This window comes from Cupriavidus sp. UGS-1, from assembly GCF_021213615.1.
GTDB lineage: Bacteria > Pseudomonadota > Gammaproteobacteria > Burkholderiales > Burkholderiaceae > Cupriavidus.
Window position 1 is genome coordinate 1 of sequence record NZ_JAJQJF010000020.1, and the last position, 56,665, is coordinate 56,665.

Consider the following 56,665-nt stretch of genomic DNA (forward strand, 5'->3'; position numbering starts at 1 on the left):
CGGGCGGCGGCGGTGGCCTGCGCACCGATCATCGCGCGTTCGGCCAGACCGCGCCGCGCGGCCTGGCGGCCGACTACGAGGACGCCGTCGCGGGCCGCACCGGCGGCGTGATGAAGCGCTGCAGCGATGCTCGCGCGCATTCAATCGTCGGCGCGCCAGATCCACGGCGCCAGCGAGCAGATCGCCGCCGCCAATCGGGACCTGTCGGAACGTACCGGCCGCCAGCTGGCCGCGGTCGACGAGGCGGCCACCAGTATCGGCGAGCTGCGCGGGCTGGTCGAGCAGATCCACGTGCGCGCGCACGAGTCCAGCGCGATGGCCAGCCAGGCGCGCGACGCCGTCGGGACCGGCAGCGCGGTGGTGCGCAGCATGCGGGCGTCGATGGATGCGGTGCAGGCGCGCTCGCGCGACATCTCCGAGGTGGTGGGCGTGCTGCAGGGCATCGCCTTCCAGACCAATCTGCTGGCGCTGAACGCGGCGGTCGAAGCCGCGCGCGCCGGCGCCGCCGGCCGCGGTTTCGCCGTGGTCGCCAACGAAGTGCGCGCGCTGGCGCAGCGCAGCGCGCAGTCGGCCCGCGATATCGGCGGACTGCTGGGCGAAGCCACCCGTGACATCGAAGCCGGCGCCAGCCTCAGCGGCGAAGTCGAACAGGCGATGGCGGCAATCGAGCAGGCGGTGGTGCGCAGCCATACGCTGGCGGAACGGCTCAATGGCCTGGCCGAGCAGCAGGCGGCCGGAATTGCCGTCGTCGACGGCGCCGTCGCGCGCCTGGACGGCACCAGCCGGCAGAACGCGGGACTGGTGACCACGGTGGCGCAGCAAGCCGAATCGCTGGACTGGCAGGCCGGCGAACTGGCGGCGGATGTGGGGCGCTTCCGCTTCTGAACCAGGCCACCGGGCGCCCACACCGCCAGTGAGCGGTGTGATCGCGGTAGTTCCGCAGTGCAGAACTACCATTCTGCATTGCGGTTGACGACGCCATCGAACGATGTAACCATCGCGGATAGACCAAGCCGGCCGCCGCGCCGGCAACGCCATTCCGGAGTCTTCGATGAGCAGCACCTTCCGCGCCGTTTCTGGCGCCGCTTCGTCCACCGCTTCGTCCACCGCTTCGTCCACCGCTTCGTCCACCGCTTCGTCCACCGCTCTCACCGCCAGCCCGCCGTTCGTGCCGCCCTGCGCCCGACTGCATCAGGCCATCGCGCCCTGGGTAGCGGACCGTCCCGATGTCGTCGCGCTGATGGATGGCGAGCGCTCGATCCGCTATGGCGAGCTGGACGGCGCGGTGCGCCAGACCGCGGCCACGCTCGCCAAGGCCGGCGTGCGGGGCGGGGACCGGGTGGTGCTGGTGACCGAGAACAGCGTCGGCTGCGCGGTACTGATCCTGGCCCTCAGCTCGCTCGATGCCTGGGCCATTCCGGTCAACGCCCGCCTGTCGGCGCGCGAGATCGACAACATCATCGAGCACGCGGGCGCCCGGCTGGCGCTGTACCTGGACAACGCCTATCCCGAAGCACGCGAGCACGGCCTGGCGCGCGGCGCGCAGTGGGGCGAATGGCCGCATGTGGGCCGGCTGCTGATCGGCCAGCTGAACACCGAGGCGGTACCCGAACCGGTGCAGGCGGACGCGCGCGAGCAGGTTGCCGCGGTGATCTACACCACCGGCACCACGGGCGCGTCGAAAGGCGTGATGCTGACGCATTCGAACCTGATGTTCATCGGCCACAGCAACCGCGTGCAGGCGCGCGTGCAGCCCGGCGACCGCGTCTATGGCGTGCTGCCGATCTCCCACGTCTACGGCCTGTCGGTGCTGCTGGTCGGTCCGTTGTCCAACGGCGCCACGGTCTACTACGAGCCGCGCTTCCGTCCCGAGCGGCTGGCGCGCGCGCTGGTCGAGGAGAACCTGTCGGTGCTGCACGGCGTGCCGGCGATGTACGCCAAGCTGATCGAATGGGGCCGCAGCCAGCCCACGCCGCTGCGCGCGCCGGCGCTGCGCATGGCGCAATCGGGCGGCGCGCCGCTGACCGCCACGCTGAAGGCCGCCTTCGAACAGACCTTCGGCATCACGCTGCACAACGGCTATGGCATGACCGAAACGTCGCCGACCGTCAGCCAGACCCGCGTCGATGCGCCGCGCAGCGACTGTTCGGTGGGCCAGGCGGTGCCGGGCGTCGAGGTGCGGCTCGGCGATCCGCTGCCGGACGGCAGCGGCGAGCTGCTGGTGCGCGGCCCCAACGTGATGAAGGGCTACTACAAGCGCCCCGACCTGACCGCGCAGGCCATCGATGCCGACGGCTGGCTGCATACGGGCGACTTGGCCAGGATCGACGCCGACGGCGCCATTTCCATCGTCGGCCGCTCGAAGGAAATCATCATCCATTCGGGCTTCAACGTGTATCCCGAGGAAGTCGAGCAATCGATCAACGCCTACCCGGCGGTCGTGCAGTCGGCCGTGGTCGGGCGTGCGGTCGAGGGCAACGAGGAGGTGATCGCGTTCGTCGAGCTCCGCGCCGGCATGACGCTCGATCCGGCTGCCCTGAAGGCCTTCCTGCGCGAACGGCTGTCGCCGTACAAGATCCCGGCGGACATCAAGGTGGTCGCGCAATTGCCGGCCGCGCCGTCGGGCAAGATCCTGAAGGCCCGGCTGCGCGCGATGCTGGCGGCCGGCGAGTTTTGAGCCCGGACCTGGGACCATCATGGCCAGCGACGATCAGGCGCACGGAATGCCGGCCGCCTCGGTGGACGAGGCGGAAGCCGGCCGGGCTGGCGCCGGCGACGATGCCCCTCGCCACAAGGAGGACCGCCACTTCGTCACCGCGCTGGCGCGCGGCCTCGATGTGCTGGCGTGCTTCCGCGGTTTCGACGCGCAACTGGGCAACGCAGAACTGGCGCAGCGCTGCGGCCTGCCCAAGTCGACCGTGTCGCGGCTGACCCATACGCTGACCGAGCTCGGCTATCTGCGCCTGGAGCCGGACGCCGGCAAATACCGCCTCGGCAGTTCGGCGCTGGCCCTGGCGCCGACCGCCCGCGAAGGCGCCGATGTGCTGGCGGTGGCGCGGCCGCACATGCAGCGCCTGGCCGATCTTTCGCAGGGCGTCGCCTCGCTGATCCTGCGCGACCGCGGCCGCATGCTGATCTTCGAGAACTGCCAGGCCGAGAGCTATCTGACCCTGCGCGTGGCCGTCGGCACGCGCATCTCGGGCCTGACCACCGCCGCGGGCCGCGCCTATCTGCTGGCGCTGCCGCCCGCCGATGCACAGCAGGCGCTGGCCGCATTCCGCGCCAACGACGCGCTGTCCGAGGCCGAGGCGCAGGCGGTGCTCGCGCGCAGCCGCGACGAGGTCCGGCGCATCGGCTGCACCAGCTCGTTCGGCGAATGGCTGCCGGACATCAATTCGATCGCGGCCGCCTTCCATCCGGGCCCCGCGCTGCCGCCGATGACGTTGAGCTGCAGCGGCCCCAACGCGGTCGTGCCGCCGCGGCATCTGCTCGACGTGGTCCGTCCGGTGCTGATCGAATGCGTCGCGCGTATCGAACGCGAACTCGGCGGCAGCGCAAGAACGGACAGCACGCCGCGGCGCTGAGCGCCGGCAGGCAAGCGGCCAGCGTCGAGCGGCCTGCCGTTTGCCACACTGACCGCACCAAATTCGCAAGCATGCCGGCAGCTCGCCGCCATGATTCCGGTGTCCCGCAAATCGATCTGCCCCGCCTGGCGGGCGTGGCCGATCGAAAGCGGCAATCCACTGCCGCGCGCCGCCGCGGCCTTCACCGGACCGACCCTCGCATGCCCACCCTGCTCTGCTGTGCGCGCCGCTTCCATGCGGCGCACTATCCGACCCCACGCGATTTCTTCAACGCCGTCGCCAAGGGCACCGACGAACGCACCCTGCGGCGGATCGTCGTGGAACGCGCTCCGTTCTTCGTCGGCGGCCGGGGCTACAGGCTCGTCGTGCAGAATGCCGGACGTCCAGACGAAGGCGGGCCCGCCGACATCCGGCTGGAGCGCAACTGGCGCGAATTTGGCTGGTTCCGTCGCATCGTGCTGACGCTGCTGAGCTGCGTCGTGCCGCGCGACAGGCAGCGCTGCGAGCGCCCCACTCGCGGTCAGTTTTCGGCGATGTCGTACACCATCGCGCGGCTGCGACAGGGGGCCAGCGTCGCCGTGCCCATTGTGCCGCGTCCCCGGGACGCGCCGGCGCAGGCGGTGGAGCCGGAAACCTGCGCCGCGGAACCGCGACCGCCGATTTCTGCGGTGCTGACGCCCGAAGCCGGCCGCGCAAGGATCAGGTTGTTGCTCGAGCGCATCGACAAGGCGAACTGTTGCAAGCTGTTCGCGAACAAGGCGAAGTGGTGCAAGGTCGTTCGCTCGATCGCCGGCAACGACCCGCCGGAGTGCCACGACGTCGTCGCTGCGACGGTGCTGGCGCAGATGGCGGCCGTGGTCACCTACCTGCGTCGCCACCGCACGGGGAACGCATCGGCCTATGCCGAGGTGATGGGCATTCTGCAGGCGCTGCACGACGCGGCCGAAGCCAACGACGACAGGCTCGCCGACCTTGCCGCTCGCCTGACCGCCGTATGGAAGCAGCACTGGTGGCGCGGCGAGATTCCGCGGTATTCGGCGTTCGCCGCCTTCCGGCTGCCCGGCGCCGTGGCCCGGCGCATCGGCGCCTTCCTGCGCGCCGACTCGCTGCTCTTCGGCAATGAACTATGCACGCTGGAGCTGCGCGACCGCCAGATCAAGCGTCTGATCGCCGCCGCGTCGGCAAAGCCGGCTCCCGCCGTCCCTGCCGACGGCGCCGACAGCGCCGCCCCCGCCGTCGGTCCGGCGGCCTCCTCGGCTGCTAGGGCTTGAGCCGCATCGCCGGCGTGATCTGCCGCGGGTCGGTGCACAGTTCGAGCAGCGCCGGCCTGCCGGCGGCACAGGCGCGCGCGAACGCGTCGGCAAACCCGTCGGCGCTGGTCAGCCGTTCCGCCCAGGCCCCACAGGCCTGGGCAAGCGCGACGAAATCCGGATTGACGATGCCGGTGCCGCTGACGCGGCCCGGATAGCGCCGCTCCTGATGCATGCGAATCGTGCCGTACATGCCGTTGTTGACGACCAGCACCACCACATTGGCGCCCACCGCGGCCGCGGTGGTCAGCTCCTGCGGATACATCTGGAAGCAGCCATCGCCGGCGAAGCAGACCACGGTGCGTTCGGGGTGGCGCAGTTTCGCCGAGATCGCGGCCGGCAGCCCGTAGCCCATCGCGCCGCAGGTCGGCGCCAGCTGGGTGCGCGGCCGGCGATAGGCGAAGTAGCGATGCAGCCAGACCGCATAATTGCCGGCACCATTGGTGACGATCGCATCGTCGGGAAGCGTGCGGTTCAGATGATCAACGACCGCGGTCATGTCGACACCGGTGGCATCGGCGTGCGGCGCGGCCGGTGCGACGAAGCCTTGATGATCGGCGCGCGCCGCGGCGGTCCATTCGCGCCAGCGGACGGTGCTCGGTGCCGGCATGCCCGCCAGCATCGCGGCCCCGGGACCGATGCCGGCGTGGATCGCCAGTTCGGGCTGGTACACCCGGCCCAGCTCCGCCGCATCGGCATGGATATGCACCAGCCGCTGGCGCGGCCGCGGCGGCTCGAGCAGCGTATAGCCGTCGGTCGCGACATCACCGAGCCGCGTGCCGAAGGCCACGATCAGATCGGCACCGCGCACGCGTTCGGCCAGCCGCGGATTGACGCCCAGGCTCAGATGGCCGACGTAGTGCGGATCGCGATTGTCGAGCACGTCCTGACGGCGGAAGGCGCAGGCCACCGGCAGATCCCACGCATGCACGAAGCGCGCGAACGCGGCCGCGTCCTCGTCGCGCCAGTTGGCGCCGCCGGCGATCACCAGCGGACGCTGCGCGGCGGCCAGCAGCCCGGCCAGCGTGGCGGCATCCGCGGCCGAAGGCGAGGCGACCACGGGCCGATACGCGCCGGTGTCGCGGCAGACGGCATCGCCATCGAGCACATCCTCGGGCAGCGCCAGCACCACCGGCCCGGGACGGCCAGAGGTCGCGACCTGGAAGGCGCGCGCGACCAGTTCGGGAATGCGCGCCGGGTCGTCGATTTCGGCCACCCATTTCGCCATGCCGCCGAACATCGCCGCGTAATCGACTTCCTGGAAAGCCTCCCTGCCGCGGTGCTCGCGGGCGATCTGCCCGACGAACAGGATCATCGGCGTCGAATCCTGCGCGGCAATATGGACGCCGACGCTGGCATGCGTGGCGCCGGGCCCGCGCGTGACAAAGCAGATGCCGGGGCGGCCGGTCAGCTTGCCGTCGGCCTCGGCCATATTGGCGGCCGCGCCTTCGTGCTTGCAGACGATCAGCTCGATCGCAGGCTGATCGTGCAGCGCGTCCAGCACGTCGAGAAAGCTCTCGCCCGGCACGCAGAACACGCGCTCGGCGCCGTGGATGCGCAGCGCATCGACCAGGATGCGGCCGCCGCTGCGTGGCGCGAGGGGCTGCGTGGCGGCGGCAGGATCGGGAGAACCAGGAGAACTGACAGACAGGGACGAACTGAGATCGGCGGTAGGCTGGGTCATCGGCGGGCTCATCGAATCGACATCGGAAACGGAGGCGGCTGCGGCTGCGGCTGCGGCTGCGGCTGCGGCACCGGCAGCCAAGGCAGCGGCATCGGAACGGGTGCCCCTGCGTCGCCCCATTGTGCAGGCGAACGCCAAACGGGGAACGAGACAGGACCGATTATCGCGCCAAAATTCCGGACCGCCGCGGCGCACCGCCGCCCAGGGCAATGGCCGCGGGGCCGCACGGCGCTTATCATGGCTGGCCGCCGCGGGCCAAGCCAATGCCGGCTCCAATCGGAACGGCAATGACTACCGGCAACGAACGCGGGGAACGAACCCCGGGAGCGAACCCGGGCGACAACAGAACGACGAGAGCGAGACGATGAACGACGCGAAGACCGAACTCCTGCTTCCGACCGCGGACCTGCACCGATGGGTCGCCGAGCTCTGGCTGGCCGCGGGCTCCGGCGCGCGCGAGGCAACGCTGACCGCGGACCACCTGGTCGGCGCCAACCTGAGCGGGCACGACTCGCATGGTGTCGGCATGATCCCGAAGTACGTGCTGTCCTGGCAGGCCGGCGAGCTGCAGCTGAACCGCCAGGTCAGCGTGGTGCAGCAGGCGGGTAGCCTGCTGGGCCTCGATGGCAATCGCGGCATGGGACAGGCGGTGACCGAGCAGGCCATGGCGATGGCGATCGACCGTGCGCGCGAGCATGGCGTTTGCGTGATGGGACTGCGCCATTCGCATCATCTGGGCCGCGTCGGCCATTGGGCCGAGCAGGCCTGCGCGGCCGGCATGATCTCGATCCACTTCGTCAACGTGTTGTCCAAGCCGATCGTCGCGCCGCATGGCGGCTACGAGGCGCGCTATGGCACCAACCCGTTCACCATCGGCGTGCCGGTGCCCGGCGCGCCGCCGCTGGTGCTCGACTTCGCCACCAGCGCGATCGCATTGGGCAAGGTCCGCGTCGCCCACAACAAGGGCGTGCCGGTGCCGCCCGGCTGCCTCGTCGATGCCGAGGGCCGCCCCACCACCGATGCCGGCGTGATGTATCCCGCGGACGGCGGGGCGCGCGGCGCGCTGCTCGGCTTTGGCGAGCACAAGGGCTACGTGCTGGCGATGATGTGCGAACTGCTGGGCGCCGCGGTGACCGGCGGCCATACCATCCGCCCAGAGACGCTGACGCACCGCCACGCGGTCTGGAACAATATGCTGGCGATCGTGTTCGATCCGGCCAGGCTGGCCGACAGCACCGCGTTCGGCCACGAGGTGCAGGCCTTCGTCGACTGGGTGCGCGCGTCGCGCCGCCAGCCCGGCTGCGATGCGATCCTGCTGCCGGGCGAACCCGAACGCGAGGCGCGCCGCCGCCGCGCCGAAGCCATCCCGATCGACGCCGGCACGCTGGCCGAGCTCGACGATGCGGCCGCGCGGGTCGACACTGCGACCGGGCGGTCGCCGGGACCGCTGTCGCGGCTATGCAGGCGCTGACGCCAGCGCCATTCCACTTCCCGCGCCATGTTCGCGCTGTCTTTTTTTCTCTCTATTCCACGGAGTCCCCGATGCCCCATCTCGTCATTGAAATCACCGAAAACGCGCGCCTGAACTGCTCGCCCGAGGAACTGCTGGACCAGGCCAACGCCGCGCTGCTGGCCTCCGGGCAATTCCAGGAACCCGATATCAAGTCGCGTTGCATCACGCTGGAGACCTATCGCCAGGGCACCGAACCGGTGGAGCGCGCCTTCGTCCATGGCCGGCTGTCGATCCTCGATGGCCGCGATGTCGCGACGCGGCAGGCGCTGGGCCAGGCGGTCTGCGAGGTGCTCGCCGAAGCGGTGCGCTCGGGTGCAAACAACACGCCGGTGCAGATCAGCGTCGAGGTGCGCGAGATGGAGCGGGCCAGCTATGCGAAGCAGGTGATCGGCGGCTGAAGACGTCTTCCGCCACGATGGCCGGCTGCGTCCGCTATTGCGATGTCGTCGCGGATGCGGCCGACGGCGCCGCCGCGGATGGGGTTGCCGCGGCCGTCGTTGGCGCGAGCCCCGGCACCGGCGCAGCGCTGCCGTCCAGCCCCAGCACCGACAACATCACGCCGGTCTGCCACGCGAAATACGGGTTGTAGGTCAGCCGCGCGTGCACCTTGCCGGGCTCACGATAGCCCCAGTCCGAGTACCAGACCTCGCCGCCGTCGACACAGCGCCGGTACTCGGCCGGCTCCTGCCCGTTCAGGCAAAGCCGCAGCGATCCCTGCCGGCCATAGAGCGGATTGGCATCGGAAAACAGCACGCCCATGTGCGAGAACTGGCTGATGCGCTCGGCCGGCAGGCGGTCGGGGCGGACCAGCACGCGGCCCGCGCCGGCATTGGGCACGGCATCGGCACTGGCACTGGCACTGGCATTGACAACGGCATCGGCGCCTGCGTTGCCCTCGCCCGCCCCATACCAGATCAGCCGGCTCGCCGGATGCGTGAAGCGCGTGCCGAACACTTGCCTCACGTAGTGCGAGTCCACCACCGAATCGTGCTCGGCGACGATCAGCAGCGCCGGCTTGTCGTAAGGCCGCGCGTTCAGCGCGGCGCGCGCCGCGACATTGCTGCGGTAGTACTGCGCGAAGCCGTTGGTCGGCGTGTTCAGGTAGCGGACCGGCGTCTGCTGCGGGCGATCGTCTCCGGTCGACAGCAGCCACGGCACCACCGGCGCGAGCCACGGCGTCAGCCACTCCCACCGGCTGCCGGAGCGCAGCGCCGGCGATACCAGCAGCAGCCCGGCGACCTCGGGGTGCGCCTGCGCATAGTCCAGCACCAGATTGGCGCCGGTGGAAAAGCCGCCGAGATACAGCGGCCCCTCGCCGACGGAGTCCCGCAGCGCCGCGGCCTGCTCGCGCAGCACGCGCTGCCAGTCTTCCAGCGTGACGCCCATCAGGTCCGATGGCGCGGTGCCATGGCCGGGCAGCAGTACTGTGCGCACCAGCAGCCCGCGCTCGGCCAGCCGCGGTGCGATATCGACGAAGGACCACGGCGAATCGCCGAGCCCGTGCACCAGCAGCGCGCCACCCCGAGGGGTGCCGGCCGGGCGCCATTCGCGCGGCAGATTCCATTCGGTCTCGGCGCGCATGTCGGCCGACACATAACGGCGTCGGCCTTCCAGCGCGGCCAGCGCTTCCGCGCGATGGGCGGCGAAGGTCGGTGCGATCGAAGGCCGCGGCGCCACCGCGTCGTGCCGGGCGGTGACGCTGCAGGCCGAAGCGAGCACGATCAGCCCGGCGGCGACCGGGATCATCGCGGCGATCCCGAGGCGGCGGACACGGTTTGCCATGCGCACGCTGCGCGGCGTGCGCCCGCTTTCCCCGCCGATCATGCCGTGGCCGCCTGTGTCAGCGCAGGCAGGCTGTCGGAAGTCGGCGCCTGCGGCGGCAGCGCCGGCAGCGTCAGGCCGATGCAGACCACGCCGCGCGACTGGCGCGCGAACACGGCGCCGCCATGCATCGTCGCGATCGCCTTGACGATGGCGAGGCCAAGTCCGTGGTTCTGGCGGCTGTCGGCGCGCGCGCTGTCGACGCGGTAGAAGCGGTCGAACAGGCGGTCCATCTGCGCGGTCGACAGCGGGTCGGCCTCGTTGCGCACCGCGATCGTCACCGCGCCGGCATCGTCGCCGATCTCGACCGCGACCGGCCGGCCGCGCAGGCCATGCTGCAGCGCATTGCCCAGCAGATTGGTGATCGCCCGCTGCAGCAGCGAGGCGTTGACGCGGGCACGGGCGTCGCCGACGATCTCCAGCATCGCGCCGGCGTCCTCGAACAGCATGTCGAGAAAGTCCGCGCTGCGCCGCACCTCATGCGCGACCGACACCTCGACCAGGTCGCGCGCGAGCGCGCCGCGGTCCGACTGCGCCAGAAACAGCATGTCGACGACGATGCGGCCAAGCCGCTCCAGGTCCTCCAGGTTCGACTGCAGGATGTCCTCGAGCTCGCGCACGCTGCGCGGGCGCGACAGCGCCACCTGGGTCTGGCCGATCACGTTGCCGAGCGGCGTGCGCAGTTCGTGCGCGACATCGGCATTGAACGCCGACAGCTGCACGTAGGCGCGTTCGAGCTTGTCGAGCGCGCCATTGAAGGCCAGCACCAGGCCGGACAGTTCGGCCGGCAGGTCGGTATCGGGCAGCCGCTCGAGCTTGCGCGGATTGAGCTCGCCGGCATGGCGCGACAGCGCCTCGATCGGCGCCAGCCCGACCTTGGCGATGCGCCAGCCGAGCACCGCCACCGCGAGCACGCCGAGCGCCGAGCAGACGATCAGCGCGATGCCCAGCGCGCGGCTGGTCTGGTAGAACGGCGCCTGGTCGACCGCCACCACCAGCGCCAGCGCCGGGCGCTCGTCCAGCGCGGGAATGATCCGCTTGAGCATCAGGAAGCTGCGGTCGTCGAACTGCACCGTCCAGACGTCCGGCGCACGCTGCTCGGTCACCGCGTCGCGCGGGAACGGCTTGCCGAAGCGGAAGCGCGGGTCCGGCGTGTCGACGAAGTAGCGCAGGCTGTCGTCCTCCGGCGTCATGCCGGTCAGCACCGCGCCGAAGCGCTCCCATTGCGGCTGCGTGCCGTAGTGCGCCGCCTTCGGGCCGATCAGCTGGAAGCGCGCCTCGAGCTCCTCGAGCTGGCGCTTCTCGAGCTCGACGCACTGGACGTAATACATCACGAAGCCGGTGACCGAGAACACCAGCGCCGCCGCGAGGGCGAACATCGCGGCCAGCCGCGTGGCGATCGAACGGCGGCGGCTCACGCGACCTCCTCGGCGCGGCATTCGAGCACATAGCCCATGCCGCGGATGGTATGCAGCAGCTTGGGCTCGCCCGGCCAGTCGAGCTTGGCGCGCAGCCGCTTGATCGCGACCTCGACCACATTGGTATTGCAGTCGAAGCTGATGTCCCAGACCAGTTCGGTGATCGCGGTCTTCGACACGATCTGCGACTGGCGCCGCGCCAGCACCGACAGCAGCGTGAATTCGCGCGCGCTCAGGTCTAGCCGCCGGGTGCCCCGCATCGCGCGCCGCGACAGCAGGTCGATGCGCAGGTCGCCGACTGTCAGCTGCGACGGCTCGCTCTGGCGGCCGCGGCGGGTCAGCACGTTCAGGCGGGCCAGCAGCTCGAGGAAGGAGAATGGCTTGGCCAGGTAGTCGTCGGCGCCGGCATCGAAGGCATTGAGCCGGTCGTCCAGGTCGTCGCGCGCGGTCAGCATGATGACCGGCGTCTGCTGCTCGCGCCGCAGCGACTTGAGCATCGATACGCCGTCGAGGTCGGGCAGCATCACGTCGAGCACGATCGCATCGTAGGGCTCGGTACAGGCCATATGCAGGCCGTCGACGCCGTTGGTCGCGGTGTCGACCACATAGCCGTTTTCCGACAGTCCACGGCGCAGATAGTCGACGGTCTTGATCTCGTCCTCTACCAACAACAGTTTCATGGGTCCGGCCCTCCCGTATCCGGAAAACTCGCGGAAAACTCGCGGAAAACTCGCAGAACAATTCGGCGGCAAGTTCGCGGCAAAGTCGTTGTCCGCAATGTCCGCGCCAACGGCGCGGCGCTGCCATTTCCGGACTATAGGTGAAAGCCGCTGGCTGAACCTGTCAGCGTTGTCAGCTTGCGGCCGCGGCGGCCGGCGCTGTCCGCCCCGACCTTTCCGCCGCGACCTTTCCGCTGTCACCTGCCCTGCACCGCGCCGCCCGCATCCTGACGCAATTGTCAGGCTGGCGTCACTGACGCGTCCGGCCCGGTTCGTAGACTGCTAACCGTGCTTGGCCAAGCCGTCTCCCCTCGTCAAGGTTCCAAGAACCGCCCCGGATCCCAATCTGAAGGAGTGTTGCCATGACTCGACCGACACCAATCGCCGTTCCTCACCGATCTTCCGGCGCCCCGCCCCGTCCGCGTCCGCCGCTGGCGGCGCAGCGGCTGCGTGCATTGCGCCAGCGCTGGCAGGCGCGCCGCCGCGCGATGCTGGCCGCGCTGCTGCCCACCGTCGCGATGATGGTCGGCGCGACCGTCTCGCTGTCGGCCAAGGCCGCCCCGCGCAGCGCCGATCCGTACACGGACGGGGCGCGCAGCGCGACGCAGAAGTTCGATGTGTTCACCGAAGGCGCCAACCGGCTGGGCCCGCGCGACAGCTTCACGCAGGGCGGCCATGCCCCCGACCATCGCGATCGCTTCACCGACGGCGCGCATACGCAGGAAACGCCGGGCGACCATAGCGCCTGAGGCCGACAGTACGCGGCCCCCGCCCTGCTTGCCGCGAACGGTGGGTGGGGCAAATGCCTGGCGGTTAATTGCAAACGACAAAGGCGTCGTGCCGTAACGCGCCAATGAGAAAGGGAGCCGCAAGTGGCTCCCTTCTTCACTGCCTGCCGCGTCAGGCGTTTGCCCGTCGCGGCCACGTCGATGACGGATTACAGCGCAGCGTCCTTGAGCTTCTTCAGCGGACGGACCTTGACCTTGACGCTGGCCGGCTTGGCCGGGAACCAGCGCTCTTCGCCAGTGAACGGGTCCTTGCCGAAGCGCTTCTTCTTCGCCGGCACCTGTTGCGCGGTGATCTTCAGCAGGCCGGGCAGCGTGAATTCGCCGGCGCCCTTCTTGTGCAGCGCGCTGACGATGGTGTTTTCCAGATGGGCGAGCACCGTCTTCACGGCCTTCGGCTCGACTTGCGTCTGCGCGACCAGGTGAGCGACCAGGCTGGATTTATTGAAGGTGTCCTTCAGCGGACGCGGGGTTGCGGTTGCGGGCGCAGCGGCCTTCTTCGCGGCAGCCTTCACGGGCGCCTTGGTTGCCGGTGCCTTCTTGGTCGCGGCGGTCTTGGTTGCAGCTTTCGCGGTCGATTTCGCTTTGGTCGCCATATTGGTCAGATAGAGTTGAACGGTTGGCGCCGCAAACCCCGCGAAAACAGCGTACGGCTGCGGCGGCCACCGAATCATAGCGGAAAGTGACGCATTTCCAAGGGGGTTTGGCCCGTTACCCCCCTGAAACCCCGTAAAAACCCGGTGAAAAGTCCCGCTATCTGTCGCGCCGATGCATCGACGCATGGGCGTGGCATCGCGCGGCATCGCTTCGGCCAGGCCGATGCCATGGCGATTCAATGCGCGTGCGCATCCATCCGTTCGCGCGTATCGCGTGCCAGTCCCAGCGCGAACGCCGTCTCGGCGACCAGGAACAGCGGCCCGATCAGCAGCCCGACCAGGTCGTCGACGAAGGCCGGCTTGCGCCCTTCGTAGTAGTGGCCGACGAACTGGATGACCCAGCCAAGCACGAACAGCCCGATGCCGATCGCCAGCCAGGCGCCCGTCGACAACTCGGCGATCCGATGGCCGACGTAGACGAACAGCGCAAGGATCACCGTCATCGCGATGCCGAAGCCGGCCGACAGCCGCAGATAGAACAGGCACGACAGCAGGTAGACCACGATGGCCGGGGTCAGCACCGCGGCGCCGTCGCCGAGCGGGACCTGCGGCCGCGCCAGCAGCGTCGTGACCGCGAGCACGATCATCGGGATGCCGACGAAGTGGGTCGCCACGTTGCGGCGGTCGCGGTGATAGGCAGCGTATTGGGATAGATGGTCGACCAGCGTTTTCATGGCGTCTCCTGCTGTCTGCGGACATTGCGAACGGCATGCCGTGGCGCGTTGCGAGCGGTTCCGGCCCGGCACGATCGATTTATAGTAATGGGCACGCCAGGCGCGGTCTGTCCGAATTTTGACAGTCCGGCTTTCGTCGCTGGCCCCACCGACGCACCTCGGCCTCGGCTCGAACGTTGCGCTGCGTCGCGAAGACGATGGAGACCACCATGGGCATCCCGCCCCTCGCCTGCCCCACGCGCGACACCGCCGATGCCGCCGATGCGCTCGCGCCGCTACGCACCGGAAGCTGGTTCCGCGGCCTGCCCGCGGACATGCGCGCGGCGCTGCTCGACGGCGGCACGGTACGCCGGCTCGAACCGGGCGAGGTGCTGTTCCAGCGCGGCGATCCCTTCGACGGCCTGTACGCGGTGATCGCCGGCGCGGTGCTGGTGCATGCGCACGATGCCGGCGGCAAGGCCGCGCTGCTCGGCCTGCTCGAGGCCGGGGCATGGTTCGGCGAGATCTGCCTGTTCGACGGACTGCTGCGCACGCATGACGCCCGCGCGGCCACGCGTGCCGCGGTCTGGCACGTGCCGCGCGGGCGGCTCGACACGATGCTCGCCGCGCAGCCGGCGTGGTGGCGCGAATTCGGCAAGCTGCTGGCCGGCAAGACGCGCGAGGCGTTCCGCTATGTCGAGGAGGCCCAGTTGCTGCCGCCGCTGGCGCGCACGGCGCGCCGGCTCGCGGCCATCGCGCGATCCTATGGCGACACGAGCGCCGCCGCGGAAGATCGAATGCGCCAAGCCCATCGCTCGATCCATCTGCCGCAGGAACAGCTGGCCCAGATGCTTGGCCTGTCCCGGCAGACCGTCAACCATGCGCTGCGCGAACTGGAGGCGCGCGGCCTGCTGCGGCTGCGCTATGCCGATATCGAACTGCTCGACCTGTCGACCCTGGAGACCTTGACGTGACCACACCGGTAAACCCATCCGCCCAGCCGGCCCTGGACGGCGCCCGGCTCGACGCCTATCTGGATCGCATCGGCCTGCAACAACGTCCGGCACCCAGCCTCGAGGCGCTCGACGCGATCGTCGCCGCCCATCTGCGGCGCATCCCGTTCGAGAACATCGACGTGCTGCTCGGCCGGCCGATCGATATCGCGCTCGACGCGGTGTTCGACAAGCTGGTGACGCGCGAACGCGGCGGCTACTGCTTCGAGCACAACACGCTGCTGGCCGCCGCGCTGACCGCGCTCGGCTTCGAGGCGATGCCGCTGGCCGCGCGCGTGCGCTACGGCATCGACGAAGGCGTGCCGACGCCACAGTCGCATCTGCTGCTGCGGGTGCGCGTCGCCCATCGCGACTACATCGCCGACGTCGGCTTCGGCGGCCCGAATCCGCCGTGCGCGCTGCCGCTGTCCGAGCCGGCGCCGGAAACGTTGCCGTTCCGGCTGGTCGGTGCGCCGTTGAGTGCGGCGTCGACTGGCACCTTCCACCTGCTCGATCTCGAGCTGAAGACCGAACACGGCTGGACCAAGCTCTATCGCTTCGACCTGTCGCCGCAGGCCTGGATCGACTACGCGGCGCGCAACTGGTATGTCTGCACCCACCCGGACAGCGTCTTTCTGCATCGGCTGATGGCCGCGCGCACCGACGGTGCAGTCCGCCTGACGATAACCAACGGCGAGCTGACCGAACGCGATTCCGATGGCGCGAGCCGCCACGTGCGGCTCGAAACGCCGGAGCAGATCGTCGCCACGCTGCGCGAACGGATCGGCGTGCGGCTGGACGACGAGACGGCGGCGAGCCTGCGCGAGTGGCTGGCGCGGCAAGGGTAAGGCGTGCCGGCGCACACCATGCACGCCGTGAATCCCCCGCAGAAAGAATGCTGATAAGGGCCGCGGAACGTGTGCCGGCCTGTGGACGCGGCCAGACCCACCGACCATAATGTGCCGATCGCCGTCGCCCTGGCATCGCGGGCGCGGCGCCACGCCAACATCAGAATCCACCGGAAAACGGGATCGGTAGAGGAGACACCCATGTCATTGTTCGATCTGAGCGGCAAGGTCGCCATCGTCACCGGCTCTTCGCGCGGCATCGGCCGCGCGATCGCCGAGCAGATGGCGGTCCAGGGCGCCAAGGTGGTCATTTCGTCGCGCAAGGCCGAGGCCTGCCAGGAAGTGGTCGACGCCATCAACGCGAAGCACGGCGACGGCACCGCGATCGCCGTGCCGGCCAATATCTCTTCCAGGAGCGATCTGCAGCATCTGGTCGACGAGACCAACCGCGTGTTCGGCAAGATCGACGTGCTCGTCTGCAATGCCGCGTCCAACCCCTACTACGGTCCGATGGGCGGGGTCACCGACGAGCAGTTCCGCAAGGTGCTCGACAACAACGTGATCTCGAACCACTGGCTGATCCAGATGGTCGCGCCGCAGATGATCGAGCGCAAGGACGGCTCGATCATCATCGTGTCGTCGATCGGCGGCCTGCGCGGCTCGCCGACCATCGGCGTCTACAACATCTCGAAGGCGGCGGACTTCCAGCTCGCGCGCAACCTGGCGGTCGAGTTCGGCCCGCACAATGTGCGCGTCAACTGCATCGCCCCGGGCCTGATCAAGACCGACTTCGCCCGCGCGCTGTGGGAAGACCCGGTGCGCTACAAGCAGTCGACCGAGAACGCGCCGCTGCGCCGCATCGGCGAACCGGTCGAGATCGCCGGCGCGGCGGTCTACCTGGCGTCGAGCGCCAGCTCCTTCATGACCGGCCAGGCGCTGGTGGTCGACGGCGGCGTGACGATCTGAGCGGCGTCACGCTCGCCGTCCGATGGCAACGCCGACCCGCAGTCCACAGGGCAGCGCCGACGGTAGTTCGCCGGCCTGGCCGGCGATCTCGCTGGCCGAAGCCCATGCCCGCCTGACCGCTCCGGGCGCACCGTTCGAAACCGAGGTGCGCGAAATCCGCGGCATTCCGACCACGGTGTGGAAGCACGCACCGCCTACGCTGCGCGACCTGTTCCTGCAGGCCCGCGCGCGCGGCGAGCGCACCTTCGTCGTCTACGAGGACCAGCGCGTCTCCTATGCCGGCTTTGCCCGCGCGGCGCTGGCGATCGCGCATGCGCTGATCGAGGACGGCGTGCGTCCCGGCGATCGCGTCGCGGTGGCGATGCGCAATCTCCCCGAATGGCCCGCCGCGTTCTACGGCGCGCTGCTGACCGGCGCCATCGCGACGCCGCTGAACGCGTGGTGGACCGGCCCCGAGCTGCAATACGGCCTGACCGATTCCGGCTGCAAGGTCGCGATCATCGACGACGAGCGGCTCGAGCGGCTGCGTCCGCATCTGGCCGACTGCCCCGCGCTGCTGCGCATCCATGTCTGCCGCGGCGGCGGGGATGGCGCGGATTGCGGCCATGACACCATGGCGCGGGATGCCGACCCGCGTGTGGTACCGCTGGAGCGGACCACCGGCGACGTGATGGCCTGGGACCGGCTGCCGGAGCTGCCGCTGCCCGACGTCGCGATCGATCCCGACGACGACGCCACGCTGTTCTATACGTCCGGCACCACCGGCAAGCCCAAGGGCGCCATCGGCACGCACCGCAATGCGACGACGGTGGCCTTCTGCGGCGGCTTCGGCCCGGCGCGCAATTTCCTGCGCCGCGGCCAGCCGATCCCCGAACCCGACCCGCTGGCACCGCAGAAGTCCACGCTGCTGTCGGTGCCCTTTTTCCATGTGACCGGCTGCATGTCGGTGCTGAACGGCGCGCTGCACGCCGGCAGCAAGATCGTGCTGATGCGCCGCTGGGACGCGCTGCGCGCGATGGCACTGATCGAGCGCGAGCGCTGCACGGTGGCCGGCGGCGTGCCGACCATCGCCTGGCAGCTGGTCGAGCATCCCGAGCGCGAGCGCTTCGACCTGTCCTCGCTGGAGAGCGTCAACTACGGCGGCGCGCCGGCCTCTCCCGAGCTGGTCCGCCGCATCGTCGAGGTGTTTCCGAAGTCGATGCCCGGCATCGGCTGGGGCATGACCGAGACCTCGGCGACCTTCACCAGCCACAACGCCGAGGAATACCTGCATCGGCCCGACAGCAGCGGCCCCGCGCTGCCGATCGGCGAGATGAAGGTCGTCGACGGCCGCGGCCGCGCGCTGCCGCCCGGCGAGGTCGGCGAGCTGATGGTGCGCGGCGCCAATGTCGTGCGCGGCTACTGGAACAAGCCCGAGGCCACCGCCAGCACCTTCGTCGACGGCTGGCTGCGCACCGGCGATATCGCGCGGCTGGACGAGGAAGGCTTCCTCTATATCGTCGATCGCGCCAAGGACATGCTGATCCGCGGCGGCGAGAACATCTACTGCATCGAGGTCGAGAGCGCGCTGTACGCGCATCCGGCCGTGATGGACGCGGCGCTGGTCGGCATTCCGCATCGCACGCTGGGCGAGGAGCCGGGCGCGGTGGTCGGCGTCAAGCCGGGCGCCAGCGTCACGGAGGCCGAGCTGCAGGCCTTCGTCGCGCAGCGGCTGGCGGCGTTCAAGGTGCCAGTGCGCGTGATCGTGCGTAGCGAGACGCTGCCGCGCAATGCCAACGGCAAGATCCTGAAGTCCGAACTGCGCAAGCTGTTCGACGACGGCGCCAACGCCTGACCGCGCGCAACGCCCGATCTCACGACAACCGGGAGCAATCCATCTTGGCCTCAGCCCCTTCGTCCGCCCGCGCCGCCTGGCGCGGCGCCCTGTCCGTACTTGCCGTCGCCGCCGCGCTGGCGGGCGCCGCCGGTTGCGCCAGCCATGCCCCCATCAGCCGGGCCGGCGACGTGCCGGAACTGCGGCCGGGCGTCCTGGCCGGCTATCTGCCCGCGGACCAGCGTCCCGACAGCCTGCGCCTGGTGCCGCCACCGCCGGCGGCTGGCTCGGCGGCGCTTGCCGCCGACGAGGAAGCGGCGCGCGCGAACCTGGCCAAGGCGGGCAGCCCACGCTGGCAGGTCGCCGTCGAAGATGCCGATCTGAAATTCCCGCAGGCCGCCGAGACGTTCTCCTGCACACTGGGCGTGCCGATCAACGAACGCGATACGCCGCAGCTCTATCTGCTGCTGCGGCGCAGCCTGGTCGACGCCGGCCTGTCGACCTATCGCGCCAAGGACCACTACCGGCGCCAGCGTCCGTTTCTCGTCAACCATCTGCCAACCTGCACCCCGGACGAGATCGACAAGCTGTCCAAGGACGGCTCCTACCCGTCCGGCCACAACGCGGCCGGCTGGGCCTGGGCGCTGATCCTGACCGAGGTCGACCCCGAGCGCGCCGACGCGATTCTCGCGCGCGGGCTCGCCTACGGCCAGAGCCGCCTGGCCTGCAACGTGCACTGGCAGAGCGATGCGAACCAGGGCCGCATCATGGGCGCCGCGACGGTGGCGCGCCTGCATGCCGATCCAACCTTCCGTGCCGATCTTGCCGCGGCGCGCGGCGAGGTGGCGGCCGCCCGGGCCAAGGGCCTGAAGCCCACGCGCGACTGCGCGGCGGAGCGCGCGGCGCTGGGGCAGTAAGGCCCCGCACGCGTCAGCGCACCGGAATTGGCGTGGCGGCCTCCACCGGCACCGCCGTCACGCTGTTCTTGGGGCTGCCCGACACGATGCGGTCCGAATAGGTCAGATAGACCAGCGTGTTGCGCTTGCGGTCGACCACGCGCACCACATGCAGCGTCTTGAACAGGATCGACATGCGTTCGGAGAACACATTGTCCTGCTGGCGCAGCGGCCCCTTGAAGCCGATCTTGCCGACCTGGCGGCAGGCGATCGACGCCTCCGCCGGATCCTCGGCCATGCCGAGCGAGCCCTTGATGCCACCGGTGCGGGCGCGCGAGACGTAGCAGGTGATGCCGTCGACTTCGGGATCGTCGTAGGCCTCGATCACGACGCGGTCCGAGCCGGTGACGCGGAAATGCGTGTTGACGCTGCCGATCTCTTCGGCGTGCGCCGGCGCGATCGTTGCCAATGCCAGCGCGGAAACCAGTGTGGAAACCAGCACGGAAGCCGGCGCGGCGGACAGCGGGCGACGGGATGCGCGCGCCATGGTCAGCTCACCGCGCCCTGGATCTGGTCGTGCCGGCGCTCCATCTCCTGGCGCAGCTGGCGGCGCAGTTGCGCGGCCGCGAAGCGCTGGCGCTCGACCTCGTCGCGCGGCACCAGCGTCGGCACCTCGGCCGGCTTGCCGTCGTCGTCGACCGCGACCATTGTGAAATAGCAGCTGTTGGTATGGCGCACCAGCTTGCTGCGGATATTCTCGGTGATGACCTTGATGCCGATCTCCATCGAGCTGCGGCCGGTGTAGTTGACCGCGGCGAGGAAGGTCACCAGTTCGCCGACATGGATCGGCTGGCGGAACACTACCTGGTCGACCGACAGCGTGACGACATAGCGCCCGGCGTAGCGGCTGGCGCAGGCATAGGCGACCATGTCCAGATATTTGAGGATGGTGCCGCCGTGGACGTTGCCGGAGAAATTGGCCATGTCCGGCGTCATCAGCACGGTCATCGACAGTTGATGCGAGAGGTCGTTCATCGGGAGCGGCGCGAGCAATCGGCGCGGTGTAGTTGAGAATGCGGTAGCGGAATGCGGGGTGGCGCAATGCGTGCGGATTCCGCTTGCAGGATGCGAGTGTAGCGCGGCGCGGCGACGGCGGCGCCAAATGAAAAAAGCGGCCCACATGGGCCGCTCTCCCGGTTGGCATCCGCTGGATGCCCGCTCTTACTTCTTCTTGTTCACAGCGTCCTTGAAACCCTGGCCGGCAGAGAACTTGACCGTCTTGGCGGCCGGAATCTTGATCGTTTCGCCGGTGCGCGGGTTGCGGCCGGTGCGGGCGGCACGCTTGCCGGCGCCGAAGCTGCCGAAGCCCACCAGCGTGACCGAATCTCCCTTGGCAACCGCCTTCTTGATGCTTTCCAGCGCGGCGTTCAGGGCGCGCTCCGCTGCAGCGTTGCTCAGTTCCGCGTCTGCGGCGATGGCAGACACCAGTTCACCTTTATTCATGGCTGTATCCCTTGTTGGTCGTCGTCACCGGTGACCAGCCTGAGCCGTTTCACCGACCGGCGCAGTCTAATCCGCCGCTTGCGCCTTGGGCAATCCCCAGTCGCACCGACGCAACGAAAATGCCGGAAATCCTTCCGTCAAGCGGCTTTCGGGGAGATTTACCCCCTCAATTCCGGGCTTTGACGCGGGTCCGACAGCGGGTTATCCCCAACCTCGGGGCAAAGCGTAAAGGCCAAAAGCCAAGGGGCAAAAGGCAACCGCCGACGGCGGGACCGCCCTCCCCCTCTTATTCGGCGGCCGCGACCGCGGCGGACCGGCGGCCGAGCATCCGCATCAGTACCGCGCCGATGCCGCCGATGGCCATCACCACGCCCAGCGGCAACGCGGTGCCGTCGTGCCACAGGCTGACCGCGGTACCGGCCAGCGTGCCCATGCCGAATTGCAGCGTGCCCATCAGCGCCGACGCGGTGCCGGCGCGGTGGCCCTGATGCGCGAGCGACAGCGCCGATGCGTTGGGCATGATGCAGCCCAGCGCTGCCACGTAGACGAAGAATCCAAGCAGCAGCACCGGCAGCGTCGCCGCGCCGGCGAGATTGGCCAGCGCCAGCAGCAAGCCCGCTGCGCACGGCGCGGCCAGCGCCAGCCGGAGCACGCGATCGAGCGAACGCCCCCGCACCAGTGCGGCATTGAGCTGCGACATCGCGATCAGGCCGAAGGCATTGGCCCCGAACACGAAGCCATAGTGGGAAGGATCGATGCCGTGCAATTCGATCAGCACGAAAGGCGAGCCGGCGATGTAGGCAAACATGCCCGATTGCGCAAAGCCGGCGCACAGCGAATAGCCAAGGAATTCGCGGTCGCGCAGCAGCGCGCCGTAGTTGTGGAAGACCTCGCCCAGGCGCAGCGGGATCGCGCGTCGCGGATCGAGCGACTCTTCCAGCCGGAAATGCACCAGCAGCAGGATCATCGCGCCGACCGCGGCCATCACCCAGAAGATCGCGCGCCAGCCCAACGTGGTCAGGATCGCGCCGCCGACGATCGGCGCCAGGATCGGCGCGAGACCCATGACCAGCATCAGCGACGAGAACGCGCGCGCGGACTCGTGCGCTTCGAGCCGATCGCGCACCATCGCGCGCGCCATCACCATGCCGGCGCAGCCGCCGGCCGCCTGCACGAAGCGCCAGGCCATCAGCGCGGGCGCGTCGCCCGCCAGCGCGCAAGCCACCGACGCGACGACATAGAGGCCGAGCCCCACATACAGCGGCGCCTTGCGTCCGAAGCGGTCGCTGACCGGACCGTAGAACGACTGCCCGATCGCGAGGCCGACCAGGAAGGTGCCGAGCGTCAGCTGCACGCTGCCGATGTCGACGCCGAGGTCGGCGGCCAGCGTCGGGAACGCCGGCAGATACATGTCGATCGACAGCGGCGCGAGCGCGGTCAGCGATGCGCAGATCAGCAACCAAAGCGGGAAGCGCGGCGTCGTGGCCGGGCGAGAGGACTGGGTCATTGCAATGGGGAAGATGTCGTCCGCGCCGGCATGCGAGAGAACAACGAAGACCTGCGCGGCAACGCACTGACGGACGACGGGAACGACGTCAAGCGAAAGGCGCAATTGTTGCACAACGTGATGTATTGCGCGCCGGCGGGTTCCGCCTCACGGGGCCGGCAGGTACAATGGCACCCGGTCGACACACTGCCGGTCCATCTTCATTGCCGGCCTCGATCGCGGGACTTCAGCGCAGCCCCAGCCCCGTGCCGTTCCAGGCGTTCTTTCCCTGCATGCGAACCAAATCGAACCACACGACTGCATCGATCGCCCGAGGAATGTCGGCCTCCATCGGGATCGCTACCGCCACCGGATTGCTGTGGGCCTCGTCGGCCTGCGCGGCGCCGGTCACGGCGCGTACCGTCGCGGCGCATCCGGCCGCGAGCGCGGCCGTGGTGGTCGATGAAGCCGATTCGCTGACCCGCATGCTGCGCGGCGCGGCCACCGGCCAGAACACCGGCGCGGCCGGCGTGCCCGAATTCCTGCGCAGCTCGCGCCGGCCCGATACCGTGCTGGCGCGCGCCTGCCGCCAGCTCAACGACGCGCTGCCGATCGAGATCGACAAGGAAACGCGTCTGCGCCGCTGCCAGGCGGTGCCCGGCAAACACATCCTGTTCCAGCTGGAATTGACCAATTACAGCGGGCCGATGCTCGATCTGGCCAGCTTCGAGGTCAGCTATGCGGCGCCGCTACAGCGCAATATCTGCGCGAACCGCGACGTCGAGATCCTGACCAAGCTGGGCGTCAGCATGATGTTCCGCTACATGACACGCAAGGCGAGAGGCGAGCGCCGCGTCGGCGACGTCTATATCAACGGGCCGATCTGCACGGCGGCGCTGCGCTGAAGATCGCCTCGGCTTCACTGTTGGTCGCATAAACCACCGCCCTTGCCCTCTCCCCCAACCCCTCTCCCGCATGCGGGAGAGGGGAGCGAAGCATGGACCAGCATTGGCGGTCGAAGCCGCGCTGGGGTTCTCCCTCTCAGTGAGAGAGGAGCGAAGCACGGAATCGGCGTTGGGAGCGGGACCCCGCCGTTGGGGTTCTCCCTCTCTCCTTCAGGGGGAGAGGGGGTGGTTTCAAGCACGGTCGCATAACGACCGCACTGCCCTCTCCCCCAACCCCGCTCCCGCAAGCGGGAGCCGGGAATCATCGGCAAGCGCGAGTCACCGATCTTTCAAGCCGCCGCACTTCCCCGCGGGCGCAGGGGTACGACGTTGGCGGCGCGGCGCAGCAGCGCACGCGTGGCCTTCCAGCCGTCGTCGGCCAGCGGCGACGACCAGACCGCTTCGTGCAGGCGCGACAGCGCCAGCGGATCGTTCAGCAGCAGCAGCTTCTGCCTGGCGTTCAGATTGTCCGGGCCATTGGTCAGCGCCTGCTGCACCAGCACCGCGTGCTGGCGCTGCGTGCCGGCGGGCTGCACCACGCGCGCGGTCGCGGTCGCGCACATCAGCGCGTTGGTGACCGGATCGACCACCGCGTCGACGAAGCCGGGCGTGTCGCCGGCCTCGGCCACATGGCGTTGCGTATCGACGATCTCGCGCGGCGGCTCGGCTTCCTCGGGAATCACGAACAATCCGGCGCGGCGCGTGGCACGGCCCAGGCTGACGCGCGAGAGCCAGACCGACAGCGGGATCGACAGCGCCAGCGCGCCGACGATCGGCAGCAGCCACCAGACGAAGCCCGGGTCGAGCCAGTACACCAGCGCGCCCCAGCCGAGACCCAGCACCGTGTGCAAGCCGTGGCGGCGCACCGCCTCGCCCCAGGTCGTCTCGGCGTCCTCGCGCGGCGGCGACTTCCACGAGATGCCCCAGCCGATATAGGCGGCCAGCACGAATTGCGTATGGAACAGCATGCGCACCGGCGCCAGCAGCGCGGAGATCACGACCTCGATCAGCATCGACAGCATCAGCCGCAGCGCCCCGCCGTAGCGGCGCGCCTCTTTCATCAGCAGCACCACGCCGAACAGCTTGGGCAGGAACAGCAGCGTCGCGGTGGCCGAGAACAACGCCAGCGCCTTCTCCGGATGCCACTCTGGCCAGTTCGGATAGAACTGATACGGCTGCGAGAAATACTCGGGCGGCACCAGCGCATGCTTGGCCAGCATCGCGGTCGACAGCAGCAGGAACAGGAACCACAGCGGCGCCGACAGATAGGCCATCACGCCGGTCAGGAACACCGCGCGGTGCACCGCGTGGAAGCCCTGCTTCATCCATAGCCGGAAGTTCATCAGGTTGCCCTGGCACCAGCGGCGGTCGCGCTTGACCTCGTCGAGCAGGTTGGGCGGCAGCTCTTCGAACGAGCCCGGCAGATCGTAGGCGATCCACACGCCCCAGCCCGCGCGGCGCATCAGCGCGGCCTCGACGAAATCGTGCGACAGGATCTCGCCGGCCAGCGGCCCCTTGCCCGGCAGCGGCGCCAGCGCGCAATGCTCCATGAAGGGCTTGATGCGGATGATCGCGTTGTGGCCCCAGTAGTGCGATTCGCCCAGCTGCCAGTAATGCAGGCCGGCGGTAAACAGCGGTCCGTAGACGCGCGTGGCGAACTGCTGCACGCGCGCGTACATCGTCTCGCGGCCGGTTGCCAGCGGCGCGGTCTGGATGATGCCGGCGCCCGGGTTGGCCTCCATCAGCCGCACCAGCGTGGCCAGGCAATCGCCGCTCATCACGCTGTCGGCGTCGAGCACGACCATGTAGCGGTACTTGCTGCCCCAGCGGCGGCAGAAGTCGGCGACGTTGCCGGTCTTGCGCTTGACGCGATGGCGGCGCCAGCGATAGAAGATGCGGCCGAAGCCGTTCACCGCGCGGCAGGTCTCCATCCACGCATCGGTTTCCGCGGTGCGCAGATCGGGATTGCCGCTGTCGGACAGCACGAAGAAATCGAAGTGCGCGAGCTCGCCGGTGCGTTCCAGCGATTCGTAGGTCGCGCGCAGCCCGGCGAAGACGCGGGTCACGTCCTCGTTGCAGATCGGCATGATCACCGCGGTGCGGGCCTGCTCGGCGATCGGCGCGTTGCCGCTGGCCGAGCGCGAGATCAGATGTCGGTCGCCGCCCTTGGCCAGCACCAGGAAGCCCATCATCGCGGTCCAGAAGCCGGCCGAGACCCACGAGAACAGCACGGTGAACAGGCCCAGCGTGATCATCTCGAGGGTGTCGTTGCCCTTGTACGGCAGCACCGTCGACATGAAATACGTCGCCATCATGGTCTGCACGATCACCAGGAACAGCAGCACCCAGCGGCGATGCGCGCCGGCCGGATGCCACTTGCCCTCGGCATCGGGACCGTCGTGCAGCGTGTCCCACGTCTCGGGAACGGGCGGCTTGCCGAGCAGCTTGCGCACGCCGTTGCGCACGAAGGCCGCGACCAGGTGCGGCGGCCACGGCCGCGGCACCATTGACGCGCGCTTTGGCTCGGGGCCGGTGGCCACATGGACGGTGCCGTCGGCGCGCCGCTCGATCAGCGGTTCGCCGCCGACCTTCGGCTCGCCATAGGCCAGTTGCAGGCGCCGCTCGATCGAGCCGTAGGCCGCGCCCGCGGGCGAGGCCGCGGCGTCGCCATTGGCCAGCGCCTTCTGCAGCGAACGCACGCCGGGATCGTCGCCGGTGGCATCGCCCTTGATGACGATGCCTTCATGCAGCGCGGTATCGGCGAGCAGGTCGCGGCGCTGTTCCGGCGATACCGGCAGGCGGTCGACATAGCGCTCGCACGCCGCCGCGGCCGAGCGCTGCTTTAGCCTGGGGGTAAGATGTAGCTCCATGTCTCTGACAGGGTTGTGTTGCCGTTGCGAAGATAGCCGCGCAACTCGACCGGCTTGTTCTCGTCCTTGCGGCGCAGGAACATCGTCATGCGCCAGCCACCGGTGGCCTCGTTACGCTGCGTCGTCGTGCGCAGCAGTTCGGCGTTGCCATCGGCCGATACCACCGCGTCGATATGCGTGGCGGGATCCAGCTTCTTGAATGCGGGGCCCTCGAAATCGACCAGCAGCGAGAAGCTGGTGTCTTCCTTGTTGCGGGTCAGCCCCTGCCCGCGGCGGGTCTGCGTGACCCACGACAGCGGCGGCATGCGCTCGCGGTCCTTCTGCCACAGCAGCCGGTATTCCAGATCGAACGGCTGCTTCGGCTTGGGCGGATTGTCGGGCACCCAGTAGGCCACGATGTTGTCGTTGGTTTCGTCCGGCGTCGGAATCATCACCAGCTCGACGCGGCCCGAACCCCAGTTACCGCGCGGTTCGACCCAGCCGCTCGGCCGGCGTTCATACCATTCGCCGATTTCCTGGTAGCTGGCGAACGACCGATCGCGCTGCATCAGCCCGAAGCCCTGCGGGTTGGTCGCCGAGAACGAGGTCACCAGCAGGCGCTTCGGATTGACCAGCGGACGCCAGATCCATTCGCCGGTGCCCAGCTGGATCGACAGGCCGTCGGAATCGTGCACCTCGGGACGGAACTCCGGCGCCACCGGCGGCTGGTTCTCGCCGAACAGGTACATGCTGGTCAGCGGCGCCAGGCCCAGCTTGGTCACGTTCTCGCGCAGATAGAGCCGCGCCTTGACCTCGGTCTCGGTATCGGCACCCGGCTTGACCACGATGCGATAGGCGCCGCTCATGCGGCGCGAGTCCATCAGCGCATAGATGGTCAGCTGCTTGTCGCCGGGCGCCGGACGTTCGATCCAGTACTCGACGAAGCGCGGGAATTCCTCGCCCGACGCGAGCGCGGTATCGACCGCGACGCCGCGCGCCGACAGCCCGAACCACTGGTCCTTGCCGACGCCGCGGAAATAGCTGGCGCCGACGAAGGACACCACCTCGTCCTTGTGCTTGCCGTTGACCGGATGCAGCACACGAAAGCCCGCAAAGCCCAGGCCCTTGAGCATCTCCGGATCGAACTTGTGCGAGCCGTAGTTGAAGTCCGCCGGATTGAAGCGCATCTCGCGCACGCGGTTGCCGGTGACCTCGTTGATCTTCACGGGCTGGTCGAACACCATGCCCTCGTGGAAGAACGACAGCTCGAACGGCAGCTTGGTATTGCGCCAGACGAAACGTTCCGGCTTGTATTGGATTTCGCGATAGCGCGGGTACGACAGTTCGCGCAGCTCGGTCGGCAGATGGGCCTTGGGGGCCTTGTACGGGGAATTGGCCAGCTGGCGCGCGCGCGCCGCCACGGTATCGAAGCTGAACGCGTGCGCCGCCATCGCGAAGCAGGCGAGCGCACCGGCACACAGCCAGCGTCCCAGCCGCACGCCGTTGGAGCGCGTCGGCGACGTGGGCCGGCACGAACGGGCGGAAAGCGGCGGAGAAATGGCGGAGTCGATCATGAATGCCGTCATCAAAGGCGGTAGTCGGTAATGCAATTGGTTATTCGGGAAGCCGCGGACAGTGGCGCGGATACTCGTCGATGGCCAGGCCGGATGACCGGCGCCTGAGCCGCCCCATGACGGACTTTGCCGGGGGCTGTGACTTGGGTGACGCTTGGAAGGTATTGGATTTGCTGCAATGCGGGACAAAACCTTAACAAATTTGCCTACCAAAAGTCACGTTTCGATCACGCAACGGTTGCAACAATTTGAAACGATTGTTGATTATTCGTCTCTTAATTGATCAACGTCGGGTATCCTCCTCATGGTTCAAATGACGCCGGAATTGCACCGCAACAAACCCGCGGCACGGTGGCGGGCGCAAGGCCTGCCCGCTCCTGTCGTCCTGCGCACAGGAGCAAACGAATCAGTGACGGGATCGGATGCGCGCCGGACGGCACGCGGGTCGGTTGCGGATGCGGCCGTGGCTTCCGGCGGCAAGGCCGGCAAGCGAACGGGCCGCAGCGGGCGCGACGATTGAAACTAGGTCCGTGTCATTGCCGCGTCAATCGGACGCTGTCCGACAAAACCCTTGCTTGGTGGGGCGGGACACGCATGCCCGTATGCGACGGCCGCGGCCGGTGGCCGCGCGAACTACAATCGACCGATCCGGGCGACGGCGCACCTGCGTGCGACCAGCCGCGCCCTCGCCGCTCACACGATCTCGCCGCCAAGGGGATGCCGATGCCGCATGCCGCGCCCGCCCGCCTGCCGCTGCCGCCGGGGCTGGCGACTGCATTGGCGTTCGCGCTGGGCCTGGGCGCGCCGGCACCGGCACGGGCTTACGTCGACCACTATCTGACCAGCACGATCGTCGGCACGATGACGCAGAGCGAGGCACGCGCCTTCGCCTCGGCGGTCAATCGCGCACTGACCACGACCGAGGACGGCACCGCGGTCTCGTGGCGCACCCAGGCGACGCCGCGGCGCCCGGCCACCTACGCCAGGATCACGCCACTGCAGAGCAAGACCGACCGCGGCCAGCCCTGCCGCCAGATCCGCAGCGAACTGATGCGCTCGAGCAATGAGGAAAGCTGGACCGGCTGGTTCTGCAAGCAGCCCGACGGCCGCTGGCGGGCGCGCGCCGTCGAGGAGGAATAGCGAAGGAAACGGCGGGGACGAGAGCAGCCGGCAACGGTCGTGCCGGCTTCCATGGGAAAGGCCGTTCAGCGGCGAGCCCGCTGAACGGCGCTCAGCGGCACAGGCGCGCCATCACCTCGCCGGCCAGCGAGCCGGACGAGACCGGCCGCGGCGTCGCCCGCTGCGGCGAGCGGATCGTGTAAAGCGGCTCGCCGCGCGCGAATCGGCGGGGAAACAGCGTCTGCTCGACCACCGCGTACATCGACGTGGCGCAGTCCAGCACCATCCGCCGCAGCGACGACTGGATCGGCTCGCCGCTCGTGGTATGGATGGTCCCGCCGACCGGCGCGTTGCGCATCAAGACCACGCCGATGCGCGCGCCCTGCCGGCGCACCGAGCGCTGGTCCAGGTACGAGATCACGCCGTTGGCGCCCATCAGCGGCAGCCAGCGCTGCGGATCGGGCGCGGACGGGTCCGGCGCGGCCAGCGTCACGCAACCCTCGCGCGGCGTCGAACGAAACACCGTGCCGCCATTCGGTCCCTGGCATTGATAGAGTCCGGCCGCAGCGGCCGGCACCACCTTGCCGCGCGCGGTGTCGGCGTGGGCGTCGGTGCCGAATGCCGGCGCCAGCGTCAGCGAGGCGGCCAGCAGCAGCGGCGCAAGCGAATCGGAGGAACGGAAGCGAAGAGTCGCGGCGCTCGCGCGGAAAGCGCGGCGGCGCGGTGCGGGCGTGGCGGCACGAGACGACATGATGCGGGGCGCGTTGGCAAGACAGGGACGGCCCGGGGACCGGCGGCAGGCGCGGCCGCGATGATGCCCGGGCCGCGCGACAGCCGGCATTGTCGCACAGCGACGCGCCACCGCGGCCGGAACGGTCCGGCTGGCGGCGGCGTTCGCTGCGATTAGCCCCATGTTTGCGCCGTGGTTTGCGCCGTGGTTTGCGCCGTGGTTTGCGCCGTGGTTTGCGCCGTGGTTTGCGCCCTGGTTTGCGCCGTGGTTCGCGTGGCGGTTTGCGCGCCAGCTTGCGCCGTGATGCAGGCCTCGGTCCGCGCCGGCCTCAGTGCCCCTGCTCTCGCCAGGCGACCAGCTCGGCGATCGTCAGCACCGGCAGATCGTGCTGCGCGGCGAAGGCCAGCGCCTGTTCGTAGCGGGCCATCGTGCCATCCGGATTCATCAGTTCGCACAGCACCGCGGCCGGCGCGAGGCCGGCCAGCCGCGCCAGCTCGACCGATCCCTCGGTATGGCCGCGGCGGGTCAGCACGCCGCCGTCGGCGGCCACCAGCGGAAACACATGGCCGGGGCTGACGACCGCGTCGAGCCCCGCATCGTCGGCGATCGCCGCGCGGATCGTCGTGATCCGGTCGGCCGCGCTGACGCCGGTGGTGACGCCGGTGCGGGCCTCGATCGACACGGTGAACGCGGTGCCGTACTGGCTGCGATTGTTCTCGACCATCGGCCGCAGGCCGAGCCGCGCGACCTTCTCGCGCGTCAGGCACAGGCAGACGATGCCGCTGCATTCGCGGATCAGCATCGCCATATTGGCCGGCGTCAGCCGCTCGGCCGCGACGATCAGGTCGGCCTCGTTCTCGCGGTCGTGGTCGTCCATCAGCACCACGGGGCGGCCCTCACGCATGGCCTGCAGCGCCTGCTCGATGCGGGTCGGCAGATCATGGGGAAGCGCCGGCACGATGGCGTCGGCAGGGCCGACGGCGGCCGCGGCGTGGTCGGGGGAAAGATTGGTTTGGGAAGGCGACAGCGTGGACAGCATTGAAACGCTCCTTGCGTAAAGATCAACGGGCGTTTCAGGGGATTGGCGACGCAAGCCGCAGCGCGCACGACGGCCGGCCAGAAGCGCCGACCTGGGTGATCGTCCACTCGCTGTCCGCTTGCGCATGGCAAGGCGACGAACCGCGGGCCGCATGCACAGGCACGCGACCGCGCAGGCCCGCGCCGTTCCATCGACATGGCAATGAAGCGGCAGCGATGCTTGCTCGCCCATCTTCTTTCATCCGGACTATGACCGTCGGCCCTGGCCTCTCACCAGGTCTGCTGACCCCGCGCGCAACCATGTGGGATACAACGAAGACATGGAACGACGCGGGCGCTCGCGGGCTCGCCGGCCGCGTCGGTGAACGCGTTCGGCATACCGCCGGTGGGGACTTTCACCCCGCCCTGAAGACGTAACGAAACCGGCGAAACGCGCTTGCCCTTCGAAGGATCGTGGACCGATTCACGAAGGCGCAGGCTCGCGCCGGCGTTGCGATGTTATCACGCGATGCGGCGTAAGCGCCCGATCTGTACTACAACTAAACGACTTGCGCGGACGCCGCGCCCGTCATGCGGGCGCCGGATTCCTTCGAGCTCCGCAGGCTTTCCGCGCTCTCTCCGCGTTTCCCGTTCCCGTTTTTTCTTGCCGCGATCACGATGCCATTCGACGACGACCCGCTTGCCCGCCTGTTCCGCCGCCCTTCCCGCTCCCTTGCCCTTTGCCCTTGCCGCCCATCCCGCCGCTCCTTGCGAGCGCTGCGCTGGCTCGCCGCGCTGCCGCTGCTGGCCGCCGGCAGCGCCGCATGGGCCGATCCCACCGTGCAGATCGCCTACGGCACCGACAGCCGCACCGACGTGCGCAAGGTCGATATCGCGTTCGGCTGGGATTCCGGCTATGGCTGGGGCGACCCCACCGGCCTGCGGCTCGGCCTGCTGTGGGAGCTCAATGTCGCGCGCTGGGACAGCACCAGCGACGCCAATCCGCGCAACCTGTGGGAGATCGGCGCGCAGCCGGTGCTGCGGCTGGCCTGGCAGCGCCATCGATGGGTACCCTTTCTCGAGGCATCGATCGGCGTGCGCCTGATGAGCGGGACGCGGACCTCGGACACCCACTCGATGTCGACCGCGTTCCAGTTCTCCGACATGGCGGGCGTCGGCATCGCCTTCGGCAAGGACCAGCGCTTCGCCATCGGCTACCGCTACCAGCACATCTCGAATGCCGGCATCAAGAAGCCCAACCCCGGCTCGGACTTCCATACCGCCTATCTGCGCTACCGGTTCTGAACGGCAGCCGGCGCGGCGTCGTGCCCGAGCGCCTCGAGCGCGAGGCGCGACGGTTCGTCGGCGGGGAAGAAGCATTCGATCCGCAGTTCCTGCAGCGTGACGTCATGCGGATTGCCCAGCGTGGTCAACGTCGAGAACAGCGAGGCCTGGAAGCCGTCGGCGCGCAGCACCACCGGCAGCACCGGCGGCAGCGGGCCTTCGCTGCCGTCGTCGTCGGCATGCGGCACGCCGCCCGGTCCGATCATCTCCGGATGCCATTGCGCGATGCGGGCGAAGATCTCGCGCGCGACGCGGTCGTGCGCCTGCGCCTGCAACTCCTGCCAGACGCGCCGCAGCAGATAGCGGCCGACCTGATGGGCGTTTTCGATCATTGGCCACAGCCCCTGCGGATCGAACACGGTCAGCATCAGGTTGATGCGCGGGCCGCCGCCCGCATCGTTGCCCAGGCCTTCGGGCAGCACCGCGGCGGCACGGCCGTCGAGCAGCGCGTCGACCATGCGCCGATAGGCGCGGTTGGCATCGCTGATGTTCCAGAAGCGGTCCAGCACCACCGCGGGATACGGCTCCTGCTTGGCGAGGATCAGCGCGATGGCCTGGCGCACCATCTGCAGCGGCGGTTCGGCCAGCGCGTGTTCGCTGTAGGCGGGAGCGAAGCCGGCCGCCAGCAGCAGCCGGTTGCGCTGGCGCAGCGGCACGCCGAGCCGGTCCGACAGCGCCAGGATCATCTCGCGGCTGGGCCGGGCGCGGCCCGATTCGAGAAAGCTGATATGCCGCTGCGACACCCCGGCGGCAAGCGACAGCGCGAGCTGGCTGTAGCCGCGGCGCCCGCGCCAGTAGCGCAGCAGGGCGGGAAAGTCGAGAGCGGTTTCGGAGGCGGGGGTCAGCGTGTCCATGGCCGCATTACAGCATGCGGTGCGCGCCCTGGCGATAACCTGCCAGGTAATCATCGGCGGACGTGCCACATGCCGATGTTATGCTTGACGGCTCGACAACACCCGCGCGCGTAGGGCGCGCACCCTGATGGAAATAGCCATCCTGCTGGCGCTGATCCTGCTCAACGGCGTGTTCGCCATGTCGGAGATCGCGCTGGTTTCGGCCCGCAAGGCCCGCCTGCAGAAGCTGATCGACGAAGGCGATCGCGGCGCGATCGAGGCGGTCAAGCTGGGCGAGGATCCGACCCGTTTCCTGTCCACCGTGCAGATCGGCATCACCTCGATCGGCGTGCTCAACGGCGTGGTCGGTGAATCCGCGCTGGCGCAGCCGCTCGGCGTCTGGCTGCAGGGCGTGGGCATGGCGCAGCCGACCGCGGGCTATGTGGCCACCGCGATCGTCGTCGCGGGACTGACCTACTTTTCCATCGTGCTCGGCGAGCTGGTGCCCAAGCGGCTGGGTCAGCTGGCGCCGGAGACCCTGGCGCGCGCGGTCGCGCGGCCGCTGTCCTGGCTGGCAGTCGCCTCGACGCCGTTCGTCAAGCTGCTGTCGGGCTCGACCCGGCTGGTGCTGCGGCTGATCGGCGTCAAGAGCGGCGCCGGTCCCGCGGTCACCGAGGAAGAAATCCATGCGCTGCTGGTCGAGGGCTCGGAGGCCGGCGTGATCGAACGCCACGAGCACACGATGGTGCGCAACGTGTTCCGGCTCGACGACCGCCAGCTGACCTCGCTGATGGTGCCGCGCGGCGACGTGGTCAGCCTCGACGTCGAACTGCCGCTGGAGGAAAACCTGCGCCGCATCGAGGAATCGGACCACTCGCGCTTCCCGGTGGTACGCGGCGGCATGCACGACGTGATCGGCGTGGTCAGCGCGCGCCAGCTGCTGGCGCGCAAGCTGCGCGGCGAGGCCACCGAGCTGGCCGCCGTGATGCAGGCCCCGGTCTATGTGCCGGAAAGCGTCACCGGCATGGAGCTGCTCGAACATTTCCGCTCGTCCGGCGGACAGATGGCCTTCGTCATCGACGAGTACGGCGAGGTGCTGGGCATCGTCACGCTGCAGGACCTGATCGAGGCGATCACCGGCGAGTTCAAGCCGGACATCGCCGGCGACGAATGGGCGGTGCAGCGCGAGGATGGCTCCTGGCTGCTCGACGGCCTGATCCCGATCCCCGAGCTGAAGGACCGCATCGGCCTGCGCAGCGTGCCGGAGGAAGACAAGGAGCGCTATCACACGCTGTCCGGCATGCTGTTGCTGCTGCTGGGACGGCTGCCGCAGATCGCCGATTCGGTCAGCTGGCTCGACTGGAAATTCGAGATCATCGACATGGACGGCAAGCGCATCGACAAGGTGCTGGCGAGCCCGCTGCCCGCCGAGGAAGGTCCGGAGCCGGATACGACGGGCTAGCCGTTCGGGGTGCGATGCGGCCGCGCCCTCTCGCCAGCCCTCTCCCTCTTGCGGGCGAAGGATTGGGGGAGAGGGAGAGCCGCGACGCCCCTTGCTCGAGCGGCAGCTATACTCCACGAACGCAGAAGCCGGAGAACCGCCATGTCCCGCCCGTTCCGCTCGATGTCCCGCGGCCCGCTTGCCGCGCTTGCCACCGCCGCCGCGTTCGCCGCGCTGCTGGCCGGCCCGGCCGCCGCGCACCACGGCTGGTCGAGCTATGACGACAGCAAGCCGATCACGCTGACCGGCAAGCTCACCGAAGTCAAATACGAGAACCCGCACGCGATGGTGCGGATCGACGCCAACGGCAAGCGCTGGCTGGCCGTACTGGCGCCGATCTCGCGGATGCAGGCGCGCGGCGCGACCGCCGACAAGGTCGCGGTCGGCCGCGAGGTCACCATCGTCGGCTACCCCAGCAAGGAACACGGCGACGAGATGCGCGCCGAGCGGATCGTGCTCGACGGCCAGACCGTCGAACTGCGCTGACTGTCCCGCAGCGGGCGCCGTGGCATCGCTGACCGAGCTGGGCGCCACGCTGGCGGCGCTGCCGCTGTCGAGCGCGCTGCGCGCTTCCGCCTGGGCCTATCCGCTGGTCGAAATCGTCCACCTGGCCGGCATGGCGCTGCTGTTCGGCACCATCGCCGTGGTCGACCTGCGGCTGGCCGGGCTCTGGCGCAACCTGCCGGTGACGGCGCTGCTGCGCCAGGTGCTGCCGCTGACGATGGCGGCCTTCGTCGCGGTGGCGGTCAGCGGCATCCTGCTGCTGCTCGCGCATGCCGACGAGCTGGCGACCAATCCCGCGCTCTATTTCAAGCTGGCCCTGATCGCCCTCGGGCTGCTCAACGCGCTGGCATTCCACCTTTGGCCGTACCGCGCCCTGCAACGGGCCGCCGGCCCCGCCGACTGGAATGTCGGCGCCCGGCCGCCGCGCTGGGCGCGCACCGCTGCGGTGCTGTCGCTGCTGACCTGGACGCTGGTCATCGCCGCCGGCCGGCTGATCGCCTACGTCTAGGACGCCGCGCCTCCCCCTTCCCCTGCGCTGCCCGTTACAAATAGCGACACTGCCCTGTGCGCAGCGGGCCGCACCGATTGTAAAATCGCCCCGTTCGCAACACCTCAAAAGGAGCGCAGTGTGAAAAAAGGTTGGATTTTTGGTGTGATGCTGGCTGTGCTGCTGACCGGCTGCAACACGATGGCCGGCCTGGGCCAGGACATCCAGCGCGGCGGCCAGAAGCTCGAAGGCGCGGCGGATCGCCACAAGTAAGGCGCTCAGTCAGCGGGCAGGCCGCCAGCCAGTTGCGCGGCGGCCTGGCCGGACTTGCATCCGCCCCAGCGCTTACAGCAGCTCTTCCGGCGTAAACGGCGTCAGCACGTCGATCCAGAGGCGCTGCGACCAGGTGGTATCCGGCTCGGTGTCGAGCACCACCGCCTGCTTGCCCTGCCCGTCCACCCATTGCAGCTCGTCGTCCTCCGACAGCTGCAGCCGCCAGCTGTTGACGCCGATGGCGTCCGAGAAGATCTGCGCCACCTGCCCCGCCAGCCGGGCATTGCGCACGATGAGGCCGGTCTCGGTGTTCTGCGTGATCGAGCGCGGATCGAAGTTCATCGAGCCGACGAACAGCGTCTGACGGTCTACCACCGCCGCCTTGACGTGCAGGCTGGCCTGCGAGGATCCGAAATCCCCGACCGAGCGCTGCTGCCGCTGCAGCCGCGGCTTCAGTTCGTGCAGCTCGACCCCGGAGCGAATCAGCGCCTTGCGGTAGCGCTTGTAGCCGACGTGGACGATCGGCGAGTCGGTTGCCGCCAGCGAATTGGTCAGCACGCGCACCTTGACGCCGCGCGCGGTCAGTGCGCTGAGCCATTCGACGCCGCGTTTGCCGGGCACCAGATACGGCGAAATGATGATGACCTCCTGGCGGGCCTCCTTCATCATCCGCGCGACCTCGTCGGCCAGCGTATCGTCGCTGTCCGGCAGCTTGTCGGGCTCGACCTTGGCCGGGTTGTCGACCAGCACGCTGGCGCGGGCCCACTCGAAGTTCAGCCTGCCGCCGCGCGAGAGCTCGCGGGCAAGGAAGCTTTTGGCCGGATCGATCTTCTGCGGCGCCGTCATGCCGCTCGCCTCCAGCCGCTTCTGTTCGGCCTCGCGCTGCGCGGCCTCGTCGACCAGCGCCTGTTCCGGCGGCGCCGAAGCGGAACTGGCCGATCCGCCCGATCCGCCCGCCTTCTTCGAATCGCCCAGCCCACCCGATCCGCGCGCTCCCGCGGCCTGCACGCCCGACCCCGGCGGCGTGCCAGCCGGACCCGGCGCCGCCTCGTCCGGATTGGCCAGCGCCTCGACCGGGTACGCGTACTGGCTGTTCCAATACTCGTCGAAGCCCGCGGACAGCCGGCGCACCGCCGGACCGGCCACCACCACGTCGAGATCGAGGAAGTTGGTATCGGGCGCACGCAGGAAATAGGCGTTGCCGATATTGCGGCCGCCGGTCATCCCCATCGCGTTGTCCGCGATGAAGACCTTGTTGTGCATGCGCCGGTTGACCCGCCTGGCGTCGCCCGCCACGCTGATGAAGCGCGTCAGCTTGGAAAAGCGTCCCGCCGGAAACGGATTGAAGTAGCGCACCTCGATATTGGGATGGCGGGCGAAACGCAGGAAGGCCGGGTCCTTGCCGTCGCTGTGCAGGTCGTCGACCAGCAGCCGCACATGGACGCCGCGCTCGGCGGCGGCGCGCACGCGGCGCAGGATCTCGCGCGACGATTCGTCGGCGGCAACGATGTAGTACTGCAGGTCCAGGGATCGGGTGGCGCGGTCGGCAAGCGTGATCAGCGTGCCGTAGGCATCTTCGCCCGACGACACCAGGTGAAAGCCGGACAGCGCCGGGTCCGGCGTACTCCTGGCGACGACCTGGCCCAGCGGGGTATCGGCCCAGCCGGTGAAGGCGGTCGAGGGCCGGCGCGGCACATCCTGCGGCAGGCTGGCGCAGGCGGAAGCGCTGAGCGCCAGCGTCACCGCGGCAAGCCAGCGCAGCCAGCTTGCCGTGCGCGGCCTCGCTTTCCCCCACGACACCGCAAACGCCGTCATGCCGACTCCATCAGTCCCGATGCTGTCAGCTTAGGTGGCGCCACCGGCGCGGACAATCGGCCTTTGTCCGACAGCCCGCGGACGAGGGAGAGGGCCGCGCTCAGCCGCGCCGCAGCGCCGCCGCTTGTTCGGCCAGCGCGCGGATGCGCGCCCAGTCGCCGCTGGCGACCGCGTCCTTGGGCACGACCCAGGAGCCGCCGACGCAGACGACGTTCGGCAGGGCCAGATAGCCCGGCGCACGCGCCGCGTCGATGCCTCCGGTCGGGCAGAAGCGCAGCCGCGGAAGCGGCCCGTTCAGCGACTTCAGCATCGGCATGCCGCCGGCGGCCTCGGCCGGGAAGAACTTCAGGAAGGTAAAGCCGGCTTCGAGCGCGGCCATCGCCTCGCTGGCAGTAGCCACGCCGGGCAGCAGCGATATGCCGGCATCGCGCGCGCCTTCGGCAAGCCGCGGCGTCAGCCCGGGCGACACCGCGAACTGCGCGCCGGCATCGCGCACCGCATGCAGCTGCGCGGCGTCGAGCACGGTACCGGCGCCGACGATGGCCTGCGGCAACGCGGCGGCGACCGCGCGCATCGCCTCGAGCGCGACCGGCGTACGCAGTGTGATTTCGAGCACCGGCAGGCCGCCGGCGACCAGCGCCTCGGAGACGCGCAGCGCCTCGTCGACGGCGTGGAATTCGAGGACGGGGATGACCGGCACGCCGGCCAGGCGGTCGATCAGCGAAGGAGATTGGCTGGGCATGGCGTTATCGGGAAGAAAGTCGGTACGGGTTGAAGGAAAGCGCCGTCCGTCGTCGCACGGCAGGACGCGACACGGGGACCGAAGCGCGGACCGGCGCCATCATCGGATCACCGAGACGGATTCGGCCAGCCGCGCCAGCACCGTGTCCGCCGACGGAATCGGCGCGACCGCGCCATAGCCGGTGGTCGACAGCGCGGCGGCCACGTTGGCATAGCGGGCCGCCTCGAAGGGATCGTCGCCGGCCGCCAGCCGGGCGATGAAGCTGCCGCCGAAGCAATCGCCGGCGCCGGTCGCGTCGAGCGGCTGCACCGGATAGGCGGGCACCAGCGCGCGCGCATCGGGGGTCGCCACATAGGCGCCCTCCTCGCCCAGCTTGAGCGCGACCAGTTTGACGCCGCAGCCGAGCAGATGGTCGACGATCGCGTCGCGGTCGTCGAGCCCGGTCAGCACCGTGACATCGTCCCAGCTCGGCAGGCAGATATCGGTCAGGCCGAGCGCCTCGCGCATGATGCCGCGCGCGCGGGCCAGCGACCACAGCCGCAGCCGCAGATTGGTATCGAGCGAGACCTTGACGCCGGCCTTGCGCGCCAGCTCCATCGCCGCGAGCCCGGCGTCGCAGGCGCTGTTGCTGATCGCCAGGCTGATGCCCGACAGATGCAGATAGCGCGCTTCGGCGATCGCCTGCTGCGGCAGGTCGTCATGGCTGTAGCAGCTCGCCGCCGAGCCGGCGCGCAGATAGTCGAAGCGATGGCCGTGGTTGTCGTGGCTGACGAAGTAGACGCCGGTCGGCGCCCGCGGATCGGTGCGGACATGGCGGGTATCGACGCGCTCCTGTGTCCACAGCGCCAGCAGCCGCTCGCCGAAGCTGTCGGCGCCCACCGCGCTGATGAAGCCGGTCTGCGCGCCCTGCCGCGCGGCAGCGATGCAGAAGTTCGAGGTATCGCCGCCGAAGCCCTGCAGATAGCGCTCGGGCGCGTCGGGCTGCTGGTTGAACTCGACCAGCGCTTCGCCGAAGGCCAGGATATCGATGCTCATGGTGCGATCGCCGATAGGGAAGAAGAAGACCAGAGAAGCGGGATGCCGTCAGAAAAAGGTCTGCACGATATCGACCACGCGCAGCTCGTCGTCCAGCACCGGGATATGCCGCCACTTGTCGAAGGTCAGGCAAGGGTGCGAGATATCGAAGGCGATCATGTCGCCGACCCGCACGTCATCGCCCGGCGCGATCCGCAGGTAAGCGTGCTGGTCCATCATGCCGGTCACTTCCCAATGGGACGGCGCATCGGCCGGTGCGGTTCCCCGCGCGTGGGCCGGTGCGCTTGCCGGCGCGCTTGCCGGTGCATTGGCCGACCCCGGGCGGAAGTGCCGCGCCGGAATCGGCATGCCGGCATCGAAGGCCGCATCGCGCTTGCCCATGCCGACGATCGCGCGGTCCGGCTCGGGGATCGACTGCACATAGGCCCACAGCTGCAGGGCGGGAAGCAGGCCCTCCCGCATCTTCTGCGCCACCGGGTTGCTCGCCAGGATGCGCTGCTGCGCCTGCCGGTAGATGCCGACGTCGTGCGTCAGATAGCAGCCGGGCCGCAGCACGACATCGATCGCCGCGCCGATGTCGGCGCCGGCGAATTCCTCGGCCACCACGTCGTACCAGGCCGAGCCCGCGCCGGACAGCACCACCGGGCGGGGCTCGGAAGCCGAGCCGAAGCGGCCCTGCCCGGCCAGTTCGCGCGCGATCGCGACGGTGCGGCGCAGGAAGGCGCGGATATCGGCCTCGTGCTGCAGCACGCCCTCGTAGATTTCCACGCCCGCCAGCGTCAGCGCGTCGGTCCAGCGGTCCAGCGCGTCCAGCACCTGCTGCTGTTGCGCGGCATCGCGCACGCCGGTGCGCCCGCCCTCGACGCCCAGCTCGAGCAGCACCTGCAGGCGCTGGCCGCGGGCGCGAAAGAAGCCGCCGAGCTGGTCGACCAGCTCGGCCGAATCGACCAGGCAGAAGAACTCGAAATCGGGATCGCGCAGCAGGTCGGCGACGATCTCCATATTGCGCCGCCCCACCAGCTGGTTGGCCATCAGCACGCGCCTGACCCCGTGCGCATGGGCGGCGGCGGTCTGCTGCGCGGTGGCCAGCGTGATACCCCAGGCGCCGGCCTCGAGCTGCCTGGCGAACAGCTTGGGCGCCATCGTGGTCTTGCCGTGCGGTGCGAGCTTCACGCCGTATTCGTCCATGAACCGGCGCATCCAGGCGAGGTTATGGGACAGCCGGCTTTCGTACAACACGGCGGCCGGCAGGCTCAGCTCCTCTTCCAGCAGCCGCCAGCCGGTGGCGGCCTCGGCCGGTGCCAGCGGCGCCTTTAGCTTGCCGAGCGCCTTGTTCAGCGGATCGATGATGCCGCTCTGGTACTTTATATCACGCATGTCCTGATCCGCCCTTCCGCGCCTTTCCACGCCCCAATGCGGCCTTGTGGCGCCATCTCGAAATTTTCGATTGACGTAATGATAGCGGCGAAATTACGATATTTCACCTTTGTTATAAAGTAACACGCCGCGATGCCGCGCCTCCGCCCGAGGCGGGACGCGCCATCCGGCCCCTTCCGCCAAGCCCATGCCCGCTGCCTTCGACATCCTGACCCGCATCGCCGAGCGCGGCCCGACGCTGCGGCTGGCCGAGCAGAAGGTGGCCCAGGTCATCCTCGAAGACGTCGCCGGCGCGGCCTCGGCCAGCATCAATGCGCTGGCGCGCAAGGCCGGCGTCAGCGAGGCCAGCGTGACGCGCCTGGCCAAGGCGCTGGGCTGCCGCGACGTGCGCGACCTGAAGCTGCGGCTGGCGCGCGCGACCGCGGTCGGCCAACGGTTCCTGCAGCACGAGCCGGGCACCGCCGGCGCCGAAGCGGCCCCGCGCTCGCTGGCCGATCGGCTGCATGGCGACGTGGTCGCGGTGCTCGAGGCCAACCGCCAGCTGATCGACGAGGCCCAGATCGAGCGCGCGGCGCGCCTGTTGCAGGACGCGCGCATGGTCTACGCTTTCGGCATGGGCGGCGGCTCGACCTGGCTGGCCGACGAGGCGCGCTACCGCCTGGCGCGGCTGGGCCGGCCGGTCGCCAGCTATCAGGACGCGGTGCTGCAGCAGATGGTCGCGGCGACGCTGGTCAAGGGCGATGTGGTGCTCGCCTTCTCGGTCAGCGGCAGCGTGCCCGAGATGCTGGCCAGCTGCGATGTCGCGCGCGAATACGGCGCGCGGGTAATCGCGGTGACCGCGCTGGGTTCGCCGCTGGCCGCGCGCGCCGACGTGCTGCTGCCCGTGCGCGCGCTGGAAACCGATTTCATCTTCAAGCCGTCCGCCTCGCGCTATGCGATGTTGCTGGTGCTGGACGTACTGGCCACGCGGCTGGCGCTGCTGCAGCAGGACGACAGCCAGGAACGGCTGCGGCGGCTCAAGTACGTGCTGGACGCGCATCGGGGCAGCGGCGAGCGCGGCAACGCGGCCCTGCGCGACAGCCGTCAGCCGCTCGGAGACTGACCATGGCAGCGAGCCCGGACACCGCCTTCGCCTATGACACGCTGATCCGCGGCGCCACCGTGATCGACGGATCTGGCGCCGCCGCGCGCGTCGCCGATGTCGCGCTGCGCGACGGCCGCATCGCGCGCATCGTCGACATCGATGCCGACGACGATGGTGGCGCCGAACGGATCGCCACCGATGCCGCGGCCGACGTCGTCGATGCCGCCGGGCTGGTGCTGGCGCCGGGCTTCATCGACGTCCACACGCATGACGACACCAACGTGGTGCGCCAGCCGGAGATGACGCCGAAGCTGTCGCAGGGCGTGACGACCGTGGTGGTCGGCAACTGCGGCATCAGCGCGGCGCCGGTGTCGCTGCGCGGCGATCCGCCCGATCCGATGAACCTGCTGGGCGATGCCGCCGCATTCCGCTACCCCAGCTTCGCGGCCTACGTCGACGCGATCGCGGCCGCGCGGCCCGCGGTCAACGTGGCCGCGCTGGTCGGCCACACCGCGCTGCGCAGCAATCATCTGGACCGGCTCGACCGAGCCGCGAGCGCCCGCGAGATCGCCGCGATGCGCGCGCAATTGCAGGAGGCGCTGGATCACGGCGCGCTCGGCCTGTCGACCGGACTGGCCTACGCCAACGCATTCGCCGCGCCGACCGAGGAAGTGCTGGCGCTGGCCGAGCCGCTGGCGGGCGCCGGCGCGCTGTACGCCACGCATCTGCGCAGCGAATTCGCCGAGATCCTCGACGCGATGGACGAGGCCTTCCGCATCGGCCGCCATGCGCGCGTGCCGGTCGTGATCTCGCACCTCAAATGCGCGGGCGTGGACAACTGGGGCCGCAGCGGCGCGGTGCTGGCCGCGCTCGACGGCGCGCAGCGCTGGCAGCCGGTCGGCTGCGACTGCTATCCCTATACCGCCAGTTCGTCGACGCTGGACCTGAAACAGGTCACCGGCGACTTCGACATCATGGTGACCTGGTCCGAGCCGCATCCCGCCATGGGTGGACGCCTGCTCGCCGATATCGCGGCCGAATGGCAGGTCGACCTGCACGAGGCGGCGCGGCGCCTGCAACCGGCGGGCGCGGTCTATCACTGCATGGAAGACGCCGACGTCGATCGGATCCTCGCCCATCCGGCCACGGTGATCGGCTCGGACGGGCTGCCGAACGATCCGCTGCCGCATCCGCGCCTGTGGGGCGCCTTCCCCCGCGTGCTGGGCCACTACGCGCGCGATCGCGAGCTGTTCCCGCTGACGATGGCGATCGCCAAGATGACCGGCATGTCGGCCGAGCGCTTCGGCCTGGCGGGCCGCGGCTTCGTGCGCGAGGGCCATTGGGCCGACCTGGTGCTGTTCGATGCCGCGACGATTCGCGACGCGGCCACGTTCACCGAGCCGATGCAGCCGGCCGAGGGCATCGCCGCGGTGTGGGTCAACGGCACGCTGTCATGGTCGCAACGGCGCGCCACCGGCGCGCGCGCCGGGCGTTTCCTGCCGCGCGGCGAACGGGCCCCGGCCGTCGCGGACGCCATCGCGGACACGTAAATCCGCACCATTCCTTCCCCGTTTTTCAAGCTCATCGTTTCCCGTATTCAGTTCGAAGGAGTCTTCATGGATATCCAACGCTTTGGCGTCGAAGGCGGCACCGGCACCGGCGGCCAGCACATGCCGTTCGCGCGCGCGGTCGCGGCCGACGGCTGGCTCTATGTGTCCGGCCAGGTGCCGATGGTCAATGGCGAGGTCGTCGACGGCGGCATCGTCGCGCAGACCCACCAGGCCATCAGGAACGTGCTGGCGATCCTGGCCGAGGCCGGCTACGGCCCCGAGCACGTGGTCCGCTGCGGCGTCTGGCTCGACGACGCGCGCGACTTCGCCTCGTTCAACAAGATCTTCAAGCAGTATTTCGGCGCCAATCCCCCGGCCCGCGCCTGCGTGCAGTCCAGCATGGTGGTCGACTGCAAGGTCGAGATCGACTGCATCGCCTACAAGCGGCCGGGCGGCTGATTCGGCCGCCAAACCGTTTCCATGCGGCCCCGCTGACAGGTCCGCGACCACCCGCTGTCGTTCCCGCGGATGCGGGAATCCAGCGTCTTTGAAAGCCACTGGGTCCCCGCCTCCGCGGGGACGACAGCATTGCTTCCCAACCGGGCCGCGCCAGCGGCCTCTTTCATACCGCCGCGGCGCCGACCGGCCCCGCGCACCCAAGGAGACAACATGGTCCCAGTCACCGGAACCACGCTGTTGCTGTATGCGCTGATCGCCGTGATCGCGCTGGTCGTGTTGATCGCGCGATTCAAGCTGAACCCCTTCATCACGCTGGTGGTAGTCTCGGTCCTGCTCGGCTTCTCGGTCGGCATGCCGATGAACGAGATCGTCAAGTCGTTCGAGGCCGGCGTCGGCGGCACGCTGGGCCATATCGCGCTGGTGGTCGGCCTGGGCACCATGCTCGGCAAGATGATGGCCGAGTCCGGCGGCGCCGAGCGGATCGCGCGCACGCTGATCGCGTTCTTCGGCGAGAAGCACGTGCACTGGGCAATGGCGACGATCGCCTTCATCGTCGGCTTGCCGGTGTTCTTCGAGGTCGGCTTCGTGCTGCTGATCCCGATCGCCTTCAATATCGCGCAGCGCACCGGCACCTCGATGGTCAAGGTCGGCATCCCGATGGTGGCCGGCCTGTCGGTCGTGCACGGCCTGATCCCGCCGCATCCGGCGGCGCTGCTGGCGGTGACCGCCTACGGCGCCGACATCGGCCGCACCATTCTGTATGCGCTGATCGTCGGCATCCCGACCGCGGCGATCGCCGGCCCGATCTTCGCGACGCTGATGGACCGCCATATCAAGCTGCCCGCCGACAACCCGCTGGCCGCGCAGTTCATCGAGGAAGCGGACGACACCGCGCCGGCGCAGGCGCTGCCCGGTTTCGGCATCACGGTGTTCACGATCCTGCTGCCGGTGATCCTGATGCTGATCGGCAGCAGCGCCGACCTCGTGACGACGCCGAAGACCTGGGCCAACGACTTCCTGAAGCTGATCGGCAATTCGGTGATCGCGCTGCTGATCGCCGCGCTGGTCAGCTTCTATACCTTCGGCAAGGCGCGCGGCTTCAATCGCGAGGCGATCCTGCGCTTTACCAACGAATCGGTGGCGCCCACCGCGATCATCACGCTGGTGGTCGGCGCCGGCGGCGGCTTCGGCCGCATCCTGCGCGACTCGGGCATCTCGAACTCGATCGTCGAAGTGGCCACCGGCGCCAACGTGTCGGTGCTGGTGCTGGGCTGGCTGGTCGCCGTGATGATCCGCATCGCGACCGGTTCGGCGACCGTGGCGATGACCACCGCGGCCGGCATCGTCGCGCCGATCGCGGCCAGCGTGCCCGGCACGCGCCCGGAGCTGCTGGTGCTGGCCACCGGCGCGGGCTCGCTGATCCTGTCGCACGTCAACGATGCGGGCTTCTGGCTGGTCAAGGAGTACTTCAACATGACGGTCGCGCAGACCTTCAAGACCTGGACCGTCTGCGAGACGATCATCTCGGTCGTGGCGCTGCTGCTGACGCTGGGTCTGGCGACCGTGATCTGAGCCTGGCGCGGTTGGGCTGGAGCGGCGTCGCAAGATGGGGCGCCGTTGCCCGCTCCCCCGCCCCTCTCCCGCAAGCGGGAGAGGGGAGAAAACCGCCGGCCCCGCTGCTCGCCGACGTACGACCGCACCGCAAAGGCGGCTCCCCTCTCCCCCGCCCGTCACCCCGACCCGCGCCGCAATATCCCGCCCCAATGCCAACTCCGCGCGTCTTACCTACAATGGCCGGGAAGTTGCCGGCTCGCCAGGAGACGCCATGCCCATCGATCGTCGCCGCTTCCTTGCCTGTTCCGCCGCGCTGGCGGGCACGCTGACGCCCGCCGTACGCGCCCAGCCCGGTCCCGCTTCCGCGCCGGCTGCGGCAGGCGCGGCCCCACTGCGCCGCGCTATCCCGGGCACGCGCGAAACGCTGCCGGTGATCGGCCTGGGCACCGCCGACACCTTCGACGCGCCGACGCAAGGACTGCAGCAGAGCCCGCTATCCGAGGTGATGTCGCTGCTGCTGCGGATGCCGGGCGCCGTTCTCGATACCGCGCCCAGCTATGGTGCGGCCGAGGCCGTGACCGGTGAATTGTTGCGCCTGCACAATGCCCGCAAGCAGGTCTTCCTCGCCACCAAGATCTCCGCCTCCGCCAGCAGCGCGCCCGCGCAATGGGCGCGCTCGCAGCAGGAGCTGGGCACCGACACCGTCGACCTGCTGCAGGTCCACAACCTGATCGACTGGGAAGAGAACCTGCGTTTCCTGCGCCGGCTGCAGGAACAGGGCAAGACCCGCTATATCGGCGTCACCCACTATCGCGCCGATGCGCACGAGCGGCTCGAGCAGATCGTGCGCAGCGAGAAGATCGATTTCGTGCAGATCAATTATTCGCTGGGCGAGCGCGAGGCCGAACGGCGGCTGCTGCCGCTGTGCCGGCAGCGCGGCATCGGCGTGCTGATCAACCGGCCGTTCCAGGACGGACGGCTGTTCCGTGCGGTGCAGGGCCGGCAGCTGCCGCCGTGGGCCGCCGAACTCGATTGCAACAGCTGGGGCCAGCTGTTCCTCAAATTCATCGTCAGCCATCCGGCGGTGACCGCGGCGATCCCGGCGACTTCCAATCCGCGCCATATGCGTGACAACCTCGGCGCGGCGCTCGGCAGGATGCCCGACGCGAAGCAGCGCGAGCAGATCGCCACGCTGCTGGCGTAGCGTCCCAACCCAGCGCCCCAACCCAGCGCCCCAACTCAGCGCCCCAACGCCGCCGCACCGATACGGCATGCCCGCCGCTCCGCCTCCGCCCACCAGCCCCGGCCGCCTCGGCCCGCTCGGCATCCGCCCGGGCGAACATGCGGCCGTGATCGCGGCGTTCGCGTTCTTCTTCTGCCTGTTCGCCAGCTATTTCATGCTGCGGCCGGTACGCGAGACGATGGGCATCGCCGGCGGCGTGCAGAACCTCCAATGGCTGTTCACCGCGACCTTCGTCGTGATGCTGGCCGCGATTCCGCTGTACGGGCTGTGCAGCGCGCGGCTGCCGCGCAGGCGCTTCGTGCCGTGGGTCTATGCGTTCTTCATCGCCAATCTGCTGGCCTTCGCGCTCGCCACGCGGGCGCGGCCCGACGATGTCTGGCTGGCGCGGGTGTTCTACGTGTGGCTGTCGGTGTTCAATCTGTTCGTGGTGTCGGTCGCGTGGAGCCTGATGGCGGACGTGTTCCGCCCCGAACAGGCGCGCCGGCTGTTTCCGGTAATCGCCGCCGGCGCGAGCGTCGGCGGGCTGGCCGGGCCGCTGCTGTCGGGATGGCTTGTCGGACCGATCGGGCTGACCGGGCTGATGCTGCTGTCGGCCGTGCTGCTGGCGGCGACGCTGCCGGGCTGTGCGTGGCTGTTCCGCTGGCGCGCGCGGGCCGGGGCCGGGGCAGGGGCCGATGCGGGTACCCGGGCCATCGCACGGGGCGACGGCGCGCCGATTGGCGACGCCGCCCCTCACGCGCACGCGGCGCGCGACGATCCGCGCAATCCCATCGGCGGCGGCCTGCTCGCCGGGCTGACGCTGATCGCCCGCTCACGCTATCTGCTGGGCATCGCGCTGTTCGTGATCCTGCTGTCGACCGCCAGCACCTTCCTGTACTTCGAACAGGCGCGGCTGGTCGCCGAGACCTTCCCCGACCGCACCGAGCAGACGCGCGTGTTCAGCGCGCTCGACGCGATCGTGCAGGCCGCCACCATCGCGATCCAGCTGTTCTTCTCGGGCCGGGTGGCGCGCCGCTATGGCGTCACCGCGCTGCTGACCGTGGTGCCGCTGGCGGTGGCCTTCGGCTTCGTGCTGCTGGCAATCTGGCCGGTGTTCGGCGTGCTGGCCGGCGTGATGGTGCTGCGCCGCGTCGGCGAGTATGCGCTGGTGCGCCCCGGCCGCGAGATGCTGTTCACCGTGGTCGACGCCGAGACCAAGTACAAGGCCAAGAACGTGATCGACACGATGGTCTACCGTGCCGGCGATGCGGTCAGCGCCTGGGTCAAGACCGGCATCGATGCACTGGCCGGCCATCCGGCGGTCGTCGCCGTGACGGGCGCCGTGCTGGCGCTGGTCTGGGGCTTGCTTGGCTGGTGGCTGGGCCGGCGCCACCAGGGCGCGGCCGGCGATGCGCCGGCGCGCACCGCCAGCACGGCGACGCAGGCCCCGGCCCGCATGCCGGGCCGCTAGCCCTCGCATTCGGCCAAAATGGCGGCATGCGGGGCCAAGCGGACAGGCTCGCCGCGCCGGCCCGATGCCGCAGGCATTACAGTGTCGGCCGAAGCGGGCAATGCCGCGCCGTGCCCGCACGGCCGACCCGTGCCGCCATCGATCGAACCCGGCCACGCGCTCCCCGCGCGCCGCCACCGAAGGAATCCGCCATGAAAACCAAAGCCGCCGTCGCCTGGAAAGCAGGTGCCCCGTTGACCATCGAGGAAGTCGACCTGGCCGGTCCGCGCGCCGGCGAGGTGCTGGTCGAGATCAAGGCCACCGGCATCTGCCATACCGACTACTACACGCTGTCGGGCGCGGACCCCGAGGGCATCTTCCCCGCGATCCTGGGCCATGAGGGCGCCGGCGTAGTGACCGACGTGGGCCCGGGCGTGACCTCGCTGAAGCCGGGCGATCATGTGATTCCGCTTTACACGCCCGAATGCCGCCAGTGCAAGTTCTGCCTGTCGCGCAAGACCAACCTGTGCCAGGCGATCCGCGCGACCCAGGGCAAGGGCCTGATGCCGGACGGCACCTCGCGCTTCTCGCTCGACGGCAAGCCGATCTTCCACTACATGGGCACGTCGACCTTCGCCAACCACATCGTGGTGCCGGAGATCGCGCTGGCAAAGATCCGCGACGACGCGCCGTTCGACAAGGTCTGCTATATCGGCTGCGGCGTGACCACCGGCGTGGGCGCGGTGCTGTTCACCGCCAAGGTCGAGGCCGGCGCCAACGTGGTGGTGTTCGGCCTGGGCGGCATCGGCCTGAACGTGATCCAGGGCGCGAAGATGGTCGGCGCCGACAAGATCATCGGCGTCGACATCAACCCGAATCGCGAGGCACTGGCGCGCCAGTTCGGCATGACGCATTTCGTCAATCCGAACGACGTCGACAACGTCGTCGACCATATCGTGCAGCTGACCGACGGCGGCGCCGATTACTCCTTCGAATGCATCGGCAACACCAAGGTCATGCGCCAGGCGCTGGAGTGCTGCCACAAGGGCTGGGGCAAGTCGATCATCATCGGCGTGGCCGAGGCCGGGGCCGAGATCTCGACCCGCCCGTTCCAGCTGGTGACCGGCCGCGAGTGGAAGGGCTCGGCCTTCGGCGGCGCGCGCGGCCGCACCGACGTGCCGAAGATCGTCGACTGGTACATGGACGGCAAGCTGAACATCGACGACCTGATCACGCATACGCTGCCGCTGGAGCGGATCAACGAGGGCTTCGACCTGATGAAGCGCGGCGAATCGATCCGTTCGGTGGTGCTGTACTGAAGGCCGGAGGCGCGACGCTCATGCTCGAACTGCTCTCCGAGCACGGCTGCTTCGGCGGCGTGCAGCGCTTCTACCGGCATGCGTCGACCGCGGTCGGCCTGCCGATGCGCTTCTCGGTTTTCCTGCCGCCCGCGGCGCTGGCCGGCGTCGGCACGCCGCGGCCGGCGCTGTTCTACCTGGCCGGCCTGACCTGTACCGAAGAGACCTTCATGATCAAGGGCGGCGCGCAGCGGCTGGCCGCGCAGCTCGGCCTGATCCTGGTCGCGCCCGATACCAGTCCGCGCGAGACCGGCATCGCCGGCGAGGCCGACGAGTGGGACTTCGGCGCCGGCGCCGGCTTCTACCTGGACGCGACGCAGGCCCCGTGGCGCGCGCACTGGCGCATGGAAAGCTATGTGGCCGGCGAGCTCTACGATCTGGTGGTCGGCGAGCTGGGCGCCGATCCGCGGCGCATCGGCATCTTCGGCCATTCGATGGGCGGACACGGCGCGCTGGTGCTGGCGCAGCGCCATCGCGAGCGCTTCCGCTCGGTGTCGGCGTTCGCGCCGATCGCCGCGCCGTCGCAATGCCCCTGGGGCGAGAAGGCGTTCGGCCGCTACCTCGGCGAGGATCGCGCCCAATGGCTGCAGTACGATGCCAGCGCGCTGATGCGGGCGCAACCCGCCGCGCCCTTCCCCGGCGGCATCCTGATCGATCAGGGTCTGGCCGACAAGTTCCTTGCCGACCAGCTGCATCCCGAGGCCTTCGAGGCGGCCTGCGCCGCGGTGGGCCAGCCGCTGACGCTGCGGCGCCACCAGGGCTACGACCACGGCTACTACTTCATCGCGACCTGGATGGAGGACCATCTGCGCCATCATGCGGCGCAGTTGCAGGCGCCCTGAAGCGCCGGTCCTTGCGGCGCGGCGCGATCGAACCTAGGCCGCCGCGCCGAAGCGCTGGCGATAGTCGCGCGGCGTGATGCCCAGATGGCGCAGGAAGGCGCGCCGCAGCGCTTCGTCGGAACCGAAGCCGCTGCGCGCGGCCACCGCCTTCAGCGGCAGCTCGCCCTGCTCCAGCAGGCGGCGCGCCGCTTCGAGCCGCGCCGATTCGATGAAGGCGGTCGGACTGGCGCCGGTCTCGCGGGCGAACACGCGCCGGAAATTGCGCTCGCTCATCGCGGCCCGCGCCGCCATCTCGCTCATCGTGAACGCGCGCGTCAGGTCGCGGAGGATCCAGTCCTGCACCTCGCGCACGCCGGCGTGGCCGGTGGTCTGGCTGGCCAGATGCACGCTGAATTGCGACTGGCCGCCGGGCCGCTTCAGGAAGACCACCAGCTCGCGCGCCAGATCGAGCGCGATCTCCCGCCCCAGATCCTCCTCGACGATGGCCAGCGCCAGGTCGATGCCGGCCGTGACGCCGGCCGAGGTCCACAGCGTGCCCTGGCGCACGAAGATCGCATCGGGATCGACTGCCACCGCGGGATAACGCTGCCGCAGCAGCGGCGCGACGCTCCAGTGCGTGGTCGCGCGCTTGCCGTCGAGCAGGCCGGCGGCGGCCAGGAAGAACGATCCCGAACACAGCGCCACCAGCCGGCCGATGCGCGGCGCCACCGCGCGCGCCCACGGCACGATCTCCTCGGCGTCGCGCAACGCCCCTTCGATATCGCGCGCGCCGACGATCACCGCGGTATCGGGCAGCAGCACCGTGTCGAGCCGCGCGGTGGCCTCCAGCGTTATCAGCGTGTCGGACCGCACCGGGCCGACGCGGGTCGACACGATGCGCGTGCGATAGGCCGGCGGCTGGCCGCGCCGGGCCAGCTGCAGGTTCGCGTAGTCGAACACCGTCATCGGCCCGACCGCCTCCATCGCCTTGAAGCCGGGATAGACGACCAGATCGATCTGATGGGGGGCGGGGGATGGTGGGGGCATGAAACGGCGATCACGGGCGGCCGGCGCGAACGGCTGGCGGCATGGCGGGAAACGAAAGGCCACAGTGTAAACGAGGCAGTGTTCCTGCTTGCAGAGATGCATCTTGATACGCGATCCCCCTCGCGCCAGTTTTCTCCGCTCTGCCGCTTGCGGGAGAGGGGTTGGGGCAGAGGGCAAGCGGCGTTGACAGTGCGACCGCCGTCCCCCCTCTCCCCGCCCCTCTTCCCGGTGGGCAGAGGGAGAACACATCTGCCTGCCGCAGGCGGGTGAAGGCAGCAACATCGGCCAGCCACACCCGCTTGCTATCATGAACTGCAGACCGTTGCGCCACCGATCCTCCCGATCCCTTGATCACTTCGCTGCGAGCCGCCCGTGCCCCATGAAGTCAGCCTGATCACCACCATCGCCGCCGGCCTCGGTCTGGCGCTCGTCTTCGGCTTCATCTGTGCCCGCCTCGGCGCGCCGGCGCTGGTGGGCTATCTGCTGGCCGGCATCGTGATCGGGCCAGCCACGCCGGGCTTTGTCGCCGACATGGCGCTGGCCGGGCAATTGGCAGAGATCGGCGTGATGCTGCTGATGTTCGGCGTCGGCCTGCACTTCTCGCTCGAGGACCTGCTGTCGGTGCGCCGAATCGCGCTCCCGGGGGCGATCGTGCAGATCGCCTTTGCCACCGCGCTCGGGGCCGGGGTGACCACGCTATGGGGCTGGCCGCTCGCCGATGCGCTGGTGTTCGGGCTATGCCTGTCGGTCGCCAGCACCGTGGTGCTGCTGCGCGCCCTCGAGCAGCGCGGCACGCTCGATTCGGTCAACGGCCGCATCGCGGTCGGCTGGCTGGTGGTCGAGGACCTGGTGACGGTGCTGGTGCTGGTGATGCTGCCCGCGCTGGCGGAGGTGCTCGGCACCGTTCCATCGGGCCAGGCCGCCGCGATAGCGGCCGGCGGCAACGGCGCCGTGCCGGCCGCGGACGGCGCCTCGCTGTGGGCGACGCTGGGCGCCACGCTCGGCCGCGTCGCGGTGTTTGTCGCGCTGATGCTGCTGGTGGGCCGGCGCCTGTTTCCGTGGCTGTTGTGGCAGGTCGCGCGCACCGGCTCGAACGAGCTGTTCACGCTGTGCCTGGTCGCCGCCGCGGTCGGCATCGCCTACGGCTCGGCGGTGCTGTTCGGCGTCTCGTTCGCGCTCGGCGCCTTCTTCGCCGGCATGGTGCTGCGCGGCTCGGCACTGAGCCATCGCGCCGCGCAGGAAACGCTGCCGCTGCGCGACGCCTTCTCGGTACTGTTCTTCGTCTCGGTCGGCATGCTGTTCGATCCGCGCGTGCTGCTCGACGCGCCGCTGCAGGTCGCCGTTACGCTGGCCATCGTGATCGTCGGCAAGTCGCTGGCCGCGCTGGCGCTGGTGCTGGTGATGCGCTACCCGCTGAACACCGCGCTGACGGTGTCCGCGAGCCTCGCGCAGATCGGCGAGTTCTCCTTCATCCTCGCCGGGCTCGGCGTCACGCTCGGCATGCTGAGCGCGCAGGGACACAACCTGGTGCTGGCGGCTTCGCTGATCTCGATCGCGCTGAACCCGCTGGTATTTCACGCGGTCGAGCCGCTGCAGCGCTGGATTCGCGCTCGATCGGCGCTGGCGCGCAAGCTCGAGCGCAGTGCCGACCCGCTGGCCGAGCTGCCCGCCACGGTCGACCAGGCGCTGCTGACGCGGCAGGTCGTGCTGGTCGGCCATGGCCGCGTCGGACGCCGCATCGCCGCGGCGCTGCGCTCGCATGGGGTGCCGGTGGTGGTGGCCGACCAGAACCGCGAGATCGTCGAGGCGCTGCGCGCGCAGGGCGTGCCGGCGGTATCGGGCGATGCCGCCGAACCGTCGGTATTGATCCAGGCCCATATCGCGCGCGCGGGCATGCTGGTGATCGCCACGCCCGATACCGTCGGCGTGCGGCGCATGGCCGAGATCGCGCGCACGTTGAATCCGGGCATTCGCATCCTGGTGCGCACGCACAGCGAGGACGAGGCCGCGCTGCTGCTGCAGGACCGCGTCGGCGAGGTCTTCCTCGGCGAGCACGAACTGGCGACGGCGATGATCGAGCGCGTGTTGCAGAGCGCGCGGCAGGACGCGGCGGCGCACGATGCGAGCGCGAACAGCGACGCCAGCGGCGGCGCAAGCGGCGGCGGCCAGCGCGCCGGCGCGCCGCACTGAAGTGCCCGGCCGGCCGCGACGTCAGTCCGCCGCTGCCTGCATGCCGCGATAGACGCCAGGCCGCAGCCCGGTCCAGCGCCGGAACGCCCGATGGAAGGCGCCAGGCTCGGCAAACCCCATCTCGGCCGCGATCTCGGTGATCGGCAGATCGGTATGGCTCAGCGCCTCGATCGCCAGGTCCCGCCGCAATTCGTCCTTCAGCTGCTGATAGGTGGCGCCCTCCTCCATCAGGCGTCGTCGCAACGACGAAGCGGACAGGTGCAGCGCCGACGCCAGCGCCTCGAAGGTCGGCCACACGTCCGGCCGCGACTGCCGCAGCAGCCGGCGCACGCGCGCCACCACGCTGCTGCGGTCCGAATACTTGACCACCACGTTGTGCGGCGCGTCGCGCAGGAACGCCTTGACGCTGCGCTCGTCGTGCCGCACGGGATGGTCCAGCCACGCGGCGTCGAAGACCAGCGCGGTGCCGGGCGCGTCGAAGGCGAGCTGGCGCGAATACATGACGCGGTACTCGGCGCTGTAGTCTGGTTCTGGATAGCGGAACGCGGCCAGCCGCACCGGCACGCGCCGCCGCGCCAGCCAGCACATCAGTCCGTGCAGCATGATCAGCAGCGTCTCCTGCGCGAACACGCCGGGCCGGCGGCGCGACGGCTCGGTCAGTACCAGCGCGGCACGCTGCGGCCCGCCGGCGGTGGCATTGCCCTCGTAGCGGCGCAACAGCTGCACGCCGATATCGTCGAGCAGCACGCCGAAGCCGCGCGCGACCCGATCCAGGCCCTGCCCCAGCGTGCGGCTGCCGGCCACCGCATGGCACAGCAGCGCGAAGCTGCCGGGCTTCATCGCGCGCGAGTCCTGGCCGAAGAACTCGTCGCCCAGCGCCGCCGACACCCCCAGCCACAGCGCCCCGTAGCTGGCCGCCGATACCCGTGCCTGCGGGACCGCCAGCATCGCGGGCGCGATACCGGCGGCGCGCAGCACCGGCTCGGCATCGATGCCGCGCGAGCGCAGGCCGGAGATCGCATGGTGGACGAAGCAGATCGCGACACTACCTTTTTCCATCGGTACGCAGGGCAACAACGGGACGCAACAGCAAAGGCATGGAGACGGTCCGTGGGGTTCGGTGAGGTTCGCTGAATTGACGCGGCCACGGCGACGGTCGTTTCGAGGACACCGCCGGCAGTGGCAAATCAGTTCAGCGCAGTTGACGGATTTTGGCATAGCGCGCGCCGGCATCGCCTTTCTACACTGCCGTCAATCTCGCTCGCCCGACCACACAACGACAGCGCCATGTACAGCGAATACACCGAGCAGCAACGCATGATCCGCGACACCGCGCGCGCCTTCGCCGAGGAACGTCTGAAGCCCAACGCCGCGCAATGGGACCGCAGCGGACAATTGCCCGACGAGATTGTCACGGAGATGGGCGCGCTCGGCCTGCTTGGCATGATCGTGCCCGAGCAATGGGGCGGCACCTATACGGACTACATCGCCTACGCGCTGGCGATCGAGGAGATCGCCGCCGGCTGCGCGGCTTGCGCGACGCTGATGAGCGTGCACAGCTCGGTCGGCTGCGGCCCGATCCTGCACTACGGCACCGAAGCGCAGAAGGATCGCTATCTGCCGGCGCTGGCCAGCGGCGAGCTGATCGGTGCGTTCTGCCTGACCGAGCCGCAGGCCGGCTCGGAGGCCCACAACCTGCGCACACGCGCCCGTCCGGCCGATGACGGCTGGGTGCTGTCCGGCAACAAGCAGTTCGTCACCAACGGCCAACGCGCCGGCATCGCGATCGTCTTTGCCGCGACCGAGCCGGAACGCGGCAAGCGCGGACTGTCGGCCTTCCTGGTGCCGACCGACACGCCGGGTTTCCATGTCCATGCCCCGGAGAAGAAGCTGGGCATCCGCGCCTCGGACACCTGCGCGATCACGCTGGAGGACTGCGTCGTGCCGCACGACGCGCTGCTCGGCGACACCGGCGAGGGCTTGCGCATCGCGCTGTCGAACCTCGAAGGCGGCCGCATCGGCATCGCCGCGCAGGCAATCGGCATCGCGCGCTCGGCCTTCGATGCCGCCTGCCGCTATGCCGGCGAACGCGTGCAGTTCGGCCGTCCGCTGCGCGAGCATGCGCCGATTGCCAACATGCTCGCCGACATGGCGACCGAGCTGAACGCGGCGCGCCTGCTGGTGCATCGTGCCGCGCGCATGCGCAGCGACGGCCAGCCCTGCCTGTCCGAAGCGTCCCAGGCCAAGCTCTATGCGTCCGAGCTGGCCGAACGGGTCTGCTCGAAGGCGCTGCAGATCCACGGCGGCTACGGCTACCTCGAGGACTACCCGGTCGAGCGCCACTACCGGGACGCGCGCATCACGCAGATCTACGAGGGCACCAGCGAGATCCAGCGGATGCTGATCGCGCGCTCGCTGTAGTTCGGGCCCTCGCCCTCCCTTGCGACTTGCCTCGCCAGAACAAACCGACGGAGACACCATGACCAAACAGCCCGCCACCGAAACCGCGATTCCAACCGTCAAGCTGCTGATCAACGGCGAATGGGTCGAATCTGCCGCCACCGAATACCGCCAGGTCGTCAATCCGGCCACGCAGCAAGTGCTGGCGCGCGTGCCGCTGGCCACGCGCGCCGAGGTCGACGCGGCGGTCGGCGCGGCGCAGCGCGCCTTCGCGAGCTGGCGCCATACGCCGATCGGGGCCCGGCTGCGCATCATGCTGAAGTACCAGGCGCTGATCCGCGAGCACACCAAGCGCATCGCCGCGATCCTGACCGCCGAACAGGGCAAGACGTTGTCCGACGCCGAGGGCGACATCTTTCGCGGCCTGGAGGTGGTCGAGCATGCCGCGTCGATCGGCACGCTGCAGCAAGGCGGCTTTGCCGAAAACGTGGCCGCGGCCGTGGACACCTACACGCTGCAGCAGCCGATCGGCGTGTGTGCCGGCATCACGCCGTTCAATTTCCCGGCGATGATTCCGCTGTGGATGTTCCCGATGGCGATCGTCTGCGGCAATACCTTCGTGCTCAAGCCCTCCGAGCAGGACCCGCTGTCGACGATGGAACTGGTGGCGCTCGCGCTCGAAGCGGGCGTGCCGCCCGGTGTGCTGAACGTCGTGCATGGCGCCAAGGACGTGGTCGAC

At 69.4% G+C, this 56,665-nt stretch carries 51 protein-coding genes and 1 riboswitch (1 of these 52 cut by a window edge); of the genes, 30 read left to right on the top strand and 21 right to left on the bottom strand.

Going from position 1 to position 56,665, the window contains the following annotated elements; genetic code table 11:
* The first annotated feature begins 126 nt into the window (after window positions 1-126).
* From LRR16_RS20815 to LRR16_RS20830, 4 genes are all read left to right on the top strand, one after another.
* Window positions 127-885 carry a methyl-accepting chemotaxis protein gene (locus tag LRR16_RS20815; RefSeq protein ID WP_304524545.1) on the top strand — a complete coding sequence of 253 codons (759 nt, stop codon included), beginning with the start codon at window positions 127-129 and terminating at the stop codon, window positions 883-885.
* A gap of 166 nt (window positions 886-1,051) precedes the next feature.
* Window positions 1,052-2,677 carry a class I adenylate-forming enzyme family protein gene (locus LRR16_RS20820; protein WP_232206984.1) on the top strand — a complete coding sequence of 542 codons (1,626 nt, stop codon included), beginning with the start codon at window positions 1,052-1,054 and terminating at the stop codon, window positions 2,675-2,677.
* A gap of 19 nt (window positions 2,678-2,696) precedes the next feature.
* Complete coding sequence (locus LRR16_RS20825; RefSeq protein ID WP_232206985.1) at window positions 2,697-3,584, top strand: IclR family transcriptional regulator; 888 nt, start codon at window positions 2,697-2,699, stop codon at window positions 3,582-3,584.
* A 200-nt stretch (window positions 3,585-3,784) separates the two neighbouring features.
* Window positions 3,785-4,855, top strand: coding sequence for a hypothetical protein (locus LRR16_RS20830; protein ID WP_232206986.1), 1,071 nt, complete (start codon window positions 3,785-3,787; stop codon window positions 4,853-4,855).
* Here LRR16_RS20830 and LRR16_RS20835 read toward each other — a convergent pair.
* On the bottom strand, window positions 4,845-6,578 hold the full coding sequence (locus LRR16_RS20835) for a thiamine pyrophosphate-binding protein (RefSeq protein ID WP_232206987.1): 1,734 nt from the start codon (window positions 6,576-6,578) through the stop codon (window positions 4,845-4,847). The genes LRR16_RS20830 and LRR16_RS20835 overlap by 11 nt on opposite strands.
* 364 nt (window positions 6,579-6,942) lie before the next feature.
* Here LRR16_RS20835 and LRR16_RS20840 point away from each other — a divergent pair, with 364 nt between their 5' ends.
* Both LRR16_RS20840 and LRR16_RS20845 read left to right on the top strand, forming a co-directional pair.
* On the top strand, window positions 6,943-8,049 hold the full coding sequence (locus tag LRR16_RS20840) for a malate/lactate/ureidoglycolate dehydrogenase (RefSeq protein ID WP_232206988.1): 1,107 nt from the start codon (window positions 6,943-6,945) through the stop codon (window positions 8,047-8,049).
* A 71-nt stretch (window positions 8,050-8,120) separates the two neighbouring features.
* Window positions 8,121-8,489 (top strand): 5-carboxymethyl-2-hydroxymuconate Delta-isomerase, encoded by a 369-nt coding sequence (locus tag LRR16_RS20845; protein WP_006580094.1) that lies wholly within the window; start codon window positions 8,121-8,123, stop codon window positions 8,487-8,489.
* 34 nt (window positions 8,490-8,523) lie between these two features.
* Here the strand turns inward: LRR16_RS20845 and LRR16_RS20850 are convergent, their stop codons facing one another.
* Genes LRR16_RS20850 through LRR16_RS20860 form a run of 3 tightly spaced genes read right to left on the bottom strand, consistent with a single transcriptional unit; the run spans window position 8,524 to window position 12,010 of the window.
* On the bottom strand, window positions 8,524-9,873 hold the full coding sequence (locus LRR16_RS20850; RefSeq protein WP_232206989.1) for a carboxylesterase: 1,350 nt from the start codon (window positions 9,871-9,873) through the stop codon (window positions 8,524-8,526).
* A 38-nt stretch (window positions 9,874-9,911) separates the two neighbouring features.
* The gene (locus LRR16_RS20855; protein WP_232206990.1) at window positions 9,912-11,330 is read right to left on the bottom strand and encodes a heavy metal sensor histidine kinase; all 1,419 of its coding nucleotides are present in this window, start codon (window positions 11,328-11,330) and stop codon (window positions 9,912-9,914) included.
* Entirely contained in the window at window positions 11,327-12,010 is a 684-nt protein-coding gene (locus LRR16_RS20860; RefSeq protein WP_006580091.1) for a heavy metal response regulator transcription factor, read from the bottom strand. Before LRR16_RS20860 ends, LRR16_RS20855 begins: the two co-directional genes overlap by 4 nt.
* Window positions 12,011-12,411: 401 nt before the next feature.
* Between LRR16_RS20860 and LRR16_RS20865 the strand changes: the two genes are divergently transcribed.
* A complete protein-coding gene (locus LRR16_RS20865) occupies window positions 12,412-12,798 on the top strand; it encodes a hypothetical protein (RefSeq protein ID WP_231906401.1) in 387 nt (128 codons plus the stop codon).
* A gap of 188 nt (window positions 12,799-12,986) precedes the next feature.
* Here LRR16_RS20865 and LRR16_RS20870 read toward each other — a convergent pair whose 3' ends face one another.
* Together LRR16_RS20870 and LRR16_RS20875 are read right to left on the bottom strand one after the other, a co-directional pair.
* Window positions 12,987-13,430: an HU family DNA-binding protein gene (locus LRR16_RS20870; RefSeq protein ID WP_023264950.1), complete on the bottom strand. Its 444-nt coding sequence runs from the start codon at window positions 13,428-13,430 to the stop codon at window positions 12,987-12,989.
* A 236-nt stretch (window positions 13,431-13,666) separates the two neighbouring features.
* Entirely contained in the window at window positions 13,667-14,164 is a 498-nt protein-coding gene (locus LRR16_RS20875; protein WP_232206991.1) for a DUF962 domain-containing protein, read from the bottom strand.
* Window positions 14,165-14,373: 209 nt separating this feature from the next.
* Between LRR16_RS20875 and LRR16_RS20880 the strand changes: the two genes are divergently transcribed.
* From LRR16_RS20880 to LRR16_RS20900, 5 genes are all read left to right on the top strand, one after another.
* Entirely contained in the window at window positions 14,374-15,117 is a 744-nt protein-coding gene (locus tag LRR16_RS20880) for a Crp/Fnr family transcriptional regulator (RefSeq protein WP_232206992.1), read from the top strand.
* Window positions 15,114-15,983, top strand: a complete 870-nt coding sequence (locus LRR16_RS20885; RefSeq protein WP_232206993.1) for an arylamine N-acetyltransferase — start codon at window positions 15,114-15,116, stop codon at window positions 15,981-15,983. The genes LRR16_RS20880 and LRR16_RS20885 overlap by 4 nt, the downstream gene beginning before the upstream one ends.
* A gap of 201 nt (window positions 15,984-16,184) precedes the next feature.
* A complete protein-coding gene (locus tag LRR16_RS20890) occupies window positions 16,185-16,949 on the top strand; it encodes an SDR family oxidoreductase (RefSeq protein WP_232206994.1) in 765 nt (254 codons plus the stop codon).
* A gap of 22 nt (window positions 16,950-16,971) precedes the next feature.
* Window positions 16,972-18,783: a class I adenylate-forming enzyme family protein gene (locus tag LRR16_RS20895; protein WP_232206995.1), complete on the top strand. Its 1,812-nt coding sequence runs from the start codon at window positions 16,972-16,974 to the stop codon at window positions 18,781-18,783.
* A 44-nt stretch (window positions 18,784-18,827) separates the two neighbouring features.
* Window positions 18,828-19,679 carry a phosphatase PAP2 family protein gene (locus LRR16_RS20900; RefSeq protein ID WP_370646868.1) on the top strand — a complete coding sequence of 284 codons (852 nt, stop codon included), beginning with the start codon at window positions 18,828-18,830 and terminating at the stop codon, window positions 19,677-19,679.
* A gap of 13 nt (window positions 19,680-19,692) precedes the next feature.
* On the opposite strand, the gene LRR16_RS20905 is transcribed toward LRR16_RS20900, so the two are convergent.
* The 4 genes from LRR16_RS20905 to LRR16_RS20920 all read right to left on the bottom strand — a co-directional run bounded on the left by LRR16_RS20905 (window position 19,693) and on the right by LRR16_RS20920 (window position 22,668).
* Window positions 19,693-20,205: a CreA family protein gene (locus LRR16_RS20905; RefSeq protein ID WP_232206996.1), complete on the bottom strand. Its 513-nt coding sequence runs from the start codon at window positions 20,203-20,205 to the stop codon at window positions 19,693-19,695.
* A 2-nt stretch (window positions 20,206-20,207) separates the two neighbouring features.
* Window positions 20,208-20,693 carry an acyl-CoA thioesterase gene (locus LRR16_RS20910; protein ID WP_006577832.1) on the bottom strand — a complete coding sequence of 162 codons (486 nt, stop codon included), beginning with the start codon at window positions 20,691-20,693 and terminating at the stop codon, window positions 20,208-20,210.
* Window positions 20,694-20,879: 186 nt separating this feature from the next.
* Complete coding sequence (locus LRR16_RS20915; protein ID WP_232206997.1) at window positions 20,880-21,161, bottom strand: HU family DNA-binding protein; 282 nt, start codon at window positions 21,159-21,161, stop codon at window positions 20,880-20,882.
* A gap of 286 nt (window positions 21,162-21,447) precedes the next feature.
* Complete coding sequence (locus LRR16_RS20920) at window positions 21,448-22,668, bottom strand: Bcr/CflA family multidrug efflux MFS transporter (protein ID WP_023264684.1); 1,221 nt, start codon at window positions 22,666-22,668, stop codon at window positions 21,448-21,450.
* Window positions 22,669-22,985: 317 nt separating this feature from the next.
* Between LRR16_RS20920 and LRR16_RS20925 the strand changes: the two genes are divergently transcribed.
* Window positions 22,986-23,552 carry a hypothetical protein gene (locus LRR16_RS20925; RefSeq protein WP_023264682.1) on the top strand — a complete coding sequence of 189 codons (567 nt, stop codon included), beginning with the start codon at window positions 22,986-22,988 and terminating at the stop codon, window positions 23,550-23,552.
* Between the two features lie 329 nt (window positions 23,553-23,881).
* Here LRR16_RS20925 and mdoH read toward each other — a convergent pair whose 3' ends face one another.
* Window positions 23,882-26,461, bottom strand: a complete 2,580-nt coding sequence (gene mdoH / locus LRR16_RS20930; protein ID WP_232206998.1) for a glucans biosynthesis glucosyltransferase MdoH — start codon at window positions 26,459-26,461, stop codon at window positions 23,882-23,884.
* Window positions 26,434-27,891: a glucan biosynthesis protein G gene (locus LRR16_RS20935; protein WP_232207048.1), complete on the bottom strand. Its 1,458-nt coding sequence runs from the start codon at window positions 27,889-27,891 to the stop codon at window positions 26,434-26,436. The genes mdoH and LRR16_RS20935 overlap by 28 nt, the downstream gene beginning before the upstream one ends.
* A gap of 846 nt (window positions 27,892-28,737) precedes the next feature.
* Between LRR16_RS20935 and LRR16_RS20940 the strand changes: the two genes are divergently transcribed.
* On the top strand, window positions 28,738-29,154 hold the full coding sequence (locus LRR16_RS20940; protein WP_156526507.1) for a hypothetical protein: 417 nt from the start codon (window positions 28,738-28,740) through the stop codon (window positions 29,152-29,154).
* 91 nt (window positions 29,155-29,245) lie between these two features.
* On the opposite strand, the gene LRR16_RS20945 is transcribed toward LRR16_RS20940, so the two are convergent.
* Window positions 29,246-29,884, bottom strand: coding sequence for a surface-adhesin E family protein (locus LRR16_RS20945; RefSeq protein ID WP_232206999.1), 639 nt, complete (start codon window positions 29,882-29,884; stop codon window positions 29,246-29,248).
* A gap of 307 nt (window positions 29,885-30,191) precedes the next feature.
* Window positions 30,192-30,902: a 3,4-dihydroxy-2-butanone-4-phosphate synthase gene (gene ribB, locus LRR16_RS20950; protein WP_006577839.1), complete on the bottom strand. Its 711-nt coding sequence runs from the start codon at window positions 30,900-30,902 to the stop codon at window positions 30,192-30,194.
* A gap of 225 nt (window positions 30,903-31,127) precedes the next feature.
* Window positions 31,128-31,318: riboswitch (FMN riboswitch) on the bottom strand.
* A 330-nt stretch (window positions 31,319-31,648) separates the two neighbouring features.
* On the opposite strand from ribB, the gene LRR16_RS20955 reads away from it, so the two are divergent.
* Window positions 31,649-32,185 (top strand): acyloxyacyl hydrolase, encoded by a 537-nt coding sequence (locus LRR16_RS20955; protein ID WP_232207000.1) that lies wholly within the window; start codon window positions 31,649-31,651, stop codon window positions 32,183-32,185.
* Here LRR16_RS20955 and LRR16_RS20960 read toward each other — a convergent pair.
* Entirely contained in the window at window positions 32,173-33,078 is a 906-nt protein-coding gene (locus tag LRR16_RS20960; protein ID WP_232207001.1) for a helix-turn-helix domain-containing protein, read from the bottom strand. The genes LRR16_RS20955 and LRR16_RS20960 overlap by 13 nt on opposite strands.
* A 127-nt stretch (window positions 33,079-33,205) precedes the next feature.
* On the opposite strand from LRR16_RS20960, the gene LRR16_RS20965 reads away from it, so the two are divergent.
* From LRR16_RS20965 to LRR16_RS20980, 4 genes are all read left to right on the top strand, one after another.
* A complete protein-coding gene (locus LRR16_RS20965) occupies window positions 33,206-34,519 on the top strand; it encodes a hemolysin family protein (protein ID WP_006577842.1) in 1,314 nt (437 codons plus the stop codon).
* Between the two features lie 141 nt (window positions 34,520-34,660).
* Entirely contained in the window at window positions 34,661-35,044 is a 384-nt protein-coding gene (locus LRR16_RS20970) for a DUF6152 family protein (RefSeq protein WP_023264679.1), read from the top strand.
* A 19-nt stretch (window positions 35,045-35,063) separates the two neighbouring features.
* Window positions 35,064-35,570 (top strand): hypothetical protein, encoded by a 507-nt coding sequence (locus LRR16_RS20975; protein ID WP_232207002.1) that lies wholly within the window; start codon window positions 35,064-35,066, stop codon window positions 35,568-35,570.
* Window positions 35,571-35,690: 120 nt separating this feature from the next.
* Window positions 35,691-35,822 carry an entericidin A/B family lipoprotein gene (locus LRR16_RS20980; protein WP_006578423.1) on the top strand — a complete coding sequence of 44 codons (132 nt, stop codon included), beginning with the start codon at window positions 35,691-35,693 and terminating at the stop codon, window positions 35,820-35,822.
* A 72-nt stretch (window positions 35,823-35,894) separates the two neighbouring features.
* Here LRR16_RS20980 and LRR16_RS20985 read toward each other — a convergent pair whose 3' ends face one another.
* The 4 genes from LRR16_RS20985 to LRR16_RS21000 all read right to left on the bottom strand — a co-directional run bounded on the left by LRR16_RS20985 (window position 35,895) and on the right by LRR16_RS21000 (window position 40,791).
* Window positions 35,895-37,637: a phospholipase D family protein gene (locus LRR16_RS20985; protein ID WP_232207003.1), complete on the bottom strand. Its 1,743-nt coding sequence runs from the start codon at window positions 37,635-37,637 to the stop codon at window positions 35,895-35,897.
* 100 nt (window positions 37,638-37,737) lie between these two features.
* A complete protein-coding gene (locus LRR16_RS20990; RefSeq protein WP_023264677.1) occupies window positions 37,738-38,379 on the bottom strand; it encodes a bifunctional 4-hydroxy-2-oxoglutarate aldolase/2-dehydro-3-deoxy-phosphogluconate aldolase in 642 nt (213 codons plus the stop codon).
* 99 nt (window positions 38,380-38,478) lie between these two features.
* A complete protein-coding gene (locus tag LRR16_RS20995; RefSeq protein ID WP_064575610.1) occupies window positions 38,479-39,414 on the bottom strand; it encodes a sugar kinase in 936 nt (311 codons plus the stop codon).
* Window positions 39,415-39,462: 48 nt separating this feature from the next.
* Window positions 39,463-40,791 (bottom strand): amino acid deaminase, encoded by a 1,329-nt coding sequence (locus tag LRR16_RS21000; RefSeq protein WP_232207004.1) that lies wholly within the window; start codon window positions 40,789-40,791, stop codon window positions 39,463-39,465.
* A 187-nt stretch (window positions 40,792-40,978) separates the two neighbouring features.
* On the opposite strand from LRR16_RS21000, the gene LRR16_RS21005 reads away from it, so the two are divergent.
* From LRR16_RS21005 to fghA, 8 genes are all read left to right on the top strand, one after another.
* On the top strand, window positions 40,979-41,893 hold the full coding sequence (locus tag LRR16_RS21005; protein ID WP_232207005.1) for a MurR/RpiR family transcriptional regulator: 915 nt from the start codon (window positions 40,979-40,981) through the stop codon (window positions 41,891-41,893).
* Window positions 41,894-41,895: 2 nt separating this feature from the next.
* Entirely contained in the window at window positions 41,896-43,425 is a 1,530-nt protein-coding gene (locus LRR16_RS21010; RefSeq protein WP_232207006.1) for an amidohydrolase family protein, read from the top strand.
* Between the two features lie 66 nt (window positions 43,426-43,491).
* Window positions 43,492-43,884, top strand: a complete 393-nt coding sequence (locus LRR16_RS21015) for a RidA family protein (protein WP_232207007.1) — start codon at window positions 43,492-43,494, stop codon at window positions 43,882-43,884.
* A gap of 210 nt (window positions 43,885-44,094) precedes the next feature.
* A complete protein-coding gene (locus tag LRR16_RS21020) occupies window positions 44,095-45,456 on the top strand; it encodes a GntP family permease (RefSeq protein ID WP_023264676.1) in 1,362 nt (453 codons plus the stop codon).
* A gap of 253 nt (window positions 45,457-45,709) precedes the next feature.
* Entirely contained in the window at window positions 45,710-46,642 is a 933-nt protein-coding gene (locus LRR16_RS21025) for an aldo/keto reductase (RefSeq protein WP_064575621.1), read from the top strand.
* A gap of 67 nt (window positions 46,643-46,709) precedes the next feature.
* Entirely contained in the window at window positions 46,710-48,131 is a 1,422-nt protein-coding gene (locus tag LRR16_RS21030; protein WP_232207008.1) for an NTP/NDP exchange transporter, read from the top strand.
* Window positions 48,132-48,322: 191 nt separating this feature from the next.
* Window positions 48,323-49,429, top strand: coding sequence for an S-(hydroxymethyl)glutathione dehydrogenase/class III alcohol dehydrogenase (locus tag LRR16_RS21035; protein ID WP_232207009.1), 1,107 nt, complete (start codon window positions 48,323-48,325; stop codon window positions 49,427-49,429).
* 20 nt (window positions 49,430-49,449) lie between these two features.
* Window positions 49,450-50,310, top strand: a complete 861-nt coding sequence (fghA, locus tag LRR16_RS21040) for an S-formylglutathione hydrolase (protein WP_232207010.1) — start codon at window positions 49,450-49,452, stop codon at window positions 50,308-50,310.
* Between the two features lie 33 nt (window positions 50,311-50,343).
* Here the strand turns inward: fghA and LRR16_RS21045 are convergent, their stop codons facing one another.
* On the bottom strand, window positions 50,344-51,336 hold the full coding sequence (locus tag LRR16_RS21045; protein ID WP_232207011.1) for a GlxA family transcriptional regulator: 993 nt from the start codon (window positions 51,334-51,336) through the stop codon (window positions 50,344-50,346).
* A gap of 372 nt (window positions 51,337-51,708) precedes the next feature.
* Between LRR16_RS21045 and LRR16_RS21050 the strand changes: the two genes are divergently transcribed.
* Complete coding sequence (locus LRR16_RS21050; RefSeq protein WP_232207012.1) at window positions 51,709-53,526, top strand: cation:proton antiporter; 1,818 nt, start codon at window positions 51,709-51,711, stop codon at window positions 53,524-53,526.
* A 21-nt stretch (window positions 53,527-53,547) separates the two neighbouring features.
* Here LRR16_RS21050 and LRR16_RS21055 read toward each other — a convergent pair whose 3' ends face one another.
* Window positions 53,548-54,585, bottom strand: a complete 1,038-nt coding sequence (locus LRR16_RS21055) for an AraC family transcriptional regulator (protein ID WP_064575631.1) — start codon at window positions 54,583-54,585, stop codon at window positions 53,548-53,550.
* A 228-nt stretch (window positions 54,586-54,813) separates the two neighbouring features.
* Between LRR16_RS21055 and LRR16_RS21060 the strand changes: the two genes are divergently transcribed.
* Both LRR16_RS21060 and LRR16_RS21065 read left to right on the top strand, forming a co-directional pair.
* A complete protein-coding gene (locus tag LRR16_RS21060; RefSeq protein ID WP_232207013.1) occupies window positions 54,814-55,947 on the top strand; it encodes an acyl-CoA dehydrogenase family protein in 1,134 nt (377 codons plus the stop codon).
* 58 nt (window positions 55,948-56,005) lie between these two features.
* A protein-coding gene (locus LRR16_RS21065; RefSeq protein ID WP_232207014.1) for a CoA-acylating methylmalonate-semialdehyde dehydrogenase crosses the window boundary here: on the top strand, window positions 56,006-56,665 show its start. Its footprint extends 864 nt past the window's final position; only the first 660 of its 1,524 coding nucleotides appear in the window; the start codon lies at window positions 56,006-56,008; its stop codon lies beyond the right edge, outside the window.

Bases quoted from the DNA above. Each gene is read 5' to 3' on its own strand.
- LRR16_RS21025 (WP_064575621.1), top strand. From the start codon at position 45,710: ATGCCCATCGATCGTCGCCGCTTCCTTGCCTGTTCCGCCGCGCTGGCG.
- LRR16_RS20960 (WP_232207001.1), bottom strand. From the start codon at position 33,078: ATGGACACGCTGACCCCCGCCTCCGAAACCGCTCTCGACTTTCCCGCC.
- LRR16_RS20945 (WP_232206999.1), bottom strand. From the start codon at position 29,884: ATGTCGTCTCGTGCCGCCACGCCCGCACCGCGCCGCCGCGCTTTCCGC.
- LRR16_RS20825 (WP_232206985.1), top strand. From the start codon at position 2,697: ATGGCCAGCGACGATCAGGCGCACGGAATGCCGGCCGCCTCGGTGGAC.
- LRR16_RS20920 (WP_023264684.1), bottom strand. From the start codon at position 22,668: ATGACCCAGTCCTCTCGCCCGGCCACGACGCCGCGCTTCCCGCTTTGG.
- LRR16_RS21045 (WP_232207011.1), bottom strand. From the start codon at position 51,336: ATGCCCCCACCATCCCCCGCCCCCCATCAGATCGATCTGGTCGTCTAT.
- LRR16_RS21000 (WP_232207004.1), bottom strand. From the start codon at position 40,791: ATGCGTGATATAAAGTACCAGAGCGGCATCATCGATCCGCTGAACAAG.
- LRR16_RS20870 (WP_023264950.1), bottom strand. From the start codon at position 13,430: ATGGCGACCAAAGCGAAATCGACCGCGAAAGCTGCAACCAAGACCGCC.
- LRR16_RS20820 (WP_232206984.1), top strand. From the start codon at position 1,052: ATGAGCAGCACCTTCCGCGCCGTTTCTGGCGCCGCTTCGTCCACCGCT.
- LRR16_RS20845 (WP_006580094.1), top strand. From the start codon at position 8,121: ATGCCCCATCTCGTCATTGAAATCACCGAAAACGCGCGCCTGAACTGC.
- LRR16_RS20875 (WP_232206991.1), bottom strand. From the start codon at position 14,164: ATGAAAACGCTGGTCGACCATCTATCCCAATACGCTGCCTATCACCGC.
- LRR16_RS20940 (WP_156526507.1), top strand. From the start codon at position 28,738: ATGCCGCATGCCGCGCCCGCCCGCCTGCCGCTGCCGCCGGGGCTGGCG.
- LRR16_RS20910 (WP_006577832.1), bottom strand. From the start codon at position 20,693: ATGAACGACCTCTCGCATCAACTGTCGATGACCGTGCTGATGACGCCG.
- LRR16_RS20895 (WP_232206995.1), top strand. From the start codon at position 16,972: ATGGCAACGCCGACCCGCAGTCCACAGGGCAGCGCCGACGGTAGTTCG.
- LRR16_RS20965 (WP_006577842.1), top strand. From the start codon at position 33,206: ATGGAAATAGCCATCCTGCTGGCGCTGATCCTGCTCAACGGCGTGTTC.
- LRR16_RS21035 (WP_232207009.1), top strand. From the start codon at position 48,323: ATGAAAACCAAAGCCGCCGTCGCCTGGAAAGCAGGTGCCCCGTTGACC.
- LRR16_RS20840 (WP_232206988.1), top strand. From the start codon at position 6,943: ATGAACGACGCGAAGACCGAACTCCTGCTTCCGACCGCGGACCTGCAC.
- mdoH (WP_232206998.1), bottom strand. From the start codon at position 26,461: ATGGAGCTACATCTTACCCCCAGGCTAAAGCAGCGCTCGGCCGCGGCG.
- LRR16_RS20865 (WP_231906401.1), top strand. From the start codon at position 12,412: ATGACTCGACCGACACCAATCGCCGTTCCTCACCGATCTTCCGGCGCC.
- LRR16_RS20850 (WP_232206989.1), bottom strand. From the start codon at position 9,873: ATGGCAAACCGTGTCCGCCGCCTCGGGATCGCCGCGATGATCCCGGTC.
- LRR16_RS21030 (WP_232207008.1), top strand. From the start codon at position 46,710: ATGCCCGCCGCTCCGCCTCCGCCCACCAGCCCCGGCCGCCTCGGCCCG.
- LRR16_RS20905 (WP_232206996.1), bottom strand. From the start codon at position 20,205: ATGGCGCGCGCATCCCGTCGCCCGCTGTCCGCCGCGCCGGCTTCCGTG.
- LRR16_RS20890 (WP_232206994.1), top strand. From the start codon at position 16,185: ATGTCATTGTTCGATCTGAGCGGCAAGGTCGCCATCGTCACCGGCTCT.
- LRR16_RS20995 (WP_064575610.1), bottom strand. From the start codon at position 39,414: ATGAGCATCGATATCCTGGCCTTCGGCGAAGCGCTGGTCGAGTTCAAC.
- LRR16_RS21010 (WP_232207006.1), top strand. From the start codon at position 41,896: ATGGCAGCGAGCCCGGACACCGCCTTCGCCTATGACACGCTGATCCGC.
- LRR16_RS21015 (WP_232207007.1), top strand. From the start codon at position 43,492: ATGGATATCCAACGCTTTGGCGTCGAAGGCGGCACCGGCACCGGCGGC.
- LRR16_RS20830 (WP_232206986.1), top strand. From the start codon at position 3,785: ATGCCCACCCTGCTCTGCTGTGCGCGCCGCTTCCATGCGGCGCACTAT.
- fghA (WP_232207010.1), top strand. From the start codon at position 49,450: ATGCTCGAACTGCTCTCCGAGCACGGCTGCTTCGGCGGCGTGCAGCGC.
- ribB (WP_006577839.1), bottom strand. From the start codon at position 30,902: ATGCTGTCCACGCTGTCGCCTTCCCAAACCAATCTTTCCCCCGACCAC.
- LRR16_RS20990 (WP_023264677.1), bottom strand. From the start codon at position 38,379: ATGCCCAGCCAATCTCCTTCGCTGATCGACCGCCTGGCCGGCGTGCCG.
- LRR16_RS21005 (WP_232207005.1), top strand. From the start codon at position 40,979: ATGCCCGCTGCCTTCGACATCCTGACCCGCATCGCCGAGCGCGGCCCG.
- LRR16_RS20815 (WP_304524545.1), top strand. From the start codon at position 127: ATGCTCGCGCGCATTCAATCGTCGGCGCGCCAGATCCACGGCGCCAGC.
- LRR16_RS21060 (WP_232207013.1), top strand. From the start codon at position 54,814: ATGTACAGCGAATACACCGAGCAGCAACGCATGATCCGCGACACCGCG.
- LRR16_RS20925 (WP_023264682.1), top strand. From the start codon at position 22,986: ATGTCGGCCTCCATCGGGATCGCTACCGCCACCGGATTGCTGTGGGCC.
- LRR16_RS20935 (WP_232207048.1), bottom strand. From the start codon at position 27,891: ATGGCGGCGCACGCGTTCAGCTTCGATACCGTGGCGGCGCGCGCGCGC.
- LRR16_RS20860 (WP_006580091.1), bottom strand. From the start codon at position 12,010: ATGAAACTGTTGTTGGTAGAGGACGAGATCAAGACCGTCGACTATCTG.
- LRR16_RS20915 (WP_232206997.1), bottom strand. From the start codon at position 21,161: ATGAATAAAGGTGAACTGGTGTCTGCCATCGCCGCAGACGCGGAACTG.
- LRR16_RS21020 (WP_023264676.1), top strand. From the start codon at position 44,095: ATGGTCCCAGTCACCGGAACCACGCTGTTGCTGTATGCGCTGATCGCC.
- LRR16_RS20970 (WP_023264679.1), top strand. From the start codon at position 34,661: ATGTCCCGCCCGTTCCGCTCGATGTCCCGCGGCCCGCTTGCCGCGCTT.
- LRR16_RS20880 (WP_232206992.1), top strand. From the start codon at position 14,374: ATGGGCATCCCGCCCCTCGCCTGCCCCACGCGCGACACCGCCGATGCC.
- LRR16_RS21055 (WP_064575631.1), bottom strand. From the start codon at position 54,585: ATGGAAAAAGGTAGTGTCGCGATCTGCTTCGTCCACCATGCGATCTCC.
- LRR16_RS20985 (WP_232207003.1), bottom strand. From the start codon at position 37,637: ATGACGGCGTTTGCGGTGTCGTGGGGGAAAGCGAGGCCGCGCACGGCA.
- LRR16_RS20835 (WP_232206987.1), bottom strand. From the start codon at position 6,578: ATGACCCAGCCTACCGCCGATCTCAGTTCGTCCCTGTCTGTCAGTTCT.